The sequence below is a fragment of the Pantoea conspicua genome, assembly GCF_002095315.1.
Lineage (GTDB): Bacteria > Pseudomonadota > Gammaproteobacteria > Enterobacterales > Enterobacteriaceae > Pantoea > Pantoea conspicua.
Genome location: NZ_MLFN01000015.1, coordinates 1 through 57,671, shown reverse-complemented (window position 1 = coordinate 57,671; position 57,671 = coordinate 1). Strand labels below are relative to the sequence as shown.

Below are 57,671 nucleotides of genomic sequence, written 5' to 3'. Positions count from 1 at the left end.
AACCAGCGACCCCTGGCCGGAGGCATCGGTATTGATCATGCCGCCCAGCGTGGCGCGATTACTGGTTGAGAGCTCGGGCGAGAAGAAGAAGCCAAACGGTTTAAGATAAGCATTCAACTGATCTTTAATCACGCCCGCTTCTACCCGCACCCAGCCTTCATCAACGTTAATCTCCAGGATGCGGTTCATGTAGCGCGACATATCCACCACAATGCCCTGATTCAGCGACTGGCCGTTGGTGCCGGTGCCGCCGCCGCGTGGCGTGAACACCAGGCGTTCAAAGCGTGACTCGCCAGCCAGCCGGGCGATCAACGCAACATCGGCGGTTGAGCGTGGAAACAGTGCCGCATCGGGCAACAGCTGATAGATGCTGTTATCGGTAGAGAGCGAAAGGCGATCAGCGTAGCTGGTGGCGGTATCGCCGGTAAAACCCTGCTCTTTCAGCGACTCAAGGAATGTCAGCACCAGTTGAACCAGGCCCGGCGCCTGCGAAATCTGTGGGATCATGATTGTCTGACCGAAGATGTTGTAAACGTTTGCGTTTGCGCGTTTGCGGTCCCTCGTTTTATCACATTTTTTCAGCGCCTGCCGTTTTTTCAGGAAAGGTAAAAACCTTTCCCCGCGGCTCTGTTTAATCCGCAGTAAATAGATCATGATAAAAACGGGCGCAGAGAGCCCGGCAATGAAGGATTTGGATGAGGTTATGAATCAATGATGAAAAGCCTGTATCGGGACATGGATTTACCGCAGATTCTGTTTACCCTGATGTTTATTCTGTTACTGATCATCGCCTGTTTATGGGTGGTACAGCCCTTTATTCTGGGGTTTGCCTGGGCCAGCATGGTGGTGATCGCCACCTGGCCACTGATGCTCAGACTACAACGGCTGTTATGGGGGCGTCGTTCACTGGCGGTGATCGCCATGACCCTGCTGCTGTTACTGCTGTTTATTATCCCGATTGCCCTGCTGGTCAGTAGCCTGATCGATAACAGCGCACCGGTGGTAGCCTGGGTAACGCAGGGGCACCTGATGCCACAGTTGTTATGGATTAATGATGTGCCGATGGTGGGCAGTAAACTTTACAGCAGCTATCACAAACTGGTGGAAGGCGGCGGCTCCGGCATCATGGCAAAAGTGCAGCCCTATATTGGCCGTACCACCGGTTTCTTTGTCGCGCAGGCTGGCCATTTCGGCCGCTTTATGATTCATCTGGCCGTCATGCTGCTGTTCAGCGTGTTGCTCTACTGGCGTGGCGAACAGGCCGCGCAGGGCATTCGCCACTTCGCGTTCCGCATGGCCGGACGACGTGGCGATGCTGCGGTACTGCTGGCGGCACAGTCGATCCGCGCCGTGGCGCTGGGGGTGGTTGTCACCGCACTGGTACAGGGCGTGCTGGGCGGTATTGGTCTGGCGATCTCAGGTATTCCTTATGCCACGCTGTTAACGGTGCTGATGATCCTCTGTTGCCTGGTGCAGATTGGTCCACTGCTGGTGCTGGTGCCTGCCATTATTTATCTCTACTGGAGCGGCGATACCACCTGGGGCACCGTGCTGCTGGTCTGGAGTTGCGTCGTCGGCACGCTGGATAATGTGCTGCGACCGGTGCTGATTCGGATGGGTGCTGACCTGCCGATGATTCTGATCCTGTCCGGTGTCATCGGTGGCCTGTTCGCGTTTGGTATGATTGGCCTGTTTATCGGTCCGGTGGTGCTGGCGGTCTCTTATCGCCTGGTGTCCGTCTGGGTACATGAAGCACCCGCCCCCGACGACGACCCGCTGGCCGTGGCGGAGTCCCTCTCCGACCATGATGAAACCCTGCCTTAACGCCCTTTGAGCAATGATTAGTGCGGTTAATGATCATTAACCGCACCGATTCTTCCTCCTCACCTTTATGCTGTTTTCCATTAGCGGTTTTTAAGAAAAAAGCCATGTTTAGTCAGGAATGCCCCATTCCGGGTTAAAAAAGATTATTTTCCGCACTGTTTCTTAAGTGAAATGCGCCATAAAAGGTGACAAAAGATTATCGGCCTTAAACTAATAAGAGGATTCTTAAAGACGCCAGCCGGTCTGGTGAATAACATGTTTCCTATGTTCGAAATCATCTTACTGATTTCTAAACAACCTTCTTCCCCTGAGTAGAGTAAAGAATTGCTGTGTGTAGTCTTTGCCCATCCCCTGTGATGGGCTTTTTTTTGCCCGCAATACAGCCATCTGATAAAAAAAAGGCCAGCAAAGCTGGCCTTTTTACTGCAATCGGGATCGTTGTCAGGCTGTTTTATTGAGCTGCGCCAGGCTGACCCAGGTCTCCACCACGGTGTCCGGGTTGAGCGACAAACTGTCTATCCCTTCTTCCATCAGCCAGGCGGCAAAGTCCTGATGATCCGACGGTCCCTGACCGCAAATCCCGACATACTTGCCCTGCTTTTTCGCCGCCTTGATTGCCATTGAAAGCAACGCCTTAACCGCGTCGTTACGCTCATCAAACAGCGCGGAAACCACGCCAGAATCACGGTCCAGTCCCAGTGTCAGCTGTGTCATATCATTGGAGCCAATCGAGAAGCCGTCAAAGTGCTGCAGGAACTGCTCAGCCAGCAGGGCGTTCGACGGGATTTCACACATCATAATCACCTTCAGCCCATTCTCGCCGCGCTTCAGTCCCTGCCGAGCCAGCTCTTCTACCACCGCCTGCGCCTGATCGACGGTACGCACGAACGGTACCATGATCTCAATGTTGGTGAGGCCCATCTCATTACGCACCCGTTTCACCGCTTCACACTCCAGCGCGAAACAATCACGGAAGCTGTCGGCGACATAACGGCCAGCGCCGCGAAAGCCGAGCATCGGGTTTTCCTCTTCCGGCTCGTAACGTTCCCCTCCGACCAGATTGGCGTATTCGTTAGTTTTAAAGTCGGAAAGGCGCACAATTACCCGTTTCGGTGCAAAAGCGGCACCAAGAGTGGCAATTCCTTCAGTGAGACGACCGATATAAAACTCAACCGGATCGTCGAATCCTTTCATCAGCTTGCGAATCTGCTGCTGCAGTTCCGGCGTCTGCTGATCAAACTCCAGCAGGCTTTAGGGTGGACGCCAATCATGCGGTTAATGATAAATTCCAGCCGCGCCAGACCAACACCTTCATTTGGCAGACAGGCGAAGTCAAAAGCCCGGTCAGGGTTGCCGACGTTCATCATAATTTTCAGCGGCAGCTCTGGCAGGGAATCGACCTGCGAACTGGTAACGTCAAAGTCGAGCAGCTGATCGTAGACATAGCCCGTATCCCCTTCAGCGCAGGAGACCGTTACTTTATGACCTTCTTTCAGCCGATCGGTGGCATCCCCGCAGCCGACCACTGCCGGAATACCCAGCTCACGCGCAATGATCGCGGCATGACAAGTACGACCGCCACGGTTGGTGACGATGGCCGAGGCTTTTTTCATGATCGGTTCCCAGTCCGGGTCGGTCATGTCTGTTACCAGCACATCGCCTTTTTCAATCCGGTTCATTTCGCTGATGTCGTGGATCACTTTCACTTCACCCGCACCGATACGATGACCAATTGCACGACCTTCAACCACCACGCTACCCTGACCCTGCAGCGTATAGCGCTCCATCACCTGACCGTTCGAGCGCACCGTTTCAGGCCGCGCCTGAACGATAAATAGCTTGCCGGTATGACCATCTTTGGCCCATTCGATATCCATCGGACGCTGATAATGTTGTTCGATCAGTACTGCCTGCTGCGCCAGTGCCTGCACTTCGTCATCCGAGAGGCAGAAGCGATCGCGTTCAGTCTCTGGCACATCTTCTATCCGGACCTGTTCGCCATGCGCCAGGGAATCGGCGTAGACCATGCGCACTTTTTTCGACCCCATGTTGCGACGGACAATCGCCGGACGACCCGCCGCCAGCGTTGGTTTATGCACATAGAACTCATCCGGGTTGACCGCGCCCTGTACCACCATCTCACCCAGGCCCAGTGCAGCGGTGATGAAGACCACCTGATCGAAGCCGGATTCGGTATCGATAGTAAACATCACACCGGAAGCAGCCAGGTCGGAACGCACCATGCGCTGAATGCCCGCTGACAGCGCGACACCCCGGTGGTCATAACCCTGATGAACACGGTAGGAAATGGCGCGATCGTTAAACAGCGAGGCGTAAACATGCTTCACCGCCACCATCACCGCATCAATGCCCTGCACGTTCAGGAACGTTTCCTGCTGGCCGGCAAATGAGGCATCGGGCATATCTTCGGCGGTCGCCGATGAACGAACGGCGAAAGAGGCGTCTGCATCATCAGAAGAGAGTTGCTGGTAGGCCTCAAGGATCGCCGCTTCCAGTTCTGGCAGGAACGGCGTTTCGACTATCCACTGACGAATCTGCTTACCGGCTTTCGCCAGCGCATCAACATCATCAATATCGGTGCTATCCAGTAATGCATAAATGCGCTGGTTCAGTCCGCTTTGATCGAGAAACAGGTTGAAGGCGTAGGATGTAGTCGCAAAACCATTGGGTACCGAAACCCCCAGCGACGACAGATTGGTAATCATTTCACCCAGAGAAGCATTTTTGCCTCCCACCCGATCAACATCATGCATGCCAAGCTGGTTATACCAGAGCACTAGCGGCTGTTCGCCTTTATTGGACATTGAGCTTATCCTTTATCAATGAATGGGCACATGGAATATTCTGCAATCAACCCATTCAGCCTGGCATAACCCCCTGTCAATAACGATCTGTTGAATCGTTAAAGCAGAATATCGGCAACAGATTCGGAATTGTGCACGGCTTAATTTTCTGTTGCGCAAGCCGCTTATTTTAAGCTAAATGACTGATGCAACAGTAAATGGCCCATTTTCAGTCACTTAATAATTGATTTTTGTTGCGCAACAGGCGCAATGCCTGTTTTTATTGCCATTGAAAGTCATCACGAAATTATGCGAAATGAAACACCCTTTCATTTTTGCTGCTGTGCTAAAACAGTGCGGCAATACAAAAAAATGAAAAATTCATAACAGAATAATATGGATTATTTATTTTATCTCGCGGCGCAGACTGACCGCTCACTCTTTTCAGAGGCCGATACGTCATGAGTACTGACAGAAGCGTTTTTTATATTTCCGATGGCACCGCCATCACCGCCGAAGTGCTGGGCCATGCAGTGCTCTCCCAGTTCCCGGTCAACATTACCAGCCTGACGCTGCCGTTCGTTGAAAACGTTCAGCGGGCGCAGGCGGTTAAAGCGCAGATTAATGCGCTCTATCAGCAGAGCGGCGTACGACCGCTGGTGTTCTTCTCTATTGTTACGCCGGAAGTGCGCGATATCATCGTGCAGAGTGAAGGATTTTGTCAGGATATCGTGCAGGCGCTGGTGGCGCCGTTACAACAGGAACTGGGGCTGTCGCCGGCCCCGGTGGCGCATCGCACTCACGGTCTGGATGCCAGTAATCTCGGTAAATACGATGCGCGTATCGCCGCCATTGACTACACCCTGGCGCACGACGACGGCATCTCACTGCGCGGTCTGGAAGATGCTCAGGTGATTTTGCTGGGGGTATCGCGCTGTGGCAAAACCCCCACCAGCCTCTACCTGGCGATGCAGTTTGGTATCCGCGCCGCCAACTATCCTTTCATCGCCGATGATATGGATAACCTCAAACTGCCGCCGGCGCTGCGCGCCCATCAGCACAAACTGTTCGGGCTGACCATCGATCCGGAACGACTGGCCGCGATTCGACAGGAGCGCGCGGAAAATACCCGTTACGCCTCAATGCGCCAGTGCCGGCTCGAGGTGGGCGAAGTGGAAGCACTGTTCCGCACCCATCAGATTCGCTATCTCAACAGCACCAACTACTCGGTGGAAGAGATCGCCACCAAAATCCTCGACATTATGGGGCTGACCCGCCGCATGTATTAACACGCTTTCCACGGCGGTGATGTAAAGCGTCGCTGCCGTCGGTTTTGATTTCATTATTAATTCCCGGGTTGAATTCGCAGGCTAATGGTTTATTGTGACCACCATCACTTCCCGGTATTTCACCGTTGCGAAGAATCGTTTTCGAGAAACTCATGAACAAAACCGACGAACTGCGTACCGCCCGCATTGGCAGTCTGATTACGCCTGTCAGCCTGGCGGCTGACCATCCTGTTTCTGCCGCCATTGCGGATAATGTCACCGCCGCCCGCCAGCGCATCGCCCGTATCCTGACCGGTGAAGATCCGCGTCTGCTGGTGGTTATCGGCCCCTGCTCCCTGCACGATCCGAAAGCGGCGCTGGAGTATGCGGAGCGCCTGAATGTCCTGCGCGTGCGCTATCAGGATCGACTGGAGATCGTGATGCGCGCCTACTTTGAGAAGCCCCGCACCGTGGTGGGCTGGAAAGGCCTGATCTCCGATCCCGACCTGGACGGCAGCTATGATGTGAACCGGGGTATCGGTATTGCCCGCCAGTTGCTGATTGATATCAATGCCCTTGGCTTGCCGACCGCAACAGAATTTCTTGATATGGTGATCGGACAGTTTATTGCCGATTTGATCAGCTGGGGCGCTATAGGCGCACGCACCACTGAAAGTCAGATTCACCGTGAAATGGCGTCGGCACTCTCCTGCCCGGTCGGGTTTAAAAACGGTACTGACGGCAACGTGCGTATCGCGGTGGATGCGATTCGCGCTGCCCGCGCCAGCCATATGTTTCTGTCGCCGGATAAGCAGGGCCAGATGACCATTTATCAGACCAGCGGTAACCCGCATGGTCATGTGATCCTGCGTGGTGGCAAGCAGCCAAACTATCAGGCCGCTGATGTGGCGGCCGCAGCGGCCAGTCTGGCGGAGTTTAATTTACCGCAACAACTGGTGATCGACTTCAGCCACGGCAACTGCCTGAAGCAGCATCGCCGCCAGCTTGATGTGGCGGCGGATGTGGCCCAGCAGATTGAGACCGGATCGCGGGCGGTGGCTGGCGTGATGATTGAGAGCTTCCTGCAGGAGGGCAATCAGAAAGTGGTGGGCGGTCAACCGCTGGTTTACGGTCAGTCAATCACCGATCCCTGCCTCGGCTGGCAGGAGAGTGAAGCGGTGCTTGCCCTGCTCGCCGACGCGGTCTCCCGCCGTTTCTGAGTTAACTGGAGCAGCTGACCTCTAACGTTTTCCCCCAGTCTGGCGGCCGTTGACGATATTCAGCGGCGGTCAGATCGCTGAAAGGCTGCTGCAGCGCCTGGTGCAACCGCGCCAGTGCGCCCTGCTCTCCACGCTCGGCCTCTTCAATCGCCTGTTGTGCCAGATAGTTTCGCAGCACCACCGCTGGATTTGACGACTTCATCAGCGCCTGGCGCGTCTCATCGCGACTTTCCTCCTGCAATAAGCGCGCACGATAACGCTGGTACCAGCTATCAAACGCTTCACGAGCGATAAACTCATCACGCAGCGGTGAACGGGTTTCAGCCTGTTGTGTCTCACTTAACAGCCTGAAGGTCAGCGTGTAATCGCTGTGCTCTCTGGTCATCAGCGCCAGCAGTTCCGTCAGAATTTCATTGTCACCGCTTTCTGCCGTCAGCAAGCCGAGCTTAGCCCGCATCCGTTCGCCCCATACCCGCATCAGTTCCGGCTCGTAAACGCTCAGCGCCTGCTTCAGTTGTTCAGTGGTCATCAGCCCGGACAGCGCATGTGCCAGCCGGTTGAGATTCCACAGGCCGATCATCGGCTGGTTTTCAAAGCTGTAGCGGCCCTGATAATCGCTGTGATTGCAGATGTAGTCGGGCTGGTAATCATCCAGGAAGCCGAACGGACCGTAATCGAGCGTCAGGCCCAGAATCGACATGTTATCGGTGTTCATGACACCATGAGCAAAACCGACACTCTGCCACAGCGCGATCAGGCGCGCGGTGCGCAGGACCACGTCGGTAAACCACAACTGGTAGCGGTCCGCCTCTTCCTGCCACTGCGGCCAGTGGTGGCGAATGGCGTAATCGGCCAGCTGCTGCACTTTCTCCTGCTGCTGACTATAGAAGAAGTGCTCAAAGTGGCCGAAGCGCAGATGGCTCGGTGAAATCCGCATCAGCATGGCGCCACGCTCCGGCGTTTCGCGATAAACCGGTTCATCGCCAATGGATAAGGTCAGTGCGCGCGTGGTGGGGATCCCAGATGATGCAGCGCTTCAGAGGCCAGAAATTCACGCACGCTGGAGCGTATCACTGCACGACCGTCGCCCATGCGCGAATAGGGCGTCAGGCCCGCCCCTTTCAGATGCCAGTCGAGTTTGCTGCCATCCCCCAGCCGCTGCTCACCGAGCAGGATGCCACGGCCATCGCCCAGCTGACCGGCCCAGACACCAAACTGATGTCCGCTGTAGACCTGAGCCAGCGGCTGCATGCCGGGCAATAAGGCGGCGCCCTGCCAGACATCATGGCCGTCACCGGTAAACAGCGTCTCATCCAGTCCCATTTCGGTGGCCAGCGGGGCATTATGGTAAAGCAGGCGTCCGCCTGCCAGCGGGGTTGGGTTCAGTGCGGTGTAACACCCTGTCAGCTCGCGGAACCAGGTGTTATCAAAAGAGATCTTGCCAGTGGACATTGTTTCTCCCATGCGACGCTCAGCGATACGTCGTTCAGCTAAAACCTTCAGTGTAACGCTGATATCGGGGATTAAACAGGTCGCATCAGCCTGGATGCAAAGAGGAAGGCACGCGATTGTCAGCGCAGACCAGGGAAGACAACGCATCGGATTTAACCACCGGGAATAGCGCGCCCTGCAGATGCACACCGTTAAGCTGCAGAGCTTTATCCAACAGGCGATCGTCGTCTATGCCACAAATAATAATCTTATCGCAGTGAGAGCGGAAGTTATCGACAATACTTTGAATAAAGGGGACGAACGAAGCCCGTTTTGCCAGCGAGTGAATAAATCCTTTATCAAGACTGATGCAGGTAAACAAATTATCGTAAACCGCATTGGCGGGTGATTTGCCGGCACCAAAATGTGAAAGCGATAAATTAAATTCAGCGCTCAGGCTCTGCAGCAACCTATTATTTCTGCCCAGTTTAAGTTGCGGAAACGTTTCAGTGATATCCAGCATCACAAAAGGCAGCTGTTTTATTTTTCGCATCAGTAATTCATTTTCCAGCAGGGTATGGGCCATCCCTTCGTCAATACGAATTAATGCGGCAATCGCGTGCGAATCAAATAGCACGCGATTCTGTTCCAGTAAACCGATTTGACTTTGTAACAGCCGCAGCTGCTGCGATTTGTCCAGCTGTGGCAGCAGCAGGTCCTGCGGCAGAGTGATAGGTGCACTCTCATGCACAAACTGGGTTACCAGCTCGACAGCGGTCAGCCGCCCATCTACATCACAGGCAGGATAGAACCAAATTTCCGACTGATAGTCGGCCGATAAGTGAATTTTCATTTCTACTGCCAGAATAAGCGGCGATGGTGATATCCTATCTGAATGGATACACGCAGGCAATAGGACCAAATCATTGAAGAGATGGACTTCTTTACCCTTCCACCGCCGTTTGCCATCGGGTAATCACGCTTAAGCCAAATAATGCTAATCAAAACCGGGTTATTAGTGGAATTAAAGATGCATTTATTATGATTAATTAAATCCCGGCGGGATAAATATCATTTTAAATAAAACTTTTACCGGCGGGTTCAGCTCTGTTTAAAATTGGACTTAAGTCAGCTTCTGCCAGGCCGCGATTAAATGCGCCGCGCCTGCCAGAACACTTTACGCCAGTAGACATTATCCAGCGAAGAGCGGATCACACCCTGGCTGGTCGACGCATGGATAAAGGCGTTGTCGGTATCGTAAATTCCGACGTGCAGGCCATTTTCTCCCCTGCCGGTTTTAAAGAACACCAAATCGCCAGGCAGCAGATCGTCTTTACTGATCCGCGTACCGATGTCGCTCTGCGCTGCCGTGGTACGGGGTAGTTGCAGCGCGAATTTGTCGCGGAAGGTGAGATAGACAAAACCAGAGCAATCAACACCGTTGCGGCTCATACCGCCATAACGATAAGGGGTGCCACGCCAGTTGCCAAGCTGGTCATTCAGCTCTGCAATCACGGTGATCGAATCGGAAAGACGGCCATTAATGGGCGGCGCGTGATGACTGCATCCCGTCAGTAGCAGAACCAAAATCAGCAAAGCCAGGCGCATCGCCAAATGTCCTTATCAGAAGTTACGACCGGTTTAATGTAGCGGGAAAGCGCGCCGGGTGGCAAGTGTCAGGGCTGTACCATCAGCAGCGTGCGCCCTTCTGTTTCCAGCTGGCGAAACGCTATCTGATACAGCGGGGCCAGCTGCGCCGGGGTCAGTACCGCCGCTGGTGTCCCCTGGGCGACAACCTCGCCCTGATGCATCAGCCAGACGCAATCGGCCCGTTGCAGGCTGTGATTGAGATCGTGGCTGCTGGCGATCACGCTGATGCCCGCGGCACAGAGTCCGGCAATCAGATCATCCACCGCTTTCTGCTGCGCCAGATCCAGTGCCGTTAATGGCTCATCGAGTATCAGTAACCGGCCGCGCGGATTGATCTGCGGATCGATCTGAGCACAGACCGCCGCCAGCCGGACGCGCTGCCACTCGCCACCTGAGAGCTGGCTCAGCAAACGGGATAACTTGTCATCCAGCTGCAGCCGTTGTAGCAGCGTTGCCAGTCGCTCATCCGCGCGGGGGTCATCCGGTTGCAGATGCAGGCGTAAATAGTGCCAGACCGGCATCTGACTGAGCGGTAACTGCTGCTGAGGCAGCCAGCCACGTACCCGTGCCAGCGCCTTCCCGCTCCATTCACTTAACGGACGCTCGTCCAGCAGCACGCTGCCATCAGTGGCTTGCAGACCGGCAATCACACTCAGTAAGGTGCTCTTGCCGGCACCGTTCGGCCCCACCAGATGCAGCAACTGCCCGGCATCCAGCGTACTGCTAAACGGCAGTAGCCGTCCGGAGACGGCCACCTGTTTCAGCCGGAGCAGCATTTACTTTGCCAGTGCCTGCTTGATAGTTTCCAGAATGATCGGATCTTCCGGCGTCATATCGGGCGCAAAGCGCTGAATGATAGTGCCATCGCGACCAATCAGGAATTTTTCAAAGTTCCACAGGATATCGCCTGGCGCTTTCGGACCGCGTCCCTTGCTCACCTGGCGCTCGTAGAAGCCGCTGCCTTCCGGACGTACCGCCTCGGGACGCGCCGCCACCAGTTGTGCATAGAGCGGATGACGATGCTCGCCATTGATGTCCGTCTTCTCAAACATCGGGAACGTCACGCCATAAGTGGTGCTGCAGAAGGTTTTGATCTCCTCGCTGCTGCCCGGTTCCTGCTCAAGAAACTGATTGCAGGGAAAGCCCAGCACGCTGAAACCAGCGTCCTGCCAGGCTTTTTGCAGATTTTCCAGCTCCTCATACTGCGGTGTCAGACCGCATTTCGACGCCACATTGACCACCAGCAGCACCTTGCCCTGCCACTGTGACAGCGTGGTTTTTTCCCCATCAAGCGTAACCAGTTCAGTTTGATAAATGCTCATTCTGGATTCCTATCGTGGATGTTAAATAACCAGCCGAGGCTAGCGTGAAGATTTAACCAGTAGCGCAATAAACAGCGGCGCACCGAGCGTCGCGGTCACCACGCCGATCGGCAATTCCGCCGCGGTCAGCGCCAGACGGGCGATGATATCAGCGCCCAGCAGTACACCGGCACCGGCCAGCGCAGATGCCGGTAGCAGATAGCGGTGATCGCTGATGCCGCTCAGACGCAGCAGGTGCGGGATAACCAGCCCGACAAAGCCAATGGCACCCGCCATCGCTACACTGACGCCCACCAGCCAGCCCATCGCCAGCACCAGCAGATTGCGCCAGTAGAACAGCGACAGGCCAAGCTGCCGCGCCGAGGTCTCGCCCAGTGCCAGCAGATTCAGTATCCGACCGCTGCCGTTCAGCGCCAGCATCACCGGCAACACGCCCAGCATCATCCAGCCGTAACGCCAGTCAATCCCGCTGAATCCGCCCATCATCCAGTACATCAGCTGACGTAAATCGAGACTGGTACTGAAGTAGACGGCCCAGGTCATGATGGCGCTGCAGATGATGCCCAGCGCGACGCCGGTCAGCAGCAGCCGGGTGACAGAGAGCTGGCGATGGGCGAAATGCAGCAGAATCAGGGTAACGATCAGTGCGCCAGCTATCGCGGCGAGGCTCAGGCTCCACAGCGATCCGCTGCCGAGCAGGACCCCGAGTACCAGCCCGATCCCGGCGCCATTCGAGACGCCAAGCAGCCCCGGCTCTGCCAGCGGATTAGTAAACAGCGCCTGCATCACCACGCCGCACACCGCCAGCGAGGCACCAACCAGCACCACCGCCAGGCTGCGCGGCAGCCGCAGCTGCCAGACAAACAGCCGGCCGCTGTCACTCAGCCAGCGGGAAGGCGCAATCCAGCTATCGCCGGCGCACAGGCTGACAACAAGCAGCGCAAGCAGCGCAATACTCAGTCCCACCAGCCATTTCTGACTGCGGCGGTCGGCCTGGTGAGCAAGCTGGTCTAGCAGAGACATAAGCGGGATTAGCTGAGAAAACAGTGATTTGATTGTAGAGGGATTGCAGAAAAAAGAAAGGCTGGCAGTGATGCGATCAGGCTCAGCGGTTATATGGCAGGGGAAGACGGTGATAATGGAGTAATAAAAAAGGCCGCTTGCGCGGCCTTTTTGAAACGCTGAAATCAGTCAGTTTCTTTGGGTGTGGCGTTCTCTACGCGGCTTTTCAACTTCTGCCCTGGGCGGAAGGTTACTACGCGACGCGCAGTAATCGGAATATCTTCCCCCGTTTTCGGGTTTCTGCCAGGACGCTGGTTTTTGTCGCGCAGGTCGAAATTACCAAACCCAGACAGTTTTACCTGTTCTCCATTTTCCAAAGCGCGGCGTACCTCTTCAAAAAACAGCTCTACCAACTCTTTCGCATCGCGTTTGCTCAGCCCGAGTTTTTCAAACAGGTACTCTGACATTTCAGCTTTTGTAAGCGCCATAGGTTCAATCCCTCAAGGTTGCCTGGAATCGCTCTTTTAATGCCGCAACGCATTTGCCAACGGTCGCGGCAATCTCCTCTTCTTCGAGTGTCCGGCTGGTATCCTGCAAAATCAGGCTGATTGCGAGGCTCTTGTAACCCTCAGAAACGCCCTTACCGCGGTACACGTCAAACAAGTTTACGCCAACTACCTGATTTACGCCAACTTTCTTACACTCCGCGATGATATCTGCTGCAGGGACGTTTTCAGCCACCACAACAGCAATGTCACGACGGTTCGCCGGGAAGCGTGAAATCTCGCGCGCATCAGGCAGGACGCGGTCTGCGACCTTATTCCAAAGCAGTTCAAAGACTAAGGTGCGGCCATTGAGATCAAGCTTACGTTCCAGCTCAGGATGAACCACTCCGATAAATCCGATTCGTTCATCATGTAAATAAATCGCAGCGCTCTGTCCTGGGTGCAACGCCGGATTGGCTTCAGCACGGAAGCTGATGTCATCCAGTTTGCCGGTTAAATCGAGCAGCGATTCTAAATCGCCTTTTAAATCATAGAAGTCAACCGTCTGCCGCGCCAGATCCCAGTGCTCTTCAGCACGGTTGCCGCTCAGTACACCAGCCAGCATAAGATCCTGACGGATGCCGAGATCGGCCTGGGTATCCGGCACAAAGCGCAATCCGCTCTCAAACAGACGCACCCGGCTCTGCTGACGGTTCTGGTTATAGACCACTGCGCTAAGTAAACCGGTCCACAGTGACAGACGCATGGTCGACATATCACTTGAGATCGGGCTTGGCAGCAGCAGCGCCTCTTCACCCGGATGCAGCAGCTGTTGGATTTTCGGATCAACAAAACTGTAGGTAATCGCTTCCTGATAGCCCTTGTCGACCAGCAGGGTTTTGGCACGCTTCAGCGACAGGTTCGCTTCGCGGTGCCTGGTCATCACCAGGCCGGCCTGAACCGGCACGTCCGGAATGTTGTTGTAGCCATAAATACGTGCCACTTCTTCGACCAGATCTTCTTCAATCGCCATGTCAAAACGCCAGCTCGGCGCAACCGCCTGCCACTGGCCTTCAGCCACGCTGACCTGACAACCGAGACGGGTCAGAATATCGGTCACCTGCTCATCCGGGATGACGTGACCAATCAGACGGTCCAGCTTCTCACGACGCAGAGTGATGGTAGCCTGCGGCGGTAACGCAGCCTGCCGGGTCTGATCGATGATCGGGCCCGCTTCGCCACCACAAATCTCTAACAGCAGCGCAGTCGCACGCTCCAGAGCCATGTGTTGCAGTGCCGGGTCTACGCCACGCTCATAGCGATGTGACGCATCGGTATGCAGGCCATGACGACGCGCACGGCCGGTAATCGAGAGCGGATCAAAAAAGGCGCACTCAAACAGGATATTCTGCGTTTCGCTGTTCACACCGGAATGCTCGCCACCAAAAATACCGGCCATCGCCAGCGCTTTATGGTGATCGGCGATCACTAAGGTATCGCTCTGCAGCGTGGCTTCGGTGCCGTCCAGCAGCGTCAGGGTTTCGCCCTCTTTCGCCATCCGCACCACGATCCCGCCATCAATGCGGTCGAGATCAAAGGCATGCATCGGCTGACCCAGCTCCAGCAGCACATAGTTAGTGATGTCGACGATCGGGTCGATAGAGCGAATACCACAGCGGCGCAGCTTCTCTTTCATCCACAGCGGAGTAGCCGCCGTGACGTTGACGCCTTTCACGACGCGGCCCAGATAGCGCGGGCAGGCATCGGTCGCATCGACCCGAATCGGGAAGGTTTCGCTCAGAGTGGCCGCGACCGGTGTGATCTCAGGCATATTGAGCGGCAGGCCATTCAGTACCGCCACATCACGCGCAATACCGATGATACCCAGACAGTCGGCACGGTTCGGCGTAACGCTGATTTCGATGGTGTTGTCATTCAGCTGCAGATAGTCGCGGATGTCAGACCCAATCGGCGCGTCCGCTGGCAGTTCAATAATACCGTTGTGATCGTCGGAAATACCCAGCTCGGAGAAGGAGCAGAGCATCCCTTCGGACGGTTCGCCACGCAGTTTCGCGGCTTTGATTTTGAAATCACCCGGCAGCACGGCGCCTACCGTTGCTACGGCGACTTTCAGGCCCTGACGGCAGTTTGGCGCGCCACAGACGATATCCAACAGGCGATCGCCGCCAACGTTAATTTTGGTCACGCGCAGCTTGTCGGCGTTCGGGTGCTGACCGCACTCCACCACTTCACCCACTACCACGCCGTGAAACGCACCCGCGACCGGGTCAACGCCATCCACTTCCAGACCGGCCATGGTGATTTGCTCAGACAGCGCCGCGCTGTCCAGGGCTGGATTTACCCATTCGCGTAACCAGAGTTCACTGAATTTCATTGGATAACCTGCCCTTACTTAAATTGTTTGAGGAAACGTAAATCGTTTTCGAAGAATGCACGCAAATCGGTGACGCCATAGCGCAGCATGGTCAGACGCTCCATACCCATGCCAAAGGCGAAGCCGGAGTAAACTTCCGGATCGATACCGACATTGCGCAGTACGTTTGGATGCACCATGCCGCAACCCAGCACTTCCAGCCATTTGCCGTTTTTGCCCATCACATCCACTTCCGCTGACGGCTCGGTGAACGGGAAATAGGAAGGACGGAAACGAATCTGCAAATCTTCTTCGAAGAAGTTGTTCAGGAAATCGTGCAGCGTGCCTTTGAGGTTGGTAAAGCTGATGTTTTTGTCGACAATCAGCCCTTCCATCTGATGGAACATCGGCGTGTGGGTCTGATCGTAGTCGTTACGGTAGACACGGCCCGGCGCGATGATGCGAATCGGCGGCTGTTGATTTTTCATGGTGCGGATCTGCACGCCTGACGTCTGGGTACGCAGCAGACGCGTGGCGTCGAACCAGAAGGTATCGTGATCGGCACGCGCCGGGTGATGACCGGGAATATTCAGTGCATCAAAGTTATGGTAGTCATCTTCGATTTCCGGACCTGTCACCACCGCGAAACCCAATTCGCCGAAAAAGGTTTCGATACGATCGATGGTGCGGGTCACCGGATGCAGTCCGCCATTCTCAATCCGACGGCCTGGCAGCGAAACATCAATGGTCTCGGCCGCCAGTCGCGCGTTCAGTACCGCAGACTCCAGTGCATCTTTGCGTGCATTCAGACGTTCGGTGACCTGCTGTTTTGCTTCGTTGATCACCGCACCGGCTGCCGGGCGCTCGTCGGCTGGCAGTTCACGTAAGGTCGTCATCTGCAGGGTCAGATGGCCTTTTTTACCCAGATATTCGACGCGCACCGCGTCAAGGGCGGCGATATCTGTCGCCCCGTCGATGGCCGCCGTGGCGTTGGCCACCAGTTCTGCGAGTTGGGACATAGTTTCCTCTTTTTCCAGTCAGGCTGGTCAGTTCTCGTTGGGACCTGCCGGTCCAATATGCTAGCGCCAGAAACAAAAAAGCCTCCACGAGGGAGGCTTTCAGCGCGATTTTTCGTTTCTCTTCTTATGCGCAAAAGCCCCCGGATTCAGGCGCTAAAGTAAAAAAAGAAACGGAAAATAGCAGCATTCATGCTTGCGGTTACCTTGTCATGAACCATGAGGGCACTATTGAAATGCGTAGCGATGAAAATGTCAATCTTTTGCGCGGGTTACAGGCAATAAAAAAGGGAGCAAGCTCCCTTTTTCATCCGGCTTACGCCAGTGCTGATTTCGCTTTTTCGACCAGTGCAGAGAATGCCACTTTGTCGAATACAGCGATGTCAGCCAGGATCTTACGGTCAATCTCAATGGCTGCTTTTTTCAGACCATTGATGAAACGGCTGTAAGACATGCCGTTCTGACGTGCCGCTGCGTTGATACGCGCGATCCACAGCTGACGGAACTGACGCTTACGTTGACGACGGTCACGGTAAGCATACTGACCAGCTTTGATAACAGCCTGGAAGGCAACGCGGTAAACACGTGAACGTGCACCGTAATAGCCTTTAGCTTGTTTTAAGATTTTTTTGTGACGTGCGCGAGCAACTACACCACGTTTTACACGAGCCATTTAGCTCTCCTGTTTAATATTCTGAATGAATGAAAAAATTTACTTATGCGTATGGCAGGCAGGCAATAACCAGACCCAGGTCGCCTTTAGACACCATGCCTTTAGGGCGCAGGTGACGTTTACGCTTAGTAGATTTTTTGGTCAGAATATGACGCAGGTTTGCGTGTTTACGCTTGAAGCCGCCAGAAGCGGTCTTCTTGAAGCGCTTAGCCGCGCCACGTACAGTTTTAATCTTTGGCATTTTAAAAAATATCCACTTCGCATTGTTGATAACATGACCCAGACAGGCGAACAGATAACCGCACAGCGCGAACGCTGCGCGGTTAATGCTACTTGAAAGCCTACTGTTTCTTCTTAGGAGCGAGCACCATGATCATCTGGCGGCCTTCGATCTTCGAAGGGAAGGATTCGACAATGGCCAAATCCAGATCTTCACACAGGTCTTTACGGACGCGGTTAAGCACTTCCATACCGATCTGCTGGTGCGCCATCTCACGACCGCGGAAACGCAGCGTGATTTTGGCTTTATCGCCTTCTTCCAGAAAGCGAATCAGGTTGCGTAGTTTGACCTGATAGTCGCCATCATCGGTTCCAGGACGGAATTTGATTTCCTTAACCTGAATAACTTTTTGCTTCTTCTTCTGTTCCTTAGAAGATTTGCTTTTTTCATAGAGGAACTTGCCGTAATCCATAATGCGGCAGACCGGCGGTTCGGCATTCGGGCTGATCTCTACCAGATCAGCACCCGATTCCTCGGCTTTTTCCAAAGCTTCGCGTAATGTGACAATGCCAATCGGCTCGCCATCCATGCCTGTTAAGCGCACTTCAGTTGCGCGGATTTCACTGTTGATTTTGTTCGGACGCGTCGGTAATACTCGTTTTCCGCCTTTAATACTTTATTCCTCCAATTGGTGAAGATTTCGGCTGCGAATCTCTTGTTGAAGTTTCTCAACAAACACATCAACATCCATCGACCCAAGGTCTTTACCACGGCGGGTGCGAACGGCCACTTTGCCAGCTTCCACCTCTTTATCACCACAGACCAGCATATAAGGGACGCGACGTAATGTGTGCTCGCGGATTTTAAAGCCTATCTTCTCGTTTCTCAAGTCTGCTTTCACACGAATGCCAGCATTCTGCAACTTACGTGTCAAAGACTCAACATATTCCGCTTGTCCATCGGTAATATTCATTACCACGACTTGCAGCGGTGCCAGCCAGGTTGGGAAGAAACCGGCGAATTCTTCGGTAAGAATACCGATGAAACGCTCCATTGATCCCAGAATCGCACGGTGAATCATCACTGGCGTCTGACGATCGTTGTTTTCACCCACGTAGGTTGCTTCAAGGCGTTTTGGCAAGGAAAAGTCTAGCTGAACTGTTCCGCACTGCCAGGCGCGATCAAGACAATCGTACAAAGTGAACTCAATTTTAGGACCGTAGAACGCACCTTCGCCTGGCTGGAACTCAAACTCAATATTGTTTTCGTTCAGTGCGGCGGCCAAATCTTCCTCAGCACGATCCCACATTTCGTCGGTGCCAATACGCTTCTCAGGACGGGTGGATAATTTCACCACAATCTTTTCAAAGCCGAAGGTGCTGTACATGTCATAAACCATGCGGATACAGCTGTTAACTTCGTCACGTACCTGCTCTTCAGTACAGAAAACGTGTGCATCGTCCTGAGTAAAGCCACGCACGCGCATCAGACCGTGTAACGCACCTGACGGCTCATTGCGGTGACAGCTACCAAACTCTGCCATACGCAACGGCAGGTCACGATAGGATTTCAGACCCTGATTAAAGATCTGCACATGGCCAGGGCAGTTCATCGGCTTGATGCAATATTCACGGTTCTCAGAGGAGGTGGTGAACATCGCTTCTTTGTAGTTTTCCCAGTGTCCGGTTTTTTCCCACAACACGCGATCCATCATGAATGGACCTTTAACTTCCTGGTACTGATACTCTTTCAGCTTGCTGCGGACGAACACTTCCAGCTCGCGGAAAATGGTCCAGCCGTCATTGTGCCAGAAGACCATGCCAGGTGCTTCTTCCTGCATGTGGTAGAGGTCAAGCTGCTTACCAATCTTGCGATGGTCGCGCTTCGCCGCCTCTTCCAGGCGCTGCAGATAGGCTGCCAGTTGCTTTTTGTCTGCCCATGCGGTGCCATAAATACGCTGCAGCATTTTGTTGTTGCTGTCCCCACGCCAGTAGGCGCCGGAGATTTTTTGCAGCTTAAAGTGATGGCAAAAACGCATGTTCGGCACGTGCGGGCCGCGGCACATGTCGACATATTCTTCATGATGATACAAGCCAGGCTGATCATCATGGCTGATATTTTCATCCAGGATAGTGGTCTTATAGACTTCACCTCGCGCGGCGAAAACATCGCGCGCTTCCTGCCAGCTGACTTTTTTCTTAACGACGTCATAGTTGGTTTCAGCCAACTGATGCATGCGTTTTTCCAGCAGGTCGATATCTTCCTGAGTCAGGGTGCGATCAATATCGACATCATAATAGAAGCCGTTATCAATCACCGGGCCGATCGCCATCTTAGTATCCGGCCACAACTGCTTAATCGCATGCCCTAACAGGTGCGCGCAGGAGTGACGAATAATCTCCAGACCCGCTTCATCTTTGGCGGTGATGATCGCAACGGCAGCATCTTCAGTGATGGGATCGGCAGCATCAACCAGTTCACCATTGACGCGACCTGCGATGCAGGCTTTTGCTAATCCCGGGCCGATGTCCAGCGCGATATCCATAACGCTGACAGGGCGATCAAAAACTCGCTGGCTGCCATCAGGAAGCGTAATTACAGGCATTTCATATCCTTAATTGCAGTGGTAAGCCACACGAAAGCCTACATGCAACATCATGTAAATTTAATGACCTGGCGTAATGTCTGACCCACAGTGTCGGAATGTCGCCAGGATTGCAGTGCGGAACAGATGATAGCAGTTTTCCCCGACGAGAAAAACCCATGCCGTTTTCGCTAAGCCTCGGAGAGATCAAAAAAAGCGGCCTGACACACTGTCAGGCCGCCGCTAATGCTGCGATTGAAAAACCGCTTACATCGCGTAGGAGAGCATGATCGAGGTTTTGGTATCAGTACGATCCGGCGCAGATTCTGGCGGATTGTTGTTCCAGGTCACGTTGTAAGCCAGCTTCAGCGCGAAGTGACTGTTGATAGCGACCTGGAGGCCAGTTTCTGAGTTGAGGGTGGTGTCTTCGCCAAAGCTGCTCAGCACGGAAACGCCCTGCACAAATTTGGTGGTATCGGTCAGCTGCCACTGGTAGCTGATAGCACCGTAGCCCAGCGCTTTGGTTTCATGGCCCCCATCGTGGAAGTCATCGTAACGTACACCCGGACCAAATTCCGCGCGCAGTGAATGCACCGGACCGTTGAGGATCTGACGACCGTAACCGGCGGTCAGCACGTCACGGGAATCGTAGCCGTTGAAACGATCGCTTAACCAGCTCGCCTGACCAAACAGGTAGTCATAGGAGTTAAGGTTATAACGTGAACGGCCGCCGATGTTGTAAGTCTCAGACGAGCGCTCATCATTTGAAGAGGTGTTGGCGGCGTTGCCCCACAAACTGTATGCCATCGATGACTGATACCAGGTCATGTTGGTCTGAGCAGTCATGGATGAACTGGTGGTGTTACCGGTTTGCGCCAGGTAACCCGCAGAAGCGGAACCTTCAAATGGTTTTTTCGCCGTGGAAGGGTCATCCATTGAGGTGAATACGGCATTATCGGCCAGTGCCTGGTGGCAAAACGCTCCGGCGGAGAGCAAAAAAACAGCAGACAGCTTGTTAAAGGCTTTCATTAAATGTGATCCGTGCGACAGTTTAAAAAACGGAGAGTCTGAAGCGTTTTGCCCGGCAATCAACGCAATTTACGGTAAGTTTTGTAAAAGAATATTAACTTGCTCAAAATGCGTGGTATTGCTATGAAACCGCATGTTAATTGGGACTCCTCTGATTAACGCGGCGTATTATAGTGGTCCTTAATCGAAAATACAGCCGCTGCACGACAAGATTTTTCAGATCGTTACCGGCTGCGGTTGACAAAATTTTACTTTCTGACCACCGGTTGTGCTCTTAGCATCCCCTTCATAATTCGCTCATTTTTTCGGCATGGTCTACGCTCAGTTCAGTTTCTCTACCCTGAGGTGAATGATGAGCAGTAATTCGTTAACCCGATATATCGTGACGTTGCGCTATCAGGAGTCTGGCTTGAGTGACATTCTTGAGCTGACCGGAGCGATGACTTCCGCCGGATTTACCACCACCCTGACAGATGACGATGGGCACCCGCATGAACTGGGAACTAACAGTTTTGGTATTGTCACCACGCTGGATGAGGATGATCTCAGAGAGCAGGTGACGTCTGCGGGTGAAAGCGCGCTGGGACAAAAGCCGGACGTGACCGTCACCCCCTTTGAGCAGTACCTGCGCGACGCAGCCGATCATCGCCCTGCCGCTTCACCTGCAGAATAAAGGGTGCGTCAGCGCTGGTTTTGGTGAAGATTTACGCGCTACAATCGAACTTACGCAGCGAATAACGAGGATAGCCCGATGTGGTCAGCCATTAGTCGTCTGTTAAGCGAGCAGTTAGGCAACGCCGAAATCACTCAACGCCACGCCCTGCCCGGTGGCGATGTCCACCCTGCCTGGCGCATCCGCTACGGTGACCATGACGTGTTCGTGAAATGCAATAGTCGCGAAATGCTGTCGCTATTTACCTGGGAAGCCGATCAGCTTGCCCTGCTGGCGCGCACCCAGACCGTCACCGTGCCGAAAGTGTACGGTGTCGGGCATCATCGCGAAGAGAGCTTTCTGCTACTGGAATATATTGAGCCACGGCCGCTTGATCAGCAGAGTGCCTTTCAGCTGGGGCAACAGCTGGCGCATCTGCATCAGTGGAGTGAGCAAACCCAGTTCGGGCTCGACTTCGACAACAACATCACTACTACCCCGCAACCTAACAGCTGGCTACGACGCTGGTCGGTTTTCTTTGCTGAACAACGCATCGGCTGGCAACTGCAACTGGCGGCCGAAAAAGGCATTCAGTATGGCGACACCGAACTGATTATTGCCTGTGTGCAGCGGGTGCTGGCATCACATCATCCCCAGCCTTCCCTGTTGCATGGCGACCTCTGGCCGGCAAACTGCGCAGGTAGCGCAGCTGGCCCGTGGATTTTCGATCCCGCCTGTTACTGGGGCGACCGGGAATGCGATTTAGCGATGCTGAACTGGTTCCCGGATCTGCCACGGCAGATTTTTGAAGGCTACCACACCGTCTGGCCATTACCGGATGGCTTTTCGCAGCGTCAGCCGGTTTACCAGCTTTATTATCTGTTAAACCGGGCCAATGTGTTTGGTGGTCACTGGCTGGGTGATGCACAGTTCGCCATTGGTCAGTTACTTGACGAAGATGCGCTGGCGACTCGTCAGGCCAGACCGGCCTGACTGGCTCAGATAAAACCGAGCAGCGACAGCACGAAGTAGCCAGCAACGGCAATCACAATTGGCAGCACGTAAAGCGGGAAAATTTGCAGGAAAATGGTGTGGCGCGGCACCCGCACCTTCTCTTCCAGCTGCTGACGCGTGCGCCCTTCACTGCCTTTAACCTGCTCAAGAATCAACTGATCCTCAATCCCTTCTTTGATGTGGCGCGCCTGACGTCCCATCCGCGCACCTGACGACTCCAGCGCCAGCCCGACAAAAATCAGAATGTAGATCAGCCAGAACCCGAGGTTCATCTGGCCGTTAAACGCCGGTACCGGCGAGTTATGCCAGAAAACGTTAAGGAATGGCGTGTTAAACCGGATCATATCGATCATAACGTGAACAAAATCGAGCATTACGGCGTCAATGCCAGGCTGCTTCTCACTGTGCTTAAACATAAAGCTCAGCACAGAAATAATGGTTGAAAGCAGCGCCAGTAAAAAAATCACCCAGCCAGCCACACGCTTGAGGATGGCGATGCGGCCAGCCTGTTGATAGGTCATGATATCTCCTGAACCCTGAATCCAATTTGCTGTAAGTCTACCTGCCAATGGCGAAATTTCCCAAATAAAGCGTGGCGGGCTGCACATCGACCTGTGACCAGTTGAACATGCTAAAGTAAAGCGAACTGTATAAGGAGACTTCAGATGCCCTATCACCGCCCCGTTCTCGCCGCGCTGTTTGACATGGATGGATTACTGATTGATTCAGAGCCGCTGTGGGACCAGGCAGAAATGGATATTTTTTCAACGCTGGGTGTCGATTTGTCACGCCGCAGTGAATTGCCTGACACGCTCGGCTTACGCATCGATCAGACCGTGCGCATGTGGTACGAAACTCTGCCGTGGCAGGGTCCCAGCCAGCAGGAGGTGACGCAACGGATCATTGCCCGGGCGATGGCGCTTATTGAAGAGACCCGCCCGCTACTGCCTGGCGTTGAGTCTGCACTGCAACTCTGCCGGGAGCACAACCTGAAAATCGGTCTCGTCTCTGCTTCGCCGATGGCGATGCTGGAACGGGTACTGGAGATATTCAATCTGCGCCCCTACTTTGACGTGCTCTCCTCGGCGGAAGCACTGCCCTACAGCAAACCCCATCCGCAGGTTTATCTCAACGCGGCCAGTGATCTGGTGATCGATCCGCTGAACTGCGTGACGCTGGAAGACTCTTTTAACGGCATGATTGCCACCAAAGCGGCACGAATGCGTTCGATTGTGGTACCTGCCGCGGCCCACCGCCACGACCCGCGCTGGTCGCTTGCCGATGTCAGGCTGGACGATCTGACCTCTCTCTCGCTGGCCGATTTACAGGGGTAGTTACAGCCCGCCGTCAGGCGGGCTGTTCCATTTATTCCATCGGGCTATTGATCTACTCCACAAATAAATAAAACAACGTTTCATTTTTATTGAATTCATATCCCACTCTGCCTAAGATGCCCGAACAGTCCCTGTCCCGGGGCATACTTAACCTGATCTGCAGAGAGGCCTGAGATGAACGTTCGTCAAAGCATTCACAGTGATCACGCCAGACAGCTCGACACTGACGCGCTGCGTCGCGAGTTTCTGATTGAGACGATTTTTACTGCCGATAACTACACCCTGACCTACAGCCATATCGACCGCATCATTATCGGCGGCGTGATGCCGGTGAATAACCCGGTCACCATTGGCGATGAAATGGGCAAACAGCTGGGTGTCAGCTATTTCCTGGAGCGCCGCGAACTGGGCATGATCAATATCGGCGGGCCAGGTCTGGTGGAAGTAGATGGCAAACGCTGGGAAATCGGCCATGAAGAGGCGCTCTATATTGGCAAGGGCGCGCGTAATTTAGTGTTCAGCAGTCTGAACCCGGCGCAGCCAGCGAAGTTCTACTACAACAGCGCACCGGCACATGCCACCTTCCCGGATAAAAAAATAACCTTACAGGAAGCGTCTACCGCCACGCTCGGCGATCCCGCCACCTCTAATCGCCGCACCATCAACAAATTTATCGTGCCGGACGTGCTACCCACCTGTCAGCTCACCATGGGCTTAACCAGGCTGGATGAAGGCAGCCTGTGGAACACCATGCCGTGCCACACCCATGAGCGCCGCATGGAGGTCTATTTCTATTTCGACATGAGCGAGGAGAGCGCGGTGTTCCACATGATGGGCGAACCGCAGCAAACCCGTCACCTCCTGGTGCATAACGAGCAGGCGGTGATCTCGCCTAGCTGGTCAATCCATGCGGGTGTTGGCACGCAGCGCTACACCTTTATCTGGGGCATGGTGGGCGAAAATCAGGTCTTTGATGACATGGACCACGTCAAAATCAGCGAACTGCGCTGAGCAGAGGAGAAATATCATGGTACTGAATGCGTTTAGCCTGGAAGGAAAAGTGGCGCTGGTGACCGGCTGTAATACCGGTCTGGGACAGGGTATGGCGCTGGGCCTGGCGCAGGCGGGATGCGACATTGTTGGCGTCAACCGCGAGGGTCCGGACGAGACCCAAAGCAAAGTGGAAGCGCTGGGCCGCCGTTTCTGGCCGGTACAGGCTGACCTGATGAAAACGGCGGTGGTCGGCTCAGTGGTTGAACAGGCGCTGGCCGCAGCGGGTAAAATCGACATTCTGGTGAATAACGCCGGGATTATCCGCCGCGAGGATGCGCTGAATTTCAGCGAGCAGGACTGGGATGATGTGATGAATCTCAACAGCAAAAGTCTGTTCTTTCTGTCACAGCAGGTTGCCCGACAGTTTATTGCCCAGGGTAACGGCGGCAAGATCATTAACATTGCGTCGATGCTCTCCTTCCAGGGCGGGATTCGCGTCCCGTCTTACACCGCGTCAAAAAGTGCCGTGATGGGACTGACCCGACTGATGGCCAACGAGTGGGCGAAGCATGGCATTAATGTCAACGCCATTGCGCCCGGCTACATGGCGACCAATAACACTGAACAGTTACGCAGCGACGAGGCGCGTAGCGAAGAGATTCTGGGCCGTATACCGGCGGGTCGCTGGGGCGTGCCGGATGACATGATGGGACCGGTGGTGTTCCTGGCATCCGCCGCCTCCAACTATGTTAATGGCTATACGCTGGCGGTAGATGGCGGCTGGCTGGCACGCTGATCTATCTGGCGGACAATGCGCAACGCTTGTCCGCCTTCAATAAGCAATTATTAACGCTTCGTTACAGCGTCACATGTTCTCATTCACTGGATAAATCCCTATACTGGATGCATTGACAGTTTTCTTTGCAGCCAGGTTCCATCATGACGGCCGAGGGCCATATCATTTTCGCCATTGCGAGCGCCATATTCGCCAAACGTGCTGAACTTACGCCAGTACTGGCGCAGGCAGACTGGTGGCATCTCGTTCCATCAGCCCTGCTGACCTGCCTGTTGCCCGACATCGATCATCCTAAGTCGGTGTTGGGACAGCGGCTACGCTGGCTCTCTCATCCGATTGCGCGCGCCTTTGGTCATCGGGGCTTTACCCACAGTTTACTGGCGGTCGCCGCCGGGCTGTGGCTGTTCCAGATCAATCTGCCCAGGGAGTCCCCGATTCCTGCCGATGTGTTACAGGGGCTGACGCTGGGTTATCTCAGTCATATTGTCGCCGACATGCTGACGCCGGCGGGCGTCCCGTTATTGTGGCCCTGCCGCTGGCGCTTCCGTCTCCCTATTCTGAAAAGTCAGAAAGGCAACCAGCTTGAGCGAGCTTTATGTCTCGGCCTGGTTGGCTATGCGCTGTGGTTCCCGGTGGGTATGCCTTCGTTTGGTGCAAACGGCTGGCCTGCTCAGCTCTTCGATACCCTGCAAAACGGTGTCGGCCGGCTTATTTCCAGCCAGACTGCGCATTAAACCAACAAATTCAGCCAATAAGTTATAAAGCATTCCATTTGGATATAAGGCCTGCACCCTCTCCTGCTGCTAACATTCCCGCAGTCTTCATTCGTGATTAACATTATGCGGTTTTCCCGACACGGAAAGCCGCATTACTCTGGAGTTTCAGTATGGACCTTCCCTTAACGCTTAACCTCGTCGCCTTTGTGGTGCTGCTGGTGTTGCTCTCGCGCTTTAGCCGCAACAACTGGAGCCTGTCAAAGAAAGTGCTGACCGGTCTGGTGATCGGCGTACTGTTTGGCCTGGTGCTGCAGCTGATATACGGTGAAAACAGTGCAGTCGTTAAAACCTCAATCAGCTGGTTTAACATCGTCGGAAATGGCTATGTTCAGCTGCTGCAGATGGTAGTGATGCCGCTGGTGTTTGTTTCGATTCTGAGTGCGGTTGCCCGGCTGCATAACGCCTCCGCGCTGGGTAAAATCAGCGTACTGACCATCGGCGTGCTGCTGTTTACCACCGCTATCTCCGCGCTGGTCGGCGTGTTTGTCACCGGCCTGTTTGGTCTGAGCGCGGAAGGTCTGGTGCAGGGTGTGCAGGAGACGGCGCGTCTGAGCGCCATTCAGAGCAACTACGTCGGCAAGGTTTCTGACCTGAGTGTGCCGCAGCTGGTGCTTTCCTTCATTCCAAAGAACCCGTTCGCCGATCTTACTGGCGCTAACCCAACTTCAATCATCAGCGTGGTGATCTTTGCTGCCTTCCTCGGCGTGGCCGCGCTGCAGCTGCTGAAAGATGATGAAGTCAAAGGTCAGCGCGTGCTGGTAGCGATCGACACGCTGCAGTCGTGGGTGATGAAGCTGGTCCGTTTAGTCATGAAGCTGACACCGTACGGCGTGCTGGCTCTGATGACTAAAGTGGTGGCCGGTTCGAATCTGCAGGACATCATCAAACTGGGAAGCTTCGTGGTTGCCTCTTATCTTGGCCTGGCGATTATGTTTGGCGTCCACGCGCTGCTGCTGTCGGTGAACGGCATTAACCCGATGCGTTTCTTCCGCAAAGTGTGGCCGGTGATTACCTTCGCCTTTACCAGCCGCTCCAGCGCCGCCAGCATTCCGCTGAGCGTCGAGACGCAGACCCGTCGCCTTGGTGTGCCGGAGTCAATTGCCAGCTTCTCCGCCTCTTTCGGTGCCACGATTGGTCAGAACGGCTGTGCCGGTCTCTATCCGACCATGCTGGCGGTGATGGTTGCACCAACCGTGGGCATCAATCCATTTGACCCGCTGTGGATCGCCACGCTGGTCGGGATTGTGACGCTGAGCTCTGCCGGCGTGGCCGGTGTCGGTGGCGGTGCCACGTTTGCCGCGCTGATTGTGCTACCCGCGATGGGCCTGCCGGTAACGCTGGTCGCACTGCTGATCTCCATCGAACCGCTGATCGATATGGGCCGTACCGCACTGAACGTCAATGGCTCAATGACGGCCGGTTCCCTGACCAGCCGCTGGCTGGGTCTGACCGATAAGCGCGTGCTGGAAAGCGATGAACATGCCGAACTGGCACATCGTTAATCCATGCTAAACCTGGCGCGCCTGCGCCAGGTTTTTTCTCCTCTCCTGCCTTGTTCTCTCCATAATTTCCCCGCTTGATGGCGACGTTGTTAAGAAAGCGTTAAGCATGGTAAACAGGCGAAAATTCGCTGCTTTAGCGCTTGTCTTTAGTCGGTAAAAAGCCAATCCTGCGTGGAGTCTTATGAGGAGAATGCCCGATGAAAAAAGTTATCGCCTCACTGCTGGCGTTAACGCTGTTAACCCCGGCTATCGCTTTTGCTCATCCTGGCGGATGGGGCCCACACGGCGGACCGGGTCCTCACTGGGGCGGTCCCGGTCCGGTGCGCTTCCTGCCTGAAGCCGCCACGGCAGTGCTGATGGGTGGCCTGACTTACTATCTGCTTAACGGTAATTACTATCAGCGCCACGGCGAGGAGTATGTGGTGGTGGAGCCACCTGAAGAACATCGCGTTAGCGACGATATGCGGGTACTGGACTTCAACGGCAAACGCTTCTATGTGCAGCAGGGACACTACTATCAGCGCCAGATAGATGGCGACTACGTCGAGGTTCCGCGCCCGGCAGGGTTATAAGCCGCACCACAACGAAAAACGGCCCGTCAGATGACGGGCCGTTTATGATTCAATTGGGGCTTTATAGCGAAGGACTTACTGCTGAACCTGCGGATCAGTATCGTATTCCGCACAGCTCTGGAAGCCGTAGTTCATTACGCGACCGGTGTCGTTGTAGCTCACGAAGTAAGTCTGTGCTTTGCCATCACGCTGGCCCAGAACATAGGTCTGGCAGGTGCCGCGCGCGTGAACCATGGTGATTTCTGTTGACGGTGTGCCAGCGATCTGACGAACCTGGTCACGGGTCATCCCTTTTTTAACATCCTTTACCACAGGCTTAGTCACGTAGCTTTCAGCGCGGTCGTAAGTCGTACAACCAGACAGGGCAGCCAGCGTCAGCGCCGCAGCGATACATCCCATCACTTTATTCATCTTGTTGTTCCTCATTTATTGTCCATGTGCAGACAAGCCTGGAACATAAATTCAGGTTTATCAAGTTTATGGCGAACTTTTAATGCGCTGACAATCGTCAGGATTTCGTAAAGAAGGCTGTTTTGCTGTCAACGGCCACGTATAATCAGCGCGAAAAAAACGGCGCCTTTGGCGAAAATAGTGCATCTGCAGGGTGCAGCTTGCCTTCAATGGTAGTGCCAGGGCGGGCTCCGGCACCCGTTACCGTTCGCGAAGGCGTTGTCTGCCTGCTGTTCACCCATCGCTTCCGATACTGAGGATAAATGACACCTGTACATTCCAACCGGCTGGTTTATGCCATCACGCTGGGCCTGCTGGCCGCACTCGGCCCGCTGTGTATCGATCTCTACCTGCCCGCGCTGCCTCAGCTGGCCCGCGATCTGCACACGGAAACCGCCTCGGCGCAACTCAGTCTGACTGCCGGATTACTTGGCCTGGGCGCCGGTCAGCTGGTGTTCGGTCCGATGAGCGACAAATTTGGTCGCCTGCGTCCGCTGGCGCTGTCACTGGTATTGCTGTTTATCGCCTCGATCGGCTGTGCGCTGGCACAGGATATTCATCAGCTGCTGCTGGCCCGCCTGTTTGAAGGCTTAGCCGGTGCAGGTGGAGCGGTGTTATCACGCGCCATCGCCCGTGACATGTACAGCGGGCATGAGCTGACCCGCTTCTTTGCCCTGCTGATGCTGGTAAATGGTCTGGCCCCGATTGCTGCCCCGGTACTCGGCGGCGTGCTGATGACGGTGCTTAACTGGCGCGGCATTTTTGTGGTGCTCGGCTGCATTGCCCTGCTGCTGATTTTGCTGGCGCGCTGGAAACTGCATGAAACCCTGCCCGATGCGCGACGCAGCAAAGGCTCGATTTTCTCCGCCTATGCCGCGCTGGGCCAGGTCATTACCCATCGTCCTTTCATGGGCTTCTGCCTGACCCAGGGCTTTATGATGTCCGGGATGTTTGCCTATATCGGCGCCTCACCGTTTGTGCTGCAGCAACTCTATGGACTTTCGCCACAGGCGTTTAGCTTCTGCTTTGCGGCCAACGGAATCGGGCTGGTGATCGCCTCTCAGACCAGTGCCCGTCTCTGCCCGCTGTGGGGAGAATATCGGGTGCTGAAAGGCGGGCTGACGCTGGCCTTTGTCGCCTCCAGCCTGCTGCTGCTGGCCGCGCTGACGCAGGCACCGTTACCGCTGCTGCTGGTGGCGCTGTTCTTTACTATTGCCAGTAACGGGGTAATTGCAACGACCGCGTCCTCACTGGCGATGCAGAGCCAGGGCCATCGCGCCGGCAGCGCCTCGGCAGTGATTGGCGTCACCATGTTCACCCTGGGCGCCATCACCGTGCCGATTACCGGCATTGGCGGCACCTCAGTGCTGAGCATGACCGCCACCATTTTTGGCTGCTTTATGCTGGCGATCCTGATGTTCATTGTGCTGGCAAAAAAACCGCTGCTCCAGGTGAAAACTGTCTGATTTCGCAACGGTTAGCTGAAATCGGCTGCCGCTTTGGCTTGTTGTTTTCGCTGAGTCACGTTAGCTTTAATAAAACGTTCGCATCGAGCCGACGGGCCACTGACCTGAGGAGAAGTTCATGTCACTGCAGCAGGAAATCATTGAAGCACTGGGCGTCAAGCCACTATCGACGCCGATCACGAAGTGCGCGTTAGCGTCGATTTTCTTAAAGCCTATCTGAAGCGGCACAGCGGTATTAAGACGCTGGTGCTGGGGATCAGCGGCGGTCAGGACTCGACCCTCGCGGGCAAGCTGGCGCAGATGGCGATCAGCGAACTGCGCGAGGAGAGCGGCGATAGCGACTACACCTTCATCGCGGTGCGCCTGCCCTACGGCGTGCAGGCCGATGAGCAGGATTGTCAGGATGCGCTGGCGTTTATTCAGCCCGACCGCTCGCTGGTGGTTAATATCAAAGAATCCGTGCTTGCCAGTGAACGGGCGCTGCAGGCCGCTGGCATTACCCTGTCTGACTTCGTGCGCGGCAATGAAAAAGCGCGTGAGCGAATGAAAGCTCAGTACAGCATCGCTGGCATGACCAAAGGCGTGGTGGTCGGCACCGACCATGCGGCTGAAGCGGTCACCGGTTTCTTCACCAAGTATGGCGATGGCGGTACCGACATTAACCCGCTGTTCCGTCTCAACAAACGCCAGGGCAAACAATTGCTGAAGCAGCTAGGCTGTCCGGAACACCTCTACCTGAAGAAACCCACCGCTGACCTGGAAGATGATCGTCCCGGCCTGCAGGATGAAGTGGCGCTGGGCGTGACCTACGAGATGATTGATGACTATCTGGAAGGCAAAACCATCGACCCGGATAGCGCAAAAATCATTGAAGGCTGGTACCAGAAAACTGAGCACAAACGTCGCCCACCGATTACCGTTTTCGACGACTTCTGGAAGTAAACCCGTCCCTCCCTTGCTGCGGCAAGGGAGGCTTTTCCCTGCCTCATCCCGTTGATAGCAATATGCCTGCTAATGTGACACGCGCCACCCTGATCGGTCTGATCGCTATTCTGCTCTGGAGTACCACGGTTGGCCTGCTGCGCAGCGTCAGCGAAGCCTTTGGCGCGACCGGCGGTGCTGCCCTGATCTACACCACCACCGCCCTGCTGCTCTGTATCACTCGCGGTCTGCCCAAACCCGGCGCGATGTCTGCCGCCTACTTAGCTATCGGCGGTGCGCTGTTTGTCGGCTACGAAATCTGTCTGGCGCTGGCGATTGGGCTGGCCAGCGATCGCAGTCAGTCGCTGGAGCTGGGAATGATCAACTATCTCTGGCCCTGCCTGACGGTGGTGCTGGCAATCCCGTTTAACCAGCAGCGCTTTCGCCTGTGGTTGTGGCCGGGACTGGCGCTTTCTCTGCTGGGCATCGTCTGGGTGATGAAGGCCAACGGCGGTGGCTCACCCGCTCTGATGTGGCAGAACCTGTTACGTAACCCAACGGCTTATACGCTGGCGTTTATCGCCGCCATCACCTGGGCGCTCTACAACAATATCACCCGTCGCTATGCCCGGGGCGCGAATGGGGTCACGTTATTTTTTATCCTGACCGCGCTGGCGCTGTGGTGCAAAACCTTCCTGAGTGCCCCAGCGGCACCGATGCAATTCGCGCTGTTGCCGCTGCTGGAAGTGCTATTTGTCGGGGCGTCGACCGCTATTGCCTATTCCGCCTGGAATCACGGCATTCAGCACGGCAATCTGACATTGCTGGCAACCGCCTCCTACTTCACACCGGTTTTTTCCGCCCTGCTGGCTTCCCTGTGGCTGGGCCTGACACCACCGCTGGCCTTCTGGCAGGGCGTGGCGATGATCACGCTCGGTTCGCTGATCTGCTGGCTGGCAACCCGGCGTCTCTGATCGGATGGCTGGCGATCATTTTTTGAACAACGTTAACCCAATGATTTTGCGGGTTAAATTAATCAGTGAAGGCATTTCCCATGGCTTATTTTCTCCATGAGAAACAATGCACATAACAGCATGTTTTGTTTGGTAATTGACAATATTGTTTACTAAAGGAGCATTAACCATTAGGTTAGTAAGGCCATAGGACGGACATTAACCAAAAGGAACAGGTTATGTACTACAGCAAAGAAATTATCACTTATTTGCAGTCCAATAACATCCTTGCGTTAAAACTCGACCACGCGTTAACCGGCGTCGGAAACGCGGTATCAAATCAGATTGAAACGATAGGCGCTGGCGCCAGACGTGCGCTCTATTACACCTCCTGCTTTACTAAAGAATATCAGGATGTCTGTCAGCAACAAAAGACAGACGATCTTCGATTCAAAAAAGGTATTATTTATTTTCTGCTACATGACGATGTTGTGTATCAAATGCTAAAGATATATTTCGAAGAAATATTCAAGCATAAGACATCCGAACAACTAGAACACATCAAACAAATGCTAATGGCTGTAAATATACATATTGCCGCCAGTTCGCTGACAAATGCTGGATTTGCGTTAGCAACAGCGTCATCTGTCGCTGCAGGCATGAATCTAAGTCTTGAAATCAGTGCGCTCGTAGGACGAAGAACGGGGCAGATTGTTGGAGTTATGGGTTTATACGGCATTGTTCAGAAAGCGGCAGATAGCGCGCATCGCCTTCACATTTCTAATCCAGCTTATTATTCAGCGCTATATATTCAAGAGCTAGAAATGATGTATTTCCTTATAGAACCATTGTTTGAGCGCGCTGCGGCGCTTAATGCACAATGGGTATCGGATAATGAAGTGGTAGATATCATAACTAAGATGATTAGATAATGATGACAAGTTTCATTAAAAGGTTTTTCAGGCGGGTATTCAGGTCGTTAATTTCGTATTATGGCCCGACCGCGCTGACCATAGCATTTGCAGTGGCCCAGGCTTTATTATTCCCGAACAGCCCACTCTGGCTCCCCCCCTATTCTTTGTGTTTTTGATGATAGGTTTATCGATATATGAAATTGTAAAGCTCAAACGCTAAATATCCCAATTTTTAACACACTTTTATAAGGAAATTACGTGTCTGCTCCCGCACATTTATGGCTTGATGATGAAAACGGATCTCCGGTAGTCGGAGGCTGCATGATGCCACTGCGCCTGGGGTCTATCGAGTTAAAATCATTCTCTCATGGTGTAACTATCCCGGTCGATCCGAACTGGGGAAAACTGACAGGTACGCGTGTCCACCGTTCTATCACGATAGTGAAGGAGTTTGATCAAACGACTCCACTCTTGTACAGAGCTGTCTGCGAAGGCCGGACCATGAAGCAGGGAACAATCAGAATGTATCGCACCCTCGAATCAGGCATTGAGGCTGAGTATTTCAATATCATTCTGGAAAATGTCAAAATAACAACGGTTGCGCCATATCTGTCTCCTAACGGTATGAGTAGCACTCATCTTGAAACGCTCGAATTACGCTATGAGGCGATTACCTGGAAATATACGGACGGTAATGTGATCTACCGCGATACATGGAATCAACTCGCGACATATTGAAATAAAAAAGCCCGGCACTCGCACCGGGAAATGGGTGTTGGCTTAATTTACATAACACAGCAAAACAGACTTGAAGTAACGGCTCTTTGTCCTGTATAGGGAAAGGTTTCAGACAACAAGGGCCATAATCTTGTATTGGTCAAATGATACCTGATGCCGATTGCATGCTTTCGTCACCCACCTCTTAAAATAATTAAATTTCATAGAGTTAGCCTTGAAAAAGAGATGTTCGATATTAATGATCCCGATGTTGATCACCCTGGCACCTGCATTAGCAATAACCATCCGTTCTGCCGCCTGGAACCATTCTATGTGGCTGGCGATCATTTCACCTGCCTGTTATGCTGTATGGACAACCAGTAAATGGAGTCCATCTTGGTCAGACGTGCTGCAACGCACCGCCTCGAGTTCGACGCGGCTGCAATTTATCAATATCCCGAACACCTGCGTGAGTGGCTGGAAGGTCTGCCCAATCAGCCTGGCGTCTATACCTTCCACGGCGAAAGTGATTCGCTGCCGCTCTACATTGGCAAAAGCGTTAACCTGCGCTCGCGGGTGATGTCGCATTTCCGTACCCCGGACGAGGCGAAAATGCTGCGCCAGTCGCGGCGTGTCAGCTGGATCCCGACCGCGGGCGATCTCGGCGCGCTGCTGCTGGAAGCGCAGATGATTAAAACGCAACAGCCGCTGTTTAATAAGCGCTTGCGTAAAAACCGCCAGCTCTGTTCATTGCAGATCACCGACGGTAAACCGCAGGTGGTCTACGCCAAAGATCTCGACTTCAGCCAGTCGCCCAACCTGTTTGGCCTCTATCGCAGCCGCTTTGCTGCGATAGAGCGGCTGAAGCAACTGGCCGATGAATATCAGCTCTGTCACGGTTTGCTTGGGCTGGAAGCGCTCAGTGCTCAGCGCGGCTGTTTCCGTTCAGCGCTGCGCCGCTGCGCCGGTGCCTGCTGCGGCAAAGAGCCGATCAGCGATCATCAGGATCGGTTGCTGGAAGCGCTGGAAAATGTACGGGTCTTTTGCTGGCCGTGGCAAGGCGCGGTCGGGCTGGTCGAGGAAGGCAAGCAAATGACCCAAATCCACGTCATCGATCACTGGTTTTACCTTGGTTCGGTCAGCAATATCGAGGAGGCGAAAACGTTGCAGCGTCCCAAAGGGGGATTCGATCACGACGGTTACAAGATCCTCTGCCGTCCGATTCTGTCGGGCGATTATCCTATCCTGCCGCTGTAAATAAAAAAACCGCCGGCCCCTGCCCACTGAGTGTCAGTGGGCAGGGCCGGCGGTCTCAGACCGTTCGCTTAACGAAAATTATTCAGCGGGTGCGGCTGGCGGTGCCATTTTGTCATCGTGCGGACGTTTCTCGGTCAGACGCTTCTCGAAGTTGGCGTTGTATTGCTTCTTCTGCTCTGGTGTCAGCACGTTATAGAGTTTGTTCTGGGTTTCCAGCATTTTCAGCGCATGCTCTTTCGCATTGGCGGTCATTTTTTCCGCCTGCGCTTCAGCTTTGCTCTGATCGAAGCTGTCAGCGGCAACAATGCTGTGCATCGCACGGCGCTCTTCCAGCGACGGACGTTTCATCTCTTTGTGGCTCTCTTTCATGATGTCACGCATCCGGGTTTTTTGTGCGTCGGTCAGGTTCAGACCTTTAAACATCATCTCCATGCCGCCGTGACGCATTGGCGGTTTATGCATCGCTTTTTCACTGCCGGCTGGCGGTGGCGTCAGGTTATCAGCAGCGGCGTGAACGGCGCTGGCCGCGCCAAATGCCAGTGAAGAAGCCAGTAACAGGGAAGTCAGTTTGCGCATAATAGTGTCCTTATTGATTCGGGATTATGACGACAGCACTCTGTCGCGTCTTCGGAAACAAGCATACGATGCTGAACGTCAACTACTCAGAGGCTGAGTAAAGCCGTGAAAGCATAAAAGACAAAAATCCGGCAATCATGAAGAGAATGCGAAGAAAGGCGTGAGGAATTGCAAAAGTTTATGAATTTAAAGCGAATCTGGCAGAAATAATGGAGAGGTGTGCGGGGGAGTGTAAGGGGAACTACAGGAAAGCGGAAGCAAAACTCCCGCCTGTTTTCGCTGAATTTAATCGACGTCAGATCGGCAGCGCCTGAGTTTGTTCGCCCTCTTCAATCAGCATCAACCCGGCGCGCAGGCCAGCAGCGACATTGGGATTAGGAAACAGAACATACTCGCGCGCCTGCTGAACGTAATAACGGGTCTCACCGTCCTCCGCCAGCAGCGTGCCCTGCGGAAACGCGGTGAAGTTCAGCGTTTCCGGTGACATATGAAGCTGGAAATGTTCACTCAGCCGGGTAATCTGCTGCGCCACCCGATAGTGACGCGGTGTGGAGGTCGCCGGTGGCAGCGCATCGCCATACAGCAAGGCCGCCAGCGCCTGCTGTGTCGCGCTGAACTGCGTGAGATCGTTCGCGCCAAACGGCAGCGCTTTCCCCAGCTCCAGCGTACAGCTGGCCGCGCCAAAGTGTTCGCAGCTAAAATGGGTAAAGGTACCGCCCGGCGAACGGTGGAATACCAGCGCTTCCAGACCGGCCGCTGCCAGCCAGTCGAGAAACTCAGACGGCCACGGACGTTCATTGTGCGGCATCACGCCAAAGCGCGGATGATAGGAACCGCGAATCGCGGTGTGCATATCGAGGTGCCAGCGTGTCTCGTCGCATTCGCCCACCTGCCAGAAGGTTTCCAGTGTCTGCTCCAGCCGCAACACGCGACGGGCTTCGTCGCCGTCATCAATCTGCTGCCAGCGGCCGCCAAACAGCCGGTTAATATCATAGCGAACGTAGCGTTTGCCGGTGCGTAGCGCCGAGGGATTGCCGAGGATCACCAGCATCCGCTGCTGCAGCGGCTTCTCGCCCCGCAACAGCGGATTAATCACCTGGTTGAGAATTTCGACCGGCGCGGTTTCATTACCATGAATACCGGCTGACAATACCAGCGCCTGTTTAACCTGCACCGTCGGTTCCATTAACAGGATGCCGTGATACAACCACTGCCAGCGAAGATGCGCCGTTTCACCACTACGCTTACGCGGCGCCTCGCCGGACAGCGTTTGCTGTAAAAAGTCCTGCATCGTTCCTCCTTTGAGCCTGAAGCGAGCGGCAGCCGCTGCTGCCACGCCCTTCACTGCTGAAATGCATACACATTTCCTAAGTCTAGCAGCTTCGTTAATTCATCCAGCGCTTCACGTCCTTCGCGCAGTAACTGCGGATCGACCAGATCGGCCTGGGTCAGGCGATCACGATAGTGGCGATCAACCCATTGATTCAGCCGGGCAAACAGCCGATCGTTCATTATCACGGCAGGATTCACTGCCTGCTGCTCCTGGGGCGTCAGCACCACCCGCAAACGCAGACAGGCTGGCCCGCCTCCGTTATACATGCTTTCACGCAGATCAAACACCTTCAATGCCTTGAGCGGGCCATCGCTCTCCACCTGTTCGCACAAATAGTCCCAGACGCCCGTGTGCTGACGCGACTCTTCCGGCAGCACCAGCAGCATACTGCCGTCAGGCTGGCTCAGCAGCTGGCTGTTGAACAGATAGGTATTAACCGCGTCTTTCACCGATACCCGATTTTCCGGCACTTCCAGCGCCACGAATCCCGGCACCCGCGCCTGAAGCCGGGCCAGTAAAGCAGGCTGGTCGACAAATGCCTGCTGGTGACAAAACAGCATGTGCTGATTACTCACGGCTATGACGTCATTGTGAAACACGCCCTGATCGATAACGGCCGGGTTTTGCTGCGCAAATATCACCTGATCGGACGAGAGCTGATGCAGGCGCGCCACCGCTTCACTGGCTTCGCGCGTCTGTCGGGCCGGGTAACGCTGCGGCGCCCTGCCTTCATGGCTGCTGTCACGACCATAAACAAACAGCTGCACTCCCGGCTCACCGTAAGCGCCGCCGAGCCGGTTATGGTTGGCCGCCCCCTCATCGCCAAACATCGCCACCTGCGGCAAGGCATCATGCACGCTAAAGTGGCGACTATCGCGGAAGATGGCGCGCAACAGTAACGCGGTCTCCGGCGCTTCCATCGCCCGATGAAATTTATTGTTAAGGTTAGCCACAGTCAGATGGACCCGGCCATCGCCACTGTCAGCCGACGGCGAGACCGTGGCTGCATTCGCCACCCACATTGCTGAAGCGGAACTGGCGGCCGAGAGTAAACCCGGTGCGGTTTTACCGGCGTGGGCCAGCACCTGTTCATCGCTGCCGCTGAAGCCTAACTGTCGCAACGCGCCGATGTTGGGCCGCTCATGCGGCGGAATGACGCCCTGCAGATAGCCCATATCCGCCAGCGCTTTCATCTTCAGCAGACCCTGCTTCGCCGCCAGCCGGGGATTCGACGGCTGCAGCTGATTGCGGGTCGAAGCCTCATTCCCAAACGACAGCCCGGCGTAATGGTGGGTTAAGCCCACCAGTCCATCAAAGTTTGCTTCCACGGCACTCATTTCGCCGCTCCCTGAGGTGAAAAATCGAGCCCCGGCGACAGTGTGGCAGGCAGAGTGAGATCCGCCGTCTCCAGCGAGGCCATCGGCCAGGCGCAATAATCGGCGGCGTACCAGGCGCTGGCGCGATGGTTACCTGACGCACCAATGCCGCCAAACGGTGCAGTGCTGGCCGCTCCGGTCAGCGGTTTATTCCAGTTAACGATACCCGCTCTCGCCTCAAGCAATAGCTGTTCAAACTGCGCGCGGGATGGCGAAATCAGCCCGCACGACAGACCGTAGCGCGTCTGATTGGCCAGCCGGATAGCCTGATCGTAATTGTCATAGCGAATCACACCCAGCAGCGGACCAAACACCTCTTCATCCGCCACGCCCGCGACATCGGTTAAATCGATGATGCCGGGTGTCAGCAGTGCGCTGTGGCGATCCGGCCAGCGCATCGCCAGCAGCACCTTGCCGCCCGCCGTCACGCGCTGTTGCCATTCACCGAAAATCTTTTCCGCCGCGCCGGTCGAAATAACGCTGCCCATAAACGGCTGCGGCTCAGCGTTCCAGGCACCCGGCTGCAAGCGAGCCGCGACCTCCACCAGACGGTGTAGAAACGCATCGCCCGCTGCGCCGCGTTTCACCAGCAGGCGACGGGCACAGGTGCAGCGCTGACCGGCGGTAATGAACGCCGACTGCAACGCAATGTGCACCGCGGCGTCAATATCGGCCGGGTCTTCAACAATCAGCGCATTGTTGCCGCCCATCTCCAGCGCCAGCATCTTTTCAGGCTGCCCGGCAAACTGGCGGTGCAACTGATAGCCGGTATGCGCGCTGCCGGTAAACAGCAGACCATCTATCTGGCTATCCGCCGCCAGCGCCTGACCGGTTTCCCGGCCGCCCTGCAGCAGCGCCAGCACACCGGCTGGCAGACCAGCCGCCAGCCAGAGCTGCACGGTTTTCTCAGCCGTCAGCGGCGTTAGCTCGCTGGGTTTGAATACCACGCAGTTACCAGCCAGCAGCGCCGGAACAATGTGGCCGTTCGGCAGATGGCCGGGGAAATTATAGGGACCAAACACCGCCAGCACGCCGTGCGGACGATGGCGCAGGCTGCTCTCGCCTTCCGCCTGTTCGCCGGTTCGGCTGTGATACGCCTTCACCGAAATGGCAATTTTATTGATCATCGCGCCGACTTCAGTCAGCGCCTCCCAGCGTGGCTTGCCGGTTTCGCGGGCGATGGTTTCCGCCAGCTCAGCTTTGTTTGCCTCCAGCTGTGCGGCAAACTTTTCTACCGTCGCCTGACGCTCGGCAAACGGACGTCTGGCCCAGTCGGGAAAGGCCGCGCGTGCCGCCTCACAGGCGACGCTGACCTGGGCTGGCGAGGCTGCCACACCCTGCCACAGCGTGTCGCCACTCACCGGGTCAGTTTTGACCAGAGCCTCTGCTTCGCCGCGCAGCCATTGTCCATTAATCAGGTGGGTCATGTTTTTTTCTCCTCACTGCAAAGCGGTACGACGCGCAGGCTATCACCCGGCTGGCAGTGCAGCGCCCGCATCTGTTCATCCGTCAGGTGCACGCAGTCACTGTCAGCCCTGGCCGGTATCAGTGCCACGCGGAACTGGCGATAATTGTTGTTAGCGACCAGACACAGCGGCGCATCGTGGCGATTTTCGCCCCGTTCAGCGCAGCGCAGGCGGCTTTTGCGTACCGCCCGGATGCGATCAATGTCGCACTCCAGCGTCGGGCCGCCGTCAAAGATGTCGACATAGTTGAGGTAGCGGAAACCTTCCGCCTCCAGCACGGCGCGGGCTGGCGCAGTTTTGGGATGCACCTGGCCAATCACCGCCTGTGCCTCTGGCGACAGATAGTGGATATAAAGGGGATGTTTTGGCATCAGCTCGGCGATAAAGGATTTCTGACCGGTACCGCTCAGGAAGTCCGCTTTGCTGAACTCCATCGAGAAGAACCGGCTGCCCACGCTCTCCCAGAACGGCGAATGCCCCTGCTCATCGCTGACGCCACGCATCTCTGCCACCACCCGATCCATGAAGCGCTCGCGGAAGTTGGCCATAAACAGAAAACGCGACTTCGACAGCAGATAGCCGTTTTTGCCGTCGCGGTAGTCCGGGTCGAGAAACAGCGTACACAGCTCACTGCTGCCGGTATGGTCATTACTCAGCGACAGCGTAGGCAGCGCGGCATAGACATTCAGCTCTTTAGAGGCGTGTACCTGGGTACCGACCCGGAAGTTATACCAGGGGTCCTGCAGGCCGACCGCCACTTCGATGGCGCAAATGCCCACGGCACGATTGTCCTCACTGTCGGCCAGCACAAACACGTAGCCCTGCTCAGCGCGCGGCAGCGTATCCTGCCAGGTTTGCAGCGATCGATCGATACGCGCCTGCAACGTGGCGCTATCTACCGGCAGCGAGGTCAGCCCGCCGCCGGTTTTACCGGCCAGCGCCAGCAGCTGGCTCAGGTCGTCGCGTTCAACCGGACGGATCACCATCATGATGCGGACCCTCGTACCAGGCTTTCACACACCTCGGCGAAGCGCGCCATGCCCAGCTTCACCTCCTGCTCACTGATGTTGAGCGCCGGCGCGAAACGCACCACACTGGCTCCGGCAATCAGCACCATCACGCCCATTTCAGCCGCCGCGAGATTGATCTGCTTCGCTTTGCCGGCGAAATCGTCACTCAGAACCGCACCAATCAGCAGACCCAGACCGCGCACCTCTTTAAACAGATGCAGCCGTTGATTGATCTCATTAAGTGCCGCGACGATCCACTGGTGACGCTCGGTCACGCCCGCCATCAGGGCCGGTTGATTGATCAGCTCCATCACTTTTCCCGCCACCGCGCCGGCCAGCGGGTTGCCGCCGTAGGTGGTGCCGTGCGTACCGACGCCCATCACCAGGGCGAGATCTTCACGCGTCAGCATCGCCCCAATCGGGAAGCCGCCGCCGAGCGCTTTCGCGCTGGTCAGCACGTCTGGCGTCACGCCGTAGTGCATATAGGCGTAAAGCGAACCGGTGCGGCCAACGCCGCTTTGCACTTCGTCAAAAATCAGCACAGCGTTGTGCTTATCGCACAGTTCACGCAGGCCACGCAGAAAGGACGGTTCAGCCGGTACCACGCCGCCTTCGCCCTGAATCGGTTCGACGATCACGGCACAGGTATTGTCGTTAATCAGTGCGGCTGCGGCGGCCAGATCGTTGAACGGCGCATGCTGGATATCTGGCGGCAACGGCGCAAAATCTTTTGAATAGGCGGGCTGACCGCCAGCCGAAACGGTAAACAGCGTGCGACCGTGAAAGGCATTATTAAAGGCAACAATACCGCTTTTAGCCGTGCCAAAGCGATCGTGCGCCACTTTGCGCGCCAGCTTCAGCGCGGCTTCGTTCGCCTCAGCACCGGAGTTACAGAAGAACACCCGGTCAGCAAAGGTGGCGTCGATCAGCTGCTTAGCCAGACGCAGAATCGGCTCATTGGTGTAACCGTTGCCGGTATGCCATAAACGTGCGGCTTGTTCCTGCAACGCCTGCTGTAATGCCGGATGCGCATGGCCTAACGCATTGACGGCAATGCCACCGGCGAAATCGATATAATCCTTGCCGTTCTGATCCCAGACGGTTGACCCTTCAGCGCGAACCGGCACAAAGGTGGCGGGCGCATACACCGGCATCATCCATTGATCGAAATCGTGACGCGAAACCTGCAGTGACATAACCGACTCTCCTGCTTACCCGGCTGGGTAAATCTTTTGTTTTAAAATTGTTAAAGGATGTTGTGAAGCAGCCCTACTGTAGAGTGCAGATAGCGTGCCAGCCAAGTAGATTAATGCATAAAATCGTCTTCCAAACGGATTATCAATAAGTTAGGCACTGACAATATTCACTTATTTTGCATATATAGTGAATAATTGTCTTATCGCAGCGGCAAGGCCGGGTTTTAATCAGCAGAATTATGCATTTATGGCAGGAAATATCGCTTTTGTGATCGCTGATAAATTATCTGTCCAAAAAAGGTCGCCCCCCGCTCCGTTATGGCGCAAAACGCTTCATAACGGTGCAGTCGAAGGGATTGAGCAGGGGTAGTGTCAGACCAGAGGGGACAGATAGACGCGCTTTTCTATTAACGCCTGAGTATTACGCGCTGATGATAACGTTGCCGGGACAGTATGCTACAGCGCCACACCCGAAACGCCGACCGGTGCCATCAGGTCGTAACGCTCATCCGGTGACGGTGGGTCTATCGCCATCGGCGGCTGGATTTTCAGGGTGATCCAGTTTGAGGTCACGCGCTGCTGCTTGTTGTCTTCCAGCGTGACTGACAGCCGGTATTCGTTGCTGGCGCCTGGTGAATCATCCCACTGCGGTAAAATGACGCTCCAGCCCTGCGGATCGGCGTTATCGGCGGGCGGCGTCAGGCTCAGCGCCTGGGTATCGCCCTGCCAGCTGACCGCTTTAATCGGATTGCTGGCACGCACCTGTAGCTTGAGCGGCAGACTTTCACCGGCGTTCAATTGCCACGGCGGCGTTGCGAGGAACACGGACAGGGTTTTGCGCTGGCGGAATGAGAGCACCGGCGTATCGCTGCGGGTCACGATATCGTAACGACTGCCGCGCAGCGAGTGCGCTTCGGCAACGTTACTGGCATCCAGCTGGCGGCTCAGCGCCACACCGAAGCGGTAATTGAGCTTCAGGCCGAGCTGATCCTGGCTTTCTCCGGCACTGCTGGTTTTATGGGTCGCCGACAGGGTCACCAGCGGCACCGGCGTATAGGAGAGGCCAAACGCCATCGCGGAGGGATTATGGTAGCGGTTGCCGCTGTTAAACAGATCGACATTTTCGCCCAGATATTGCTGGTAACTCACCGAGACGCCAAGCTGACGATAGAACGGCAGATAGCTCTGGCTGGTGATGTCATAGCCGCGCGCCATGCGCTGCTGCTGGGTATCACCGAGATTTTTCCAGCCTGACAGCGGCATATAGTAGTTGGCGGACAGGCGCAGATTGTCGCTCCAGGCCTCGGTACCCAGCGAGGCACGCTGCAGGCCGCTGCTGAAAATACGATCGACAAAACCGTTGTAGCCCAGCAGCCAGTTGCCTGCGTCCCAGCGTTGCCCCAGCCCGGCGTTTCCCACCAGACCGTCTCCGGTGTCGTGTATTCCCAGCTGGCTGAAGGTGAGCAGGCTGTTCTCATCGGCCAGCGCACTGAACAGATCGCCACCGGTGCCGGTAAAGTTACCGTTCATGTCCACCATCAGATCGAGCTGTGCTGTGCCGTAAGGGGAAAGCAGTGACTGCCCTTCGCTCTCCACCCGATCGGCCACCTCATCACGCAGATGATTAAATGCCCAGACGCCAGCCTGCTGACCAAAGGAGACGTCACTGTCACTGTTGTTACTCGCTTCACCAATACTTTTGGCAATCGCCGCCAGCTTTTTGCTCCACTCTTCATCCTGCTCAGCGCTGCTGCCCAGCGTCGGCAGCGCGTCCAGCGACTGACGATAACGAGCAGGATCGTCAAATGGCGTCCCGGACACCCGTGTTTCGGTCTGGAGCGCGTGAGCGGTCTGCACAGTCAGCAGTACCGGTGCGATCAAAGAAAGAATCACTGTTTTTCGTATCATGTCACCAGGCATTCGGATTAAGGTTCAGCGGCAGCGGATGAAAAATAACGTGCCTTTACCTTAACATATTGTGACGGCGATACAGGACAGAGGTGGCAAATTGTGTATATGCCAGAAAAATCTGACGCAAAAAAAGGCCTGCCGCAGCAAGCCTGGTGTGAATGCGCACCATCAGGAGAAGATCAACCCGCCATCAACATTAATCGTCTGGCCGGTGATGTAACGCGCATCATCAGATGCCAGAAAGGCCACCAGACCGGCGACATCCTCAGGCTGACCGGCGCGTTTCAGTGGAATATTTTGCACCCACTCCGCCATCAGTTCGCCTTTCGCATAGGTTTTCTGATCGGTACTGAGAATTTCTCCCCAGACGCGGTCGTTGTAATCCCACATCTCACTCTCAATAATGCCGGGACAGAAAGCGTTGACCGTGATGTGCCAGGGTGCCAGTTCCAGCGCCAGGCTCTGAGTAATGCCAATCACCCCCATTTTGCTGGCGGCGTAGTGCGGCGTGTAGATAAAGCCCTGCCGGCCCTGTCCCGATGAGGTATTGATCAGACTGCCGCTGCGCTGCTTTACCATATACTTCGCCGCTTCGCGACAGCAGAGCCAGACGCCGGTGGTATTTACCGCCAGCACCTTCTCAAAATCACTTTTCGGCATCGTATCGAAGCGATCGATGGTGATCACGCCGGCATTCTGGATCGAGACATCGATCTGGCCAAAGCGATCGGCAGCCTGCTGGTAGAGCTGCTGCACCGCAGCCTCATCGGTGACATCCACCTGTAGCGCCAGAATCTCACTGCCATAGTGCTGCTGTAACTGCTCAGCGGTGGCGAAGACGCGGTCGGCATTGGACACCATGACCAGCTTCGCGCCGTCGCGGGCAAAGCGGGCTGCAATCCCGGCACCAATGCCGCGACAGGCACCGGTGATCACCACTGTTTTTCCACTAAAATCGCGGGTCATAAACACTCCTGTTAGTTGTGACGAATATCAGAGAGCGGTGCCGCCTGTAACTTCTTTTCATGGCGACGTAGCAGCACCACTTTGCTTTGCAGACGCTGCTGGAACTGGTCAATGACGACCGCGGTGACAATCACCAGCCCTTTAATCACCATCTGCCAGAAATCGCTGACGCCCATCATCACCATGCCGTCGGCCAGAAAGACAATCACGAAGGCGCCAATAATCGAACCGGAAACCCGTCCGCGCCCGCCCGCCAGCGCCGTGCCGCCCAGCACCGTGGCGCCAATCGCGTCCATTTCAAACATGTTGCCGGTCATCGGATGCGCCGTCTGCAGCTGAGAGGCCACCACCAGCCCGACCAGGCCGGCACACAGACCAGAGAAAGCGTAGACAAATACTTTGACTTTGATGATCGGTACGCCCGCCAGCCGGGCCGCGGATTCATTACCGCCTGTAGCGTAGATGTAGCGCCCGAGCGGCGTTTTGCGCGTCAGGTAGAGCCCGAGCAACAGAAAACCGATCATCAGCCAGATCGGGATATAAACCCCCAGCACCGTGCCGGAGCCAAGCAGCGCAAAACCGGTATTGCCGAGCGGCGGCAGCCCGACCAGATTGGCGTAGGTGCTGCCATCGTTGAACAGCAATGCCGCGCCTCGCGCCACGTACATCATGCCAAGGGTACAGATAAAGGGTGCCACGCCCAGCCGGGTAATCACCGTGCCGTTGATGAACCCCACCAGCACGCCAAAGATCGCCACCACCAGAATCACTTCGGGCACGTTAAGGAACAACGTATTCCCGCCCCACAACGGCACGCCGTTAGTAAGCAGTGCGCCCGCCACCATGCCGCAGATGCCTGCCACCGCCCCCACTGAAAGATCGATACCGCCGGTGAGGATCACCAGCGTCATACCAATCGCCAGCAGGCCAGTGATCGCCACATGCTGGGTCATAATCAGCAGATTGGACGGTGTCAGAAAGTTCGGCACCATCACGCTGAAAAAGCCGACCACAATCAGCAGCGCAATAAAGGTGCGCGCCTTGAGCAGGTACATATAGAGCAGATATTTTTGGTTCATGACGTTCTCCGGCCAGCTTAGGGCCTGGCCCACCAGGCGTAATTGTTGCAGGCAGTCTGGACACGGACAGCGCGGTACAAACAGGCGTACACGCAGTACGTGAGAGCCCAGGTTCAGACTGACAAATAAAATAGCCTGATGGACCAGGCTCTTAATCCTGCGGGGTTGATGCCGCAATCAGTTGTTCTCGCGTTGCCACCGCACGTGGTAAATCGGCGGTAATCCGGCCATCGGCCATCACTAAAATGCGGTCTGCCAGCGCCATCACCTCATCCAGTTCCGATGAGGAGAACATCACCGCCAGCCCCTGTTGCGCCAGATTGCCAATCAGATGGTAAACATCGGTTTTTGCGCCGACGTCGATCCCGCGCGTTGGCTCATCCAGTAGCACCACCTTTGGACCGGTCATCAGCGCTTTACCCAGCACCACTTTTTGCTGGTTGCCGCCGCTCAGTGCGGTGATCGGCAGTTCAGCGTCGCTGACCTTGATCGACAGATGTCCAATCATCTCATTCACCCGCTGATTCTCCTGAGCTGGCCTGAGCAGCCGCAGCGCGTGGCGAAAACCGCGCAGGCTGAGGTCAGAGAGCGTCATGTTGGCGGTAATCGACATCAGTTCCACCACGCCTTCCCCTTTGCGGTCTTCCGGCACCAGCGCGATACCGCTTTTTAACCGCTGCTGGAAGCTGCGTTTCGCCAGATCTTTACCCGCCAGTTGCACCTGACCTGACTGACACGGCATCAGGCCAATCAGTCCCTTAAACAGTTCGGTGCGCCCGGCACCCAGCAATCCGTAAATGCCAATCACTTCGCCTTTGCGCAGGGTAAACGTCACGTCATTCAGGGTGTAACCGCCGTTCTGGTGCAGGGCGGTTAAGCCGTCAACCTGCAATACCGTTTCCCCCTGCGGGGCCGCCTGGTAATCGAACTGCTTCTTCTTGTCACCCACCATCTGGGCGATAATCCACGGCACGCTCGCCTCACGCACGTCGCGTTCACTGATAAACTGTCCATCGCGGAAGATGGTGATGTGATCGCCAATCTCCATCAGCTCCTCCAGCCGGTGCGAGATATAGATGATGGTGACGCCCCGCCGCTTGAGCTGATCGATCACGTTAAACAGCACTTTCACTTCGGACTGACTCAGCGCGCTGGTCGGCTCATCCATGATCAAAACCCGGGTGTCCTTGGAGAGTGCGCGGGCAATCTCCACCAGCTGCTGATGACCGATGCCCAGCTCACCGAGTGGCGAATAGGGGTCAACATCCAGCTCCAGCCGTTCCAGCAGCGACTTTGCCAGCGCATACTGATATTTTTCGTTGATCACGCCGCGCTGGAAAAACTCGTTAGCAATAAAGATGTTGTCCATCACGTTCATGTTGGGGAACAGGTTCAGCTCCTGAAAGATGATACTGATGCCCTGCTTCTCTGCCTGATGGGTGGAGTTAAGCGATACCACCTTACCGTCCAGCAGAATCTCGCCGGATGAAGGCGTTTCGACCCCTGCCAGCATCTTCATCATGGTTGATTTGCCGGCACCGTTTTCGCCAATCAGCACGTTGACTTTATTGCGATAAACCCGGTAGTTAACCTGATCGAGCGCCGTAACGCCGGGATAGAGACGCGACACGTTGCGGGTTTCGATGATCACATCGCTGCTCTGCTGCGGTTGAAGATCTTGCATCTTCCGCTCCTTATTGCCGGCTGATCGCCGCCGGGGTGATATCCGGCAGCGACTGCGGGATATCCCAGCTGCTGAACACGCCGACGACCGTCACCTTATCGCCCACGCCCGGCTTGAATTTCTGCATCAGGCTGGCTGCCTGCTGATTAATCGCTTTGCCGTAATCACCAAACAGCACCTGATCGTTAAAGTCCTGATAGCTGGCGCCCTTATAGGCATCACGCAGCGCGGTGCCACGGATGATCGGCCCGGCCTGAATCGTGACAGTGTCACCTGATTCATCTCTGACACTCATCTTGCCACTGCGGGAAGTGGTGTTTAGCGTGGTAACCTCACCGCGTACCGTCACGCTAAATACACACGGGTTTTCCGCCTGGCTGCGATAGCCATAGGATTGGCAGGCGCTGTCAAAATCTTTCGCTGACTGCAGCGACTTCATTAACACCGCCAGCGGTTTCGCCTCGGCCGTCAGCTGTGGTACCAGTTTTTGCTGCCAGACCTGATCGATATTGGCCATCTGTGGATTGGGGGGATTTTTCAGCTCGGCCAGCTGTTGCTGCGACACAATTCGGCAGCCGCTCAGCAGCAGGACCCCCAGCGTCAGCCAGACTCTTCCGGACATCTTATTCTCCCTGGCGCCCGCTCAGGCAGGCGCGGCAGCGGTGAGTGAATTACGATTTGAAGTTGAAATCCTGTACGCCGCTGGCGTTATCTGGCGTTATCAGGATGCCGCGGAACATCACCCGCTGTTTCTCCGGTTTCGCCCCTTTCTGGATATAATTGTCGAGGTCGGTCACGCCCTGCGCCGCAATCGCCTGCGCCTGTAACATCACCGTGGCTTTCAGGGTGCCGGCCTTCACCGCATCCCGTTCGTCATTGCTGCCATCGATTCCCACCACAATCACATCGTTGCGTCCGGCGGCTTTCAGGGCAGCAATGGCCCCCAGTGCCACCGGTCCATTACCGCAAATCACCCCTTTCACATCCGGGTGCGCCTGCAGAATACTGTCCATGATCCGCTTGCCGTCGATCAGCGTCCCTTTGGCATCCTGACGCGCCACGCTCTGCATATCGCTGTACTGATCCAGCACCTGATGGAACGATTTGGAGCGCGTCACGCAGTTATTGTCGGCCAGGTTACAGGTCAGCTCGGCGTACTTGCCCTTCTCACCCATTTTCTCGACAAACACGTTGGCCACGTCAGAACCGGCCTGGAAGTTATTGTGGGTAATCTGCGCCAGCGCCACGTCATCCACCGGAATTTCACGGTTGATCAACACCACCGGAATACCGGCATCTTTGGCTTTTTTGATCGCCGCCACACTGGCGGTGGAGTCAGCGTTATCCAGTACGATGCCCTGCACTTTTTTACCGATAGCGGCGTCGATCAGTTCGCTCTGCTTCTTCACATCTTCGCCGTGCGACAGCACCGAAGTTTTGTAGCCCAGCGCCTGCGCTTTGAGGTTGGCGCCTTTGGCTTCGGAGGCGTAATAGGGGTTATCGAGTGAGTTAACCAGAATCATAATGGTGCCTTTCTCGACGGCGAATGCCGCATGCGAAACCAGACAGGCGGCCACAGCGGTGCACAGCAGGGTACGGTTTTTCATGATGTTCTCTCTTATCGTTATCACTGGATGGTGATTCCCGGGTGTCAAAGCAGCCTTACCAGATGGTAAATCCGCCATCGATCATCAAATCTGCGCCGGTGATCATGTCGCTGCCGTTGCTGGCAAAAAACAGCACCGCGGCGGCAATCTCATCGGTATAAGCAAAGCGGCCTAACGGAATCAGTTTCTTCATCTGCTCGCCCTTTTCGCCGCGCCAGGCTTTTTCGCCCATTGGCGTCAGCACCACGGTGGGTGAAAGGGTATTGACGTTGATGCGGTGCGGCGCAAACTCCTTCGCCATCACCTTCGTCATGCCGAGCAGTCCCGCTTTGGCTGAGGTGTAAGCGACGTGGTTATCAATGGCGATTGAGGCCGCCTGCGAGGCGATATTGATAATTTTTCCGCCGTTCCCCGCCGCGATCATCAGGCGCGCTGCGGCCTGTGAACAGAGAAAAGGGCCAGTGAGATTGACGGCGATCTGCTTCTGCCACTCGGCAAAATCGGTCTCGATCACCGGCTGTAACATCACATACCCGGCACAGTTCACCAGAATATCGATGCGGCCGTAGTGGGCGATAACCTGGTCAAAGGCCGTCGCAACGGAAGCGGGGTCAGTGACATCACAGCAGACAAAACGCACCCGATCGGCGGCAAACTCCGCCTCAAGGCTGGCCACCTTGTCCGCCTCGAACGGCGGATAGAGCAGCGCCAGACGTGCGCCTTTCTCCAGCAACATGCCATTGGTGGCCATCGCGATGCCACCGAGACCGCCGGTCACCACCGCAACTTTGTCAGCCAGATTCAGCGCGGTATCCACGCCGTAGCGCAGGTTTACGTCATATTCACCACTCATCCCACTTATCCCCTCAGTTTTTTGCTGATGCTACAGACACAATCATTTTCGAACAAAAATATAAGCTATCGAAAAGAAATGATATGTGGGGCAGATCAAATTTCGACCATCTGCCTGCTGACAGGGATTATCTTATTGAAAAGACGTGATCTGGCTTGCAATGCGGAAATAAAAGTGCTGAATCGCATTAGTGAAAAGGCGGATGATTCAACGACCTGTCGGTTGTTAACTTTCGTTCGAAAATGAATGTCGTTACGGGCTATCTCGCATTCATAAAAACGTCGCGTTAAACTCTGCGACAGATCCTTCTTCGCCTGAACACCCCTGCGATTGGAAAAGGGAGCATTTCGATTGAAAAGCAAAAGTGAGCAGTTAGCTGATATGCAGCAACGCCGCGAAAAAATTCTGGAGATGATTCGCGAGGATGGCACCGTCACGGTCAAAGCCCTGACCGAGACCTTTGGCCTGACCGAAGCCACCTTGCGCAGCGATCTGCGAATGCTGCAAAAACAGGGCTTTGTCCAGCGCTACCACGGGGGTGCTACCCTGATGACTGGCAAACAGAATACCGGGGCGATGCTGCTTGAGCGGCAAACCCATCTGGAAGAGAAAGAGGCGATTGGCCGACTGGCAGCCCAGCATATCGAAAATGGCGACACGGTGATTTTCGATTCCGGTACCACCACCACCGCCATCACCGACGCCATGACGCATATCCGCCGGTTGTCGGTGGTCACCACGGCAGTGAATATCGCACTAAAACTGGGCGGCGAACCCGGCATTAATATTCTGCTGACCGGCGGCACCTTTAAGTTTCCGACGCTGTCGACATCCGGCGAGAAAGCAGCCAGCTTTTTCGAAAATGTGTTAGCCGAAAAACTCTTTCTGGCGACCGCCTGCATCTCACCGCGCCTCGGCCTGAGCTTTCCAAGCGAAACGGACATTAAGGTCAAGCTGGCAATGATCCGCTCCGCCAGTACGGTGTATGTGGTGGCCGATTCCAGCAAGATTGATAAAGTGTCGATGTTTGCGCTGCCCTGTGACTGGAGCAATATCCACTATCTGATTACCGATAGCGGCATCAGCCCGGCGCAGGTCAGGGCTTTCGAAACGTTGGGTGTCAAGGTGCTGGTGGCACCGCTGCCGATGAAGCGGGCAATGTAACCGACAATAGCGTCGGCGGGGGTCATCAGAACGACATGTGGTGCGTCTGTGTTGAGATCACGACGCTGAACGTCAGAAGCAGGCACTGACTGATTACTGCACCTGGCTCACAGCCCGCTCATTGCACGATTACTACCCGCCGCACCTGACAACTTACCCGCTCCGCACCATTACAGCCAGCTTGCCTCTCCGCCCTTTACCTGAAACGCACACTCCAGCCAATCGGGCAGTCAGTGCCTGCCCGAAGAGCAAGGTGTGCGAGCCAGGGATGGCGAGCCCAATCCGCAGGGAAGCGGGATCCCCTTGCGATCGGGCAGGCACTGACTGACCACTGCACCTGACTTACAGCCCGCTCACTCGCACGGTTGCAATCCCTCGCACCGGCGCACCCGCCTCCCTGACCTCAACACGCGGCAACGCGCGCCAGCGCACCCACCTGCAAATCAGCACGGTAATAACGCACCACCTCACCGACCAGCAACAGCGACGGCGACACCGGCTTCTCCTGAGCTACCGTCTGTGCCAGCCCGGCCAGCGTGGTAATCAACACCCGCTGATCCGGCCGGGTGCCGTTCTCAATGATCGCCACCGGCGTCTCTGCATCACGCCCCTGAGCCTGCAGTTGCGCACTGATCGAGGCACTCCAGCTCAGGCCCATATAAAACACCAGTGTCTGATTGCCCGCCGCCACGGCGGCGGCATCGAGTTGCGGCTCCCCGCTACGCCCGTGCCCGGTAATCAGCCGCAACGACTGCGCACAATCACGGTGCGTCAACGGAATACCGCTGGCCGCCGCACAGCCGACCGCAGCAGTAATCCCCGGCACCACTTCACAACGAATCCCGGCCTGCTGCAGACTCACCATCTCCTCTCCGCCACGACCAAAAATAAAGGGATCGCCGCCTTTCAGCCGGATAACATCCCGGCCACTGCATGCCAGATCGATCAGCAACTGATTGATCTGCGCCTGTTTCAGACCGTGCTGCCCAGGCTGCTTACCAACATCAATACACAAGGCGCTCTCCGGCACTTCCGCCATCACCGCCTCGCTCACCAGCCGGTCATAGACCACCACCTCAGCGCAATGCAGTAACCGCAACGCTTTCACCGTCAGCAACTCAACATCACCCGGCCCGGCACCGACTAACCACACTGCACCCTGCTGCGGAACAACGCCCTGTGGCGTCAGTAATTTATCCAGCGATTCAATGGCCAGCGTCATGATTCCTCCGTTACCGATTCGGAAAGCAACAGCTGTTTCAGTTCCGGAATGCAGGAACCGCACTGCGTGCCGCATTTAAGCCTCTCACCCAGCGCCTGGGTCGTCCTGCAACCCTGCGCCACCGCCTGCAAAATGGCCTGTTCGCCAACCGCCATGCAACTGCAGATAATCCGCCCCGCCGCCTGGCCCTGCGCGGCCTGACCTGCCAGTAACCGGTGCCGCCGAAACGCATCCGGCGGCGCAGCCTGAAACGCGGCAGCGACTAAATCGTGATCGACATCCGGCAACCTGGCCCCGGCATAAAACGCCCGTTGCAGCACGCCATCGCGCCATGCCAGCACCCGATAATCACTGCCGCTGCCGCCCGCGACCTGCAACTGACACCCGGTGAGATCATTATGCGCAGCCAGCCAGGCTTCCGGCGCGCCCTCGCCCGCGACCACATAGCGCTGCACCCCGGCGTAGGGTGAGCGCGCCCAGTAACGTAATCCCGCTGGCGACGTCACCGCGGGCTGCCATAACCAGCCCTGCCAGCTCACCGGCAACGGCATAATCCGCACCGGCGTCTGTTTCAGCGCCGGTTGCTGTGAAAACGGGCAGCCTCGTGCGGCGACCAACATATCGACATGGCTCTGCTGACTGAACTGACGGTTCCAGTGCATCGGCACAAACAGCTCTCCGCACCGCAGGCCGCGATCAATCGTCACCCGGGCGCTGATCCAGCCCGCAACCGACTGCACCCGCGCCAGCGCCCCTGCCGTTAACCCATAACGGGCCGCATCGGCCGGATGAAGCGCCACAAAGGGTTCGTCACAATGCTGCATCAGCCGCGGCACCAGCCCGGTACGGGTCATGGTATGCCACTGATCGCGCACCCGTCCGGTATTCATCAGTAACGGATAAGCCGCCTCGCGTGACATCACCGCGGGCGTTGCCGGCACCCACAGTCGCGCCTTACCATCAGGATGATAAAATCGCCGATCGCGAAACAATCGGGCGCAACCCTCGGGATGTTCAGCGTTCACCGGCCACTGAACCGGACGCAACGCATCCCAGCCAGCATCACTTAACTGCGCCAGCGCGCTGATATCAAACGCTCGCCGACCGCCGTTCTCAAAGCCCGACAGCGCCGCGTGTTCACGAAAAATCGCCGCCGGATGCTGCCAGTCAAATCCATCAAAACCTAAACGCCGGGCCACCTGGGCCAGCAACCACCAGTCGGGACGGGCATCGCCAGGCGCGGCGGCAAAGGCGCGCTGACGCGAAATCCGCCGTTCGGAATTGGTCACGGTGCCATTTTTCTCGCCCCAGCCCTGGGCCGGTAGCAGGATGTCAGCAAACGCACTGGTATCGGTGTGCGCCATGATGTCCGACACAATCACCAGCGGACAGGCCGCCAGCGCCTGCGCCACCCGATTGCCCTCAGGCATCGACACCGCCGGATTGGTGCCCATAATCCAGACTGCTTTCACCTCGCCGCGCGCAATAGCCTGGAACAGATCCACCGCCGTCAGACCAGGCTGACGGGCAATGGTCGGACTGCGCCAGAAACGCTGCAGCCGATCACAGTCAGCCGGGTCAAATCCCATGTGCGCCGCCAGCTGATTGGCCAGCCCACCCACTTCACGGCCGCCCATCGCATTTGGCTGTCCGGTCAGCGAAAACGGGCCGCAGCCTGTCCGGCCGATTTTGCCGCTTAACAGGTGTGCATTGAGAATCGCCTGGTTGTTATCACTGCCGGTCACCGACTGATTAATCCCCATGCACCACAGCGTCAGTACCCGATCGGTGCCACTGAACAGCGTAAAAAACGCCGTGACCTGCTGGAGTGTCAGATCGCACTGCGCGGCGACGTGCGCAACCTCCCACGGCTCTGCTGCCGCCAGGGTCTCTTCCACGCCGCTCAGATGGGGCAGCATCGTCTGATCGATGCCGCCCTGCGTTGCCAGCCAGCGCAGCAGACCGGAAAACAGCAGCGTATCGCTGCCAGGACGCAGCGGCAGATGCAGATCGGCCAGATCGCAACTGGCGGTGCGGCGCGGATCGATCACCACCATCCGCATTTCCGGGCGCTGCTGCTTCGCCTGTGCCAGCCGCTGCCAGATCACCGGATGCGCCCAGGCAGCATTGGAACCGACCAGCACCACCAGATCGGCCTGCTCCAGATCCTCATAACAGCAGGGCACCGCATCCGCACCGAACGCCCGCTTATAGCCCATCACCGCCGACGCCATACAGAGCCGCGAATTGGTATCGATATTGGCGGCGCCGATATAGCCCTTCATCAGCTTATTGGCGACGTAGTAATCCTCGGTCAGCAGCTGGCCGGAGCCATAAAACGCCACCGCCTGCGGACCATAACGATCCATCACTTCTCTTAATCCCTCTGCCGCGGCATCCAGCGCTGCGTCGAGCGTCACTGGCTGGCCGTTGACCTGCGCGGTCAGCAACCGTCCCTGTGGCGTCAGCGTCTCGCCTAACGCTGTGCCCTTAACGCACAGCCGCCCGGCGTTGGCCGGATGCTGGGGATCGCCCGTCACCTGCGCCCGATGATTGTCCTGCGGCGTGACGCAGACGCCACAGCCGACGCCGCAATAGGGACAGGTGGTCTTCATGATGCCTGCGCCAGCTGATTAATCGGGCGATTGGCCAGCCAGATCTGCCCCGCTTCCAGCTTCACCGGCCAGCAGCGTAACTGATGCTGCGGATTATCCAGACTCTGACCGTCCCGCAGACGCACACGCTGCTTGTAGAGTGGCGAAATCACCACAGGCTCACCGCCAACATCACCGAGGATACCGCGCGATAACACGCTGGCTTCGCTGCCCGGTTCGCGATCTTCCAGCGCATAAAGCGCCTCGCCAAAGCGGAACAGGGCGATACGCTCGCTGCCCAGCCGCGCCCCGATACCCGCCTGCTGTGGCACCGCATCAAGGGCGCAGACCGCGCTCCAGGGCTCAGCGGGCAGTTGCAGCACCGGCCGGGATGTCGCTTCATCCGGCTGGCGCTGGCCGCGTACCCGGCTGTAATACAGACTCTCATCCGGTTGATCGCTGTTGACCGTCGGAGTAAACAGCGCAAGGCGTGACGCATCGGCCAGCGTGGTCTGCCATTCGCACTGGTAAGCCTCCACCACCTGCTGCATCTCCTGCTCCAGGGTGGCGGCCAGACCGAGGCTATCGTCGATCACCACCTGACGCAGATAGTCGAGTCCGCCCTCCAGGTTATCCAGCCAGACGCTGGTACGCTGCAGACGATCGGCGGTACGGATATAAAACATCAGCAGTCGATCGACATAACGCAGCAAGGTGGCGTCGTCGAGATCGCTGGCGAACAGATCGGCGTGACGCGGCTTCATGCCGCCATTGCCGCAGACGTAGAGGTTCCAGCCCTTGTCGGTGGCGATCACCCCGATATCTTTGCTCTGTGCTTCGGCACACTCACGGGTGCAGCCGGAAACCGCCATCTTGATCTTGTGCGGGGCGCGCAGGCCCTTGTAACGATTCTCCAGCGCGATGGCGAATGCCGTCGAATCCTGTACGCCGTAGCGGCACCAGGTCGAGCCGACGCAGGACTTCACGGTGCGCAGCGATTTGCCGTAGGCGTGGCCGGTTTCAAAGCCGGCATCCAGCAGCGTCTGCCAGATAGCGGGAAGCTGTTCGAGCCGCGCCCCGAACAGATCGATGCGCTGCCCGCCGGTAATTTTGGTGTAGAGATCGTAACGCGCCGCCACTTCACCAATGGCAATCAGGCCTTGCGGAGTGATCTCACCGGCTGGCACGCGCGGCACCACCGAATAAGTGCCATCTTTCTGGATGTTGGCGAAGTAGCGATCGTTGGTGTCCTGCAGCGGCAGATGCGCCGGTTGCAGCAGATAATCGTTCCAGCAGGAGGCCAGTAACGAGGCCACCAGCGGTTTACACACTTCACAGCCGTGGCCTTTGCCGTGCGCCGCCAGCAGATCGTCGAAGGTTCTGATCCCTTCCACCCGAATCAGGTGATAAAGCGCTTGCCGCGACCAGGGGAAGTGCTCGCAGATATCCGTCTTCACCTCGACGCCGAGGTTCGACAGCTGGTATTCCATCACCTGTTTCACCAGCGCGGAACAACCGCCGCAGCCGGTGGCGGCTTTGGTGCAGCTTTTAATGCTGCTCATCTCACTGCAGCCACTTTTCACTGCGGCGCAGATATCGCCTTTGCTGACGTTATGACAGGAGCAGACCTGAGCACTGTCGGGCAGCGCGGCTACGCCGGGTGCTTTCGCCGGTGCGCCCGTCAGCTGCGGCAGGATCAGACTCTCTGGCGCGGCAGGCAGCGGCAACGCATTCAGCATCATCTGCAGCAGCGTGGCGTAATCGCTGCTGTCACCCACCAGCACGCCGCCCAGCAACCGACTGCCGTCGGCAGAAATCACGATTTTTTTGTAAATGCCCTTTGGACCGTCCGTCCAGTGATAACTCTGGCAGCCCGGGGACCGCCCCTGTGCATCACCAAACGAGGCCACCTCGACGCCCAGCAGCTTGAGCTTCGTGCTCATGTCTGCACCGCTGAACGCACTGGGTTCTGCCGCCAGATGGCCCGCCAGCACCCGTGCCATCTGATAGCCAGGTGCCACCAGACCAAAAATCTGCCCGTTCCACAGCGCGCATTCGCCGATGGCGTGGACCGCTTCATCGCTGGTCTGGCAATGATCGTTAATCTCAATACCGCCGCGCGGACCGAGCATCAGCCCGGCATCACGCGCCAGTTCATCACGCGGTCGGATGCCCGCCGAGAACAGCACCAGATCGCTGTGCAGGCTGCTGCCATCGGCAAAGTGCAGCAGCACGCTACCGTCAGCCCGGGTCTCAATCTGCTCTGTCTGTTTTGCGGTATGTACCGTCACGCCGAGCGCCTCGATCTTCTGACGCAGCATTAACGCGCCGCCCTCATCCAGCTGCACCGCCATCAGGCGCGGCGCAAACTCCACCACGTGGGTTTCCAGCCCCAGTTGCCGCAGCGCATTCGCT

The 57,671-nt window shown here is 56.1% G+C and carries 51 protein-coding genes, 1 other RNA gene, 3 pseudogenes and 1 other annotated feature (1 of these 56 running past the window's edge); of the genes and pseudogenes, 19 read left to right on the top strand and 36 right to left on the bottom strand.

The window, feature by feature from the left end; translation table 11 throughout:
- Nucleotides 1-507: the start of a D-2-hydroxyglutarate dehydrogenase YdiJ gene (gene ydiJ, locus HA41_RS07935; RefSeq protein WP_094120320.1), read on the bottom strand. It extends 2,547 nt beyond the left edge of the window; the window shows 507 of its 3,054 coding nt (coding positions 1-507); the start codon lies at nt 505-507; the stop codon falls past the left edge of the window.
- Nucleotides 508-714: 207 nt separating this feature from the next.
- On the opposite strand from ydiJ, the gene ydiK reads away from it, so the two are divergent.
- Both ydiK and rprA read left to right on the top strand, forming a co-directional pair.
- Nucleotides 715-1,824, top strand: a complete 1,110-nt coding sequence (gene ydiK, locus HA41_RS07930; protein WP_143807289.1) for an AI-2E family transporter YdiK — start codon at nt 715-717, stop codon at nt 1,822-1,824.
- Nucleotides 1,825-2,088: 264 nt separating this feature from the next.
- Nucleotides 2,089-2,196: antisense sRNA RprA (rprA, locus tag HA41_RS07925), an RNA gene on the top strand.
- Between the two features lie 69 nt (nt 2,197-2,265).
- Here the strand turns inward: rprA and ppsA are convergent.
- Nucleotides 2,266-4,649: pseudogene (ppsA, locus tag HA41_RS07920) on the bottom strand (phosphoenolpyruvate synthase).
- A 440-nt stretch (nt 4,650-5,089) separates the two neighbouring features.
- On the opposite strand from ppsA, the gene ppsR reads away from it, so the two are divergent.
- Complete coding sequence (gene ppsR / locus HA41_RS07915) at nt 5,090-5,917, top strand: posphoenolpyruvate synthetase regulatory kinase/phosphorylase PpsR (RefSeq protein ID WP_094120311.1); 828 nt, start codon at nt 5,090-5,092, stop codon at nt 5,915-5,917.
- A 152-nt stretch (nt 5,918-6,069) separates the two neighbouring features.
- On the top strand, nt 6,070-7,116 hold the full coding sequence (locus HA41_RS07910; RefSeq protein WP_094120310.1) for a 3-deoxy-7-phosphoheptulonate synthase: 1,047 nt from the start codon (nt 6,070-6,072) through the stop codon (nt 7,114-7,116).
- Between the two features lies 1 nt (nt 7,117).
- On the opposite strand, the pseudogene HA41_RS07905 reads toward HA41_RS07910, so the two are convergent.
- The 15 genes and pseudogenes from HA41_RS07905 to HA41_RS07840 form a co-directional block, all read right to left on the bottom strand.
- A pseudogene (locus HA41_RS07905) lies at nt 7,118-8,568 on the bottom strand (protein adenylyltransferase SelO).
- Nucleotides 8,569-8,653: 85 nt separating this feature from the next.
- Nucleotides 8,654-9,400, bottom strand: coding sequence for an EAL domain-containing protein (locus tag HA41_RS07900; RefSeq protein WP_094120309.1), 747 nt, complete (start codon nt 9,398-9,400; stop codon nt 8,654-8,656).
- Nucleotides 9,401-9,696: 296 nt separating this feature from the next.
- Nucleotides 9,697-10,155 carry a C40 family peptidase gene (locus HA41_RS07895; RefSeq protein WP_094120308.1) on the bottom strand — a complete coding sequence of 153 codons (459 nt, stop codon included), beginning with the start codon at nt 10,153-10,155 and terminating at the stop codon, nt 9,697-9,699.
- A gap of 68 nt (nt 10,156-10,223) precedes the next feature.
- Nucleotides 10,224-10,973 carry a vitamin B12 ABC transporter ATP-binding protein BtuD gene (btuD, locus tag HA41_RS07890; RefSeq protein WP_094120307.1) on the bottom strand — a complete coding sequence of 250 codons (750 nt, stop codon included), beginning with the start codon at nt 10,971-10,973 and terminating at the stop codon, nt 10,224-10,226.
- Complete coding sequence (locus HA41_RS07885) at nt 10,974-11,519, bottom strand: glutathione peroxidase (protein ID WP_094120306.1); 546 nt, start codon at nt 11,517-11,519, stop codon at nt 10,974-10,976.
- A 39-nt stretch (nt 11,520-11,558) separates the two neighbouring features.
- Nucleotides 11,559-12,542 (bottom strand): vitamin B12 ABC transporter permease BtuC, encoded by a 984-nt coding sequence (gene btuC / locus HA41_RS07880; RefSeq protein WP_094120305.1) that lies wholly within the window; start codon nt 12,540-12,542, stop codon nt 11,559-11,561.
- A 164-nt stretch (nt 12,543-12,706) separates the two neighbouring features.
- Nucleotides 12,707-13,009, bottom strand: coding sequence for an integration host factor subunit alpha (gene ihfA / locus HA41_RS07875; RefSeq protein ID WP_003853259.1), 303 nt, complete (start codon nt 13,007-13,009; stop codon nt 12,707-12,709).
- A gap of 4 nt (nt 13,010-13,013) precedes the next feature.
- Nucleotides 13,014-15,401 (bottom strand): phenylalanine--tRNA ligase subunit beta, encoded by a 2,388-nt coding sequence (gene pheT, locus HA41_RS07870; protein WP_094120304.1) that lies wholly within the window; start codon nt 15,399-15,401, stop codon nt 13,014-13,016.
- 14 nt (nt 15,402-15,415) lie between these two features.
- The gene (gene pheS / locus HA41_RS07865) at nt 15,416-16,399 is read right to left on the bottom strand and encodes a phenylalanine--tRNA ligase subunit alpha (protein WP_094120303.1); all 984 of its coding nucleotides are present in this window, start codon (nt 16,397-16,399) and stop codon (nt 15,416-15,418) included.
- Nucleotides 16,400-16,470: 71 nt separating this feature from the next.
- Nucleotides 16,471-16,595 (bottom strand) — a sequence feature (Phe leader region).
- Complete coding sequence (pheM, locus tag HA41_RS21180; protein WP_106120997.1) at nt 16,546-16,590, bottom strand: pheST operon leader peptide PheM; 45 nt, start codon at nt 16,588-16,590, stop codon at nt 16,546-16,548. It overlaps the preceding feature by 45 nt.
- 117 nt (nt 16,596-16,712) lie before the next feature.
- Nucleotides 16,713-17,069: a 50S ribosomal protein L20 gene (gene rplT, locus HA41_RS07860; protein WP_003853267.1), complete on the bottom strand. Its 357-nt coding sequence runs from the start codon at nt 17,067-17,069 to the stop codon at nt 16,713-16,715.
- Nucleotides 17,070-17,112: 43 nt separating this feature from the next.
- Entirely contained in the window at nt 17,113-17,310 is a 198-nt protein-coding gene (gene rpmI, locus HA41_RS07855; RefSeq protein ID WP_004157374.1) for a 50S ribosomal protein L35, read from the bottom strand.
- A 100-nt stretch (nt 17,311-17,410) separates the two neighbouring features.
- A complete protein-coding gene (gene infC / locus HA41_RS07850; RefSeq protein WP_094120302.1) occupies nt 17,411-17,962 on the bottom strand; it encodes a translation initiation factor IF-3 in 552 nt (183 codons plus the stop codon).
- A 3-nt stretch (nt 17,963-17,965) separates the two neighbouring features.
- A complete protein-coding gene (thrS, locus tag HA41_RS07845) occupies nt 17,966-19,894 on the bottom strand; it encodes a threonine--tRNA ligase (RefSeq protein ID WP_094120301.1) in 1,929 nt (642 codons plus the stop codon).
- Between the two features lie 246 nt (nt 19,895-20,140).
- On the bottom strand, nt 20,141-20,902 hold the full coding sequence (locus tag HA41_RS07840; RefSeq protein ID WP_094120300.1) for a DUF481 domain-containing protein: 762 nt from the start codon (nt 20,900-20,902) through the stop codon (nt 20,141-20,143).
- Between the two features lie 352 nt (nt 20,903-21,254).
- On the opposite strand from HA41_RS07840, the gene ghoS reads away from it, so the two are divergent.
- Together ghoS and HA41_RS07830 are read left to right on the top strand one after the other, a co-directional pair.
- On the top strand, nt 21,255-21,575 hold the full coding sequence (gene ghoS / locus HA41_RS07835; protein WP_094120299.1) for a type V toxin-antitoxin system endoribonuclease antitoxin GhoS: 321 nt from the start codon (nt 21,255-21,257) through the stop codon (nt 21,573-21,575).
- 78 nt (nt 21,576-21,653) lie between these two features.
- Entirely contained in the window at nt 21,654-22,547 is an 894-nt protein-coding gene (locus HA41_RS07830; RefSeq protein WP_094120298.1) for a fructosamine kinase family protein, read from the top strand.
- Nucleotides 22,548-22,552: 5 nt separating this feature from the next.
- Here HA41_RS07830 and HA41_RS07825 read toward each other — a convergent pair whose 3' ends face one another.
- On the bottom strand, nt 22,553-23,089 hold the full coding sequence (locus tag HA41_RS07825; protein ID WP_094120297.1) for a YniB family protein: 537 nt from the start codon (nt 23,087-23,089) through the stop codon (nt 22,553-22,555).
- A 144-nt stretch (nt 23,090-23,233) separates the two neighbouring features.
- Between HA41_RS07825 and hxpB the strand changes: the two genes are divergently transcribed.
- The 6 genes from hxpB to HA41_RS07795 all read left to right on the top strand — a co-directional run bounded on the left by hxpB (nt 23,234) and on the right by HA41_RS07795 (nt 28,541).
- Nucleotides 23,234-23,902: a hexitol phosphatase HxpB gene (hxpB, locus tag HA41_RS07820; protein ID WP_094120296.1), complete on the top strand. Its 669-nt coding sequence runs from the start codon at nt 23,234-23,236 to the stop codon at nt 23,900-23,902.
- Nucleotides 23,903-24,076: 174 nt separating this feature from the next.
- Entirely contained in the window at nt 24,077-24,913 is an 837-nt protein-coding gene (gene kduI / locus HA41_RS07815; protein ID WP_094120295.1) for a 5-dehydro-4-deoxy-D-glucuronate isomerase, read from the top strand.
- A gap of 16 nt (nt 24,914-24,929) precedes the next feature.
- Nucleotides 24,930-25,691: a 2-dehydro-3-deoxy-D-gluconate 5-dehydrogenase KduD gene (kduD, locus tag HA41_RS07810; protein WP_094120294.1), complete on the top strand. Its 762-nt coding sequence runs from the start codon at nt 24,930-24,932 to the stop codon at nt 25,689-25,691.
- Between the two features lie 143 nt (nt 25,692-25,834).
- The gene (locus tag HA41_RS07805; RefSeq protein ID WP_094120293.1) at nt 25,835-26,425 is read left to right on the top strand and encodes a metal-dependent hydrolase; all 591 of its coding nucleotides are present in this window, start codon (nt 25,835-25,837) and stop codon (nt 26,423-26,425) included.
- 152 nt (nt 26,426-26,577) lie between these two features.
- A complete protein-coding gene (locus HA41_RS07800; protein WP_094120292.1) occupies nt 26,578-27,969 on the top strand; it encodes an L-cystine transporter in 1,392 nt (463 codons plus the stop codon).
- Between the two features lie 197 nt (nt 27,970-28,166).
- A complete protein-coding gene (locus tag HA41_RS07795; RefSeq protein ID WP_094120291.1) occupies nt 28,167-28,541 on the top strand; it encodes a DUF6515 family protein in 375 nt (124 codons plus the stop codon).
- Between the two features lie 75 nt (nt 28,542-28,616).
- Here the strand turns inward: HA41_RS07795 and osmE are convergent, their stop codons facing one another.
- Nucleotides 28,617-28,952 (bottom strand): osmotically-inducible lipoprotein OsmE, encoded by a 336-nt coding sequence (gene osmE, locus HA41_RS07790; protein WP_010245718.1) that lies wholly within the window; start codon nt 28,950-28,952, stop codon nt 28,617-28,619.
- 302 nt (nt 28,953-29,254) lie between these two features.
- Here osmE and HA41_RS07785 point away from each other — a divergent pair, with 302 nt between their 5' ends.
- The 5 genes and pseudogenes from HA41_RS07785 to HA41_RS07760 all read left to right on the top strand — a co-directional run bounded on the left by HA41_RS07785 (nt 29,255) and on the right by HA41_RS07760 (nt 33,983).
- Nucleotides 29,255-30,457 (top strand): multidrug effflux MFS transporter, encoded by a 1,203-nt coding sequence (locus tag HA41_RS07785; RefSeq protein ID WP_094120290.1) that lies wholly within the window; start codon nt 29,255-29,257, stop codon nt 30,455-30,457.
- A 118-nt stretch (nt 30,458-30,575) separates the two neighbouring features.
- Nucleotides 30,576-31,399: pseudogene (gene nadE, locus HA41_RS07780) on the top strand (ammonia-dependent NAD(+) synthetase).
- A gap of 62 nt (nt 31,400-31,461) precedes the next feature.
- Nucleotides 31,462-32,352 carry an aromatic amino acid DMT transporter YddG gene (gene yddG / locus HA41_RS07775; RefSeq protein ID WP_094120289.1) on the top strand — a complete coding sequence of 297 codons (891 nt, stop codon included), beginning with the start codon at nt 31,462-31,464 and terminating at the stop codon, nt 32,350-32,352.
- Between the two features lie 218 nt (nt 32,353-32,570).
- A complete protein-coding gene (locus HA41_RS07770) occupies nt 32,571-33,263 on the top strand; it encodes a hypothetical protein (RefSeq protein WP_094120288.1) in 693 nt (230 codons plus the stop codon).
- Nucleotides 33,264-33,503: 240 nt separating this feature from the next.
- Nucleotides 33,504-33,983 carry an Hcp family type VI secretion system effector gene (locus HA41_RS07760; RefSeq protein ID WP_094120287.1) on the top strand — a complete coding sequence of 160 codons (480 nt, stop codon included), beginning with the start codon at nt 33,504-33,506 and terminating at the stop codon, nt 33,981-33,983.
- A gap of 108 nt (nt 33,984-34,091) precedes the next feature.
- Here the strand turns inward: HA41_RS07760 and HA41_RS07755 are convergent, their stop codons facing one another.
- Nucleotides 34,092-34,310 (bottom strand): hypothetical protein, encoded by a 219-nt coding sequence (locus HA41_RS07755; RefSeq protein WP_094120286.1) that lies wholly within the window; start codon nt 34,308-34,310, stop codon nt 34,092-34,094.
- Nucleotides 34,311-34,358: 48 nt separating this feature from the next.
- Between HA41_RS07755 and cho the strand changes: the two genes are divergently transcribed.
- Entirely contained in the window at nt 34,359-35,219 is an 861-nt protein-coding gene (gene cho / locus HA41_RS07750) for an excinuclease Cho (protein WP_094120285.1), read from the top strand.
- 78 nt (nt 35,220-35,297) lie between these two features.
- On the opposite strand, the gene spy is transcribed toward cho, so the two are convergent.
- The 13 genes from spy to HA41_RS07685 form a co-directional block, all read right to left on the bottom strand.
- On the bottom strand, nt 35,298-35,795 hold the full coding sequence (gene spy, locus HA41_RS07745) for an ATP-independent periplasmic protein-refolding chaperone Spy (protein ID WP_094120284.1): 498 nt from the start codon (nt 35,793-35,795) through the stop codon (nt 35,298-35,300).
- Between the two features lie 295 nt (nt 35,796-36,090).
- Entirely contained in the window at nt 36,091-37,086 is a 996-nt protein-coding gene (gene astE / locus HA41_RS07740; RefSeq protein WP_094120283.1) for a succinylglutamate desuccinylase, read from the bottom strand.
- Nucleotides 37,087-37,136: 50 nt separating this feature from the next.
- Nucleotides 37,137-38,465, bottom strand: a complete 1,329-nt coding sequence (gene astB / locus HA41_RS07735) for an N-succinylarginine dihydrolase (RefSeq protein ID WP_094120282.1) — start codon at nt 38,463-38,465, stop codon at nt 37,137-37,139.
- Entirely contained in the window at nt 38,462-39,931 is a 1,470-nt protein-coding gene (gene astD / locus HA41_RS07730; RefSeq protein WP_094120281.1) for a succinylglutamate-semialdehyde dehydrogenase, read from the bottom strand. The genes astB and astD overlap by 4 nt, the downstream gene beginning before the upstream one ends.
- Nucleotides 39,928-40,959, bottom strand: a complete 1,032-nt coding sequence (astA, locus tag HA41_RS07725) for an arginine N-succinyltransferase (protein ID WP_094120280.1) — start codon at nt 40,957-40,959, stop codon at nt 39,928-39,930. The genes astD and astA overlap by 4 nt, the downstream gene beginning before the upstream one ends.
- Nucleotides 40,956-42,176, bottom strand: coding sequence for an aspartate aminotransferase family protein (locus HA41_RS07720; protein ID WP_094120279.1), 1,221 nt, complete (start codon nt 42,174-42,176; stop codon nt 40,956-40,958). Before HA41_RS07720 ends, astA begins: the two co-directional genes overlap by 4 nt.
- 456 nt (nt 42,177-42,632) lie before the next feature.
- Complete coding sequence (locus HA41_RS07715) at nt 42,633-44,084, bottom strand: YchO/YchP family invasin (RefSeq protein WP_143807284.1); 1,452 nt, start codon at nt 44,082-44,084, stop codon at nt 42,633-42,635.
- A 171-nt stretch (nt 44,085-44,255) separates the two neighbouring features.
- Complete coding sequence (locus HA41_RS07710; RefSeq protein ID WP_094120277.1) at nt 44,256-45,053, bottom strand: glucose 1-dehydrogenase; 798 nt, start codon at nt 45,051-45,053, stop codon at nt 44,256-44,258.
- Between the two features lie 11 nt (nt 45,054-45,064).
- Nucleotides 45,065-46,132, bottom strand: coding sequence for an ABC transporter permease (locus HA41_RS07705; RefSeq protein ID WP_094120276.1), 1,068 nt, complete (start codon nt 46,130-46,132; stop codon nt 45,065-45,067).
- A 151-nt stretch (nt 46,133-46,283) separates the two neighbouring features.
- The gene (locus HA41_RS07700; protein WP_094120275.1) at nt 46,284-47,816 is read right to left on the bottom strand and encodes a sugar ABC transporter ATP-binding protein; all 1,533 of its coding nucleotides are present in this window, start codon (nt 47,814-47,816) and stop codon (nt 46,284-46,286) included.
- 10 nt (nt 47,817-47,826) lie between these two features.
- Nucleotides 47,827-48,438, bottom strand: a complete 612-nt coding sequence (locus tag HA41_RS07695; protein ID WP_094120274.1) for a DUF2291 family protein — start codon at nt 48,436-48,438, stop codon at nt 47,827-47,829.
- A gap of 49 nt (nt 48,439-48,487) precedes the next feature.
- A complete protein-coding gene (locus tag HA41_RS07690; RefSeq protein ID WP_094120273.1) occupies nt 48,488-49,423 on the bottom strand; it encodes a D-ribose ABC transporter substrate-binding protein in 936 nt (311 codons plus the stop codon).
- A 55-nt stretch (nt 49,424-49,478) separates the two neighbouring features.
- Complete coding sequence (locus HA41_RS07685) at nt 49,479-50,276, bottom strand: GolD/DthD family dehydrogenase (protein ID WP_094120272.1); 798 nt, start codon at nt 50,274-50,276, stop codon at nt 49,479-49,481.
- Between the two features lie 351 nt (nt 50,277-50,627).
- On the opposite strand from HA41_RS07685, the gene HA41_RS07680 reads away from it, so the two are divergent.
- Complete coding sequence (locus tag HA41_RS07680; RefSeq protein WP_094120271.1) at nt 50,628-51,440, top strand: DeoR/GlpR family DNA-binding transcription regulator; 813 nt, start codon at nt 50,628-50,630, stop codon at nt 51,438-51,440.
- A gap of 403 nt (nt 51,441-51,843) precedes the next feature.
- Here the strand turns inward: HA41_RS07680 and cobA are convergent, their stop codons facing one another.
- The 3 genes from cobA to nirB all read right to left on the bottom strand — a co-directional run.
- Nucleotides 51,844-52,662, bottom strand: a complete 819-nt coding sequence (gene cobA, locus HA41_RS07675) for a uroporphyrinogen-III C-methyltransferase (protein WP_094120270.1) — start codon at nt 52,660-52,662, stop codon at nt 51,844-51,846.
- On the bottom strand, nt 52,659-55,277 hold the full coding sequence (locus tag HA41_RS07670) for a nitrate reductase (protein ID WP_094120269.1): 2,619 nt from the start codon (nt 55,275-55,277) through the stop codon (nt 52,659-52,661). The genes cobA and HA41_RS07670 overlap by 4 nt, the downstream gene beginning before the upstream one ends.
- Nucleotides 55,274-57,671, bottom strand: a 2,398-nt coding sequence (nirB, locus tag HA41_RS07665) for a nitrite reductase large subunit NirB (protein ID WP_094120268.1), incomplete at its 5' end; no start/stop codon positions are given. The genes HA41_RS07670 and nirB, both read right to left, overlap by 4 nt.

Excerpts from the sequence above, each read along its gene's own strand:
- ydiK (WP_143807289.1), top strand. The coding sequence starts at position 715 with ATGAAAAGCCTGTATCGGGACATGGATTTACCGCAGATTCTGTTTACC.
- ppsR (WP_094120311.1), top strand. The coding sequence starts at position 5,090 with ATGAGTACTGACAGAAGCGTTTTTTATATTTCCGATGGCACCGCCATC.
- HA41_RS07910 (WP_094120310.1), top strand. The coding sequence starts at position 6,070 with ATGAACAAAACCGACGAACTGCGTACCGCCCGCATTGGCAGTCTGATT.
- HA41_RS07900 (WP_094120309.1), bottom strand. The coding sequence starts at position 9,400 with ATGAAAATTCACTTATCGGCCGACTATCAGTCGGAAATTTGGTTCTAT.
- HA41_RS07895 (WP_094120308.1), bottom strand. The coding sequence starts at position 10,155 with ATGCGCCTGGCTTTGCTGATTTTGGTTCTGCTACTGACGGGATGCAGT.
- btuD (WP_094120307.1), bottom strand. The coding sequence starts at position 10,973 with ATGCTGCTCCGGCTGAAACAGGTGGCCGTCTCCGGACGGCTACTGCCG.
- HA41_RS07885 (WP_094120306.1), bottom strand. The coding sequence starts at position 11,519 with ATGAGCATTTATCAAACTGAACTGGTTACGCTTGATGGGGAAAAAACC.
- btuC (WP_094120305.1), bottom strand. The coding sequence starts at position 12,542 with ATGTCTCTGCTAGACCAGCTTGCTCACCAGGCCGACCGCCGCAGTCAG.
- ihfA (WP_003853259.1), bottom strand. The coding sequence starts at position 13,009 with ATGGCGCTTACAAAAGCTGAAATGTCAGAGTACCTGTTTGAAAAACTC.
- pheT (WP_094120304.1), bottom strand. The coding sequence starts at position 15,401 with ATGAAATTCAGTGAACTCTGGTTACGCGAATGGGTAAATCCAGCCCTG.
- pheS (WP_094120303.1), bottom strand. The coding sequence starts at position 16,399 with ATGTCCCAACTCGCAGAACTGGTGGCCAACGCCACGGCGGCCATCGAC.
- rplT (WP_003853267.1), bottom strand. The coding sequence starts at position 17,069 with ATGGCTCGTGTAAAACGTGGTGTAGTTGCTCGCGCACGTCACAAAAAA.
- rpmI (WP_004157374.1), bottom strand. The coding sequence starts at position 17,310 with ATGCCAAAGATTAAAACTGTACGTGGCGCGGCTAAGCGCTTCAAGAAG.
- thrS (WP_094120301.1), bottom strand. The coding sequence starts at position 19,894 with ATGCCTGTAATTACGCTTCCTGATGGCAGCCAGCGAGTTTTTGATCGC.
- HA41_RS07840 (WP_094120300.1), bottom strand. The coding sequence starts at position 20,902 with ATGAAAGCCTTTAACAAGCTGTCTGCTGTTTTTTTGCTCTCCGCCGGA.
- ghoS (WP_094120299.1), top strand. The coding sequence starts at position 21,255 with ATGAGCAGTAATTCGTTAACCCGATATATCGTGACGTTGCGCTATCAG.
- HA41_RS07830 (WP_094120298.1), top strand. The coding sequence starts at position 21,654 with ATGTGGTCAGCCATTAGTCGTCTGTTAAGCGAGCAGTTAGGCAACGCC.
- HA41_RS07825 (WP_094120297.1), bottom strand. The coding sequence starts at position 23,089 with ATGACCTATCAACAGGCTGGCCGCATCGCCATCCTCAAGCGTGTGGCT.
- hxpB (WP_094120296.1), top strand. The coding sequence starts at position 23,234 with ATGCCCTATCACCGCCCCGTTCTCGCCGCGCTGTTTGACATGGATGGA.
- kduI (WP_094120295.1), top strand. The coding sequence starts at position 24,077 with ATGAACGTTCGTCAAAGCATTCACAGTGATCACGCCAGACAGCTCGAC.
- kduD (WP_094120294.1), top strand. The coding sequence starts at position 24,930 with ATGGTACTGAATGCGTTTAGCCTGGAAGGAAAAGTGGCGCTGGTGACC.
- HA41_RS07805 (WP_094120293.1), top strand. The coding sequence starts at position 25,835 with ATGACGGCCGAGGGCCATATCATTTTCGCCATTGCGAGCGCCATATTC.
- HA41_RS07800 (WP_094120292.1), top strand. The coding sequence starts at position 26,578 with ATGGACCTTCCCTTAACGCTTAACCTCGTCGCCTTTGTGGTGCTGCTG.
- HA41_RS07795 (WP_094120291.1), top strand. The coding sequence starts at position 28,167 with ATGAAAAAAGTTATCGCCTCACTGCTGGCGTTAACGCTGTTAACCCCG.
- osmE (WP_010245718.1), bottom strand. The coding sequence starts at position 28,952 with ATGAATAAAGTGATGGGATGTATCGCTGCGGCGCTGACGCTGGCTGCC.
- HA41_RS07785 (WP_094120290.1), top strand. The coding sequence starts at position 29,255 with ATGACACCTGTACATTCCAACCGGCTGGTTTATGCCATCACGCTGGGC.
- yddG (WP_094120289.1), top strand. The coding sequence starts at position 31,462 with ATGCCTGCTAATGTGACACGCGCCACCCTGATCGGTCTGATCGCTATT.
- HA41_RS07770 (WP_094120288.1), top strand. The coding sequence starts at position 32,571 with ATGTACTACAGCAAAGAAATTATCACTTATTTGCAGTCCAATAACATC.
- HA41_RS07755 (WP_094120286.1), bottom strand. The coding sequence starts at position 34,310 with ATGATCGCCAGCCACATAGAATGGTTCCAGGCGGCAGAACGGATGGTT.
- spy (WP_094120284.1), bottom strand. The coding sequence starts at position 35,795 with ATGCGCAAACTGACTTCCCTGTTACTGGCTTCTTCACTGGCATTTGGC.
- astE (WP_094120283.1), bottom strand. The coding sequence starts at position 37,086 with ATGCAGGACTTTTTACAGCAAACGCTGTCCGGCGAGGCGCCGCGTAAG.
- astB (WP_094120282.1), bottom strand. The coding sequence starts at position 38,465 with ATGAGTGCCGTGGAAGCAAACTTTGATGGACTGGTGGGCTTAACCCAC.
- astD (WP_094120281.1), bottom strand. The coding sequence starts at position 39,931 with ATGACCCACCTGATTAATGGACAATGGCTGCGCGGCGAAGCAGAGGCT.
- astA (WP_094120280.1), bottom strand. The coding sequence starts at position 40,959 with ATGATGGTGATCCGTCCGGTTGAACGCGACGACCTGAGCCAGCTGCTG.
- HA41_RS07720 (WP_094120279.1), bottom strand. The coding sequence starts at position 42,176 with ATGTCACTGCAGGTTTCGCGTCACGATTTCGATCAATGGATGATGCCG.
- HA41_RS07715 (WP_143807284.1), bottom strand. The coding sequence starts at position 44,084 with ATGATACGAAAAACAGTGATTCTTTCTTTGATCGCACCGGTACTGCTG.
- HA41_RS07710 (WP_094120277.1), bottom strand. The coding sequence starts at position 45,053 with ATGACCCGCGATTTTAGTGGAAAAACAGTGGTGATCACCGGTGCCTGT.
- HA41_RS07705 (WP_094120276.1), bottom strand. The coding sequence starts at position 46,132 with ATGAACCAAAAATATCTGCTCTATATGTACCTGCTCAAGGCGCGCACC.
- HA41_RS07700 (WP_094120275.1), bottom strand. The coding sequence starts at position 47,816 with ATGCAAGATCTTCAACCGCAGCAGAGCAGCGATGTGATCATCGAAACC.
- HA41_RS07695 (WP_094120274.1), bottom strand. The coding sequence starts at position 48,438 with ATGTCCGGAAGAGTCTGGCTGACGCTGGGGGTCCTGCTGCTGAGCGGC.
- HA41_RS07690 (WP_094120273.1), bottom strand. The coding sequence starts at position 49,423 with ATGAAAAACCGTACCCTGCTGTGCACCGCTGTGGCCGCCTGTCTGGTT.
- HA41_RS07685 (WP_094120272.1), bottom strand. The coding sequence starts at position 50,276 with ATGAGTGGTGAATATGACGTAAACCTGCGCTACGGCGTGGATACCGCG.
- cobA (WP_094120270.1), bottom strand. The coding sequence starts at position 52,662 with ATGACGCTGGCCATTGAATCGCTGGATAAATTACTGACGCCACAGGGC.
- HA41_RS07670 (WP_094120269.1), bottom strand. The coding sequence starts at position 55,277 with ATGAAGACCACCTGTCCCTATTGCGGCGTCGGCTGTGGCGTCTGCGTC.